This is a genomic window from Legionella busanensis (assembly GCF_900461525.1).
Lineage (GTDB): Bacteria > Pseudomonadota > Gammaproteobacteria > Legionellales > Legionellaceae > Legionella_C > Legionella_C busanensis.
This window is the reverse complement of sequence record NZ_UGOD01000003.1, coordinates 1-57,671: the sequence shown is the minus strand read 5'-3', so window position 1 is coordinate 57,671 and position 57,671 is coordinate 1. Positions and strand designations below refer to the sequence as shown.

The window sequence follows — 57,671 nt, the reverse complement described above, 5'->3', positions numbered from 1 at the left end:
AGTACGTGCAATAGCAGACGAAATACTAAAAAAAATAAGCGGAACAATAATAGTAAGAATTAGGTTGATAAAAATATCACCCAAAGGTTTTAAGGAATAACTTTTAGGCCCTAGCCAATAGCCGGTAATACCACCAAGTATAATTGAGCTCAATAAAACTAATGGAAATATGAAGGATTTATAAGATTTTGTCATAATTTATTAAAATTTGAGAACTAAAAAAAATATGCCTTAGTTTGCAATTAAATAGTTTTTTCGCAATATAATTTTCTGTCACCCTAATTTAATATAATTTTATAATCAAGTTTTCTCTATATAAATTTAAACATATAGATGCAATAGTTAAATTTGGATAAATTAATAAAAAATATCTATATGTTTTGCAGTGTGTTATTAAAAAATAATGACTGAGCTAAAATTATTCGATAGAATCTACATCAATTGACCTCGATTAGCTGTCATTAATTGAAATTAATAGGAAAGGAAACAATGCCCATTTTAGCAGGTATGCAGCAAGACATTGTTATAGACGAGAAGTTAAAACAAGTTAATATTAATCTATCTGCAGTTTGTACAAATCTTCATTTTAATGAAATTCAGCTTAACCAACTTAATTCAAATAAAAAAATATTAGAAAAATTAAAAATCGATCTGGATAAATTAGTTGAAACTTTTGCTGAGAACTCAAGTTTATTCTCACGCGCGGCAATGTTTTGGGGTAAATTGTCTTGGTGGCAAAGACTTAGTCTAGGCGCTATTATTTTCGTCCCTCTGTTTATTGCAACCTTAGTGTCTCACCTTATGCCTCTACTTATCGTGAGTTTAAGTGTTCTTTTTATATTCACTATCAGTGGCTTTTTTCTTAATAATCATTATAAACACTGTGAAAAAAATAAAAAAAATTTAAAGCAAGGGTTTGCAAGTTTTGCAACTATTCTTTCAGAAGTTATAATCGCTCTTAGTAAATTACACGATCAATTGTGGCTTACACTTGCAAAAGTTCACCAAGAGTTAAAAGTTTTATCTGAACAACTTATAAAGCTAGATGATAAAATGAGTATAATGGGAGATGAACTAATAAATTTATCCCAAGCCAACGCAGAACTTCATATAATACAAAATCAACTAGAATCCCTAGTTGCAGAACTTTCCTTAAAAATTCAAGAGCAGACAAATTTTATAGATCAATCTAACTTAAATTTTAAACAAATAATGTTAGATGCAGAAGCTAGACAATCTGAACTTTCATTACAAATTATCCAGTTAAATGAAACTAATGAATCACTTATATTAGAGTTAAAAAAAGCAAAACAAATAGGCGATATTTTAAAAAATGCTTTACAAGTAGTATCTAGAGCAATAACGACTGATAACGAGCAGCGCAATTATTTTCAGCATCGCTTACAAAAAATCTTAAATAATGAAGAGCTTACCTTAGAAAATTTTGCTCAGAGCTTGGTAAAAGTGGAGGAGGATTTAAGTAAAATATCAATGCATTTTGATCTTTTGAATCACGGTCATAGTTCCTTACTAGATCAGCAAGAAATTCAAATTGAACGATTAGAGCATTTTGTAAATAATAGACTCAATGTTTCAAGCGCATTAAATGATATAGGTATATTTTCTAATTCTAAGTCAGAAAATTTAAATGGGGATAAGAATACTTTTTGTCCCATACCTAGTTCAGCCAGCAACTAAATTAATAAATTTTTTATAGAAGAAGAAATAATACTAAGTTATAAAGAAAATATATCCTTGTTTGTGTTAACTATATCCAATATAAAACTTCAAGAAAAACTTGATTTGCTTTTAAATAGCCACTCCAATTTTTAGTATTAATAATACCATTAGAGTTTGTGTATATTGTAGATGACGTGTTAAATTTCCCTCCATTAAAATAACGATAACCAACGTTAATTCCTAAATGACTTTGTATAGGAGTAATGGTTAAGCCAGCAGACCCTTGCCAAGCGAAACTATTTGCATTAATAGCTGAACCAATAGAACTAGTGGAGCCAATAGAAGTATTTGCTATTGTAGTAGTGCCAACTGTATAAAAGTTATGTACTTGATTATGAGCATACCCTATACCTCCACTGACGAAGGGTTTAATATTTACTTTAAAGCTAGTTAAGCCTTGATAAGGATATAGAAAACTATTGATTAATAAAGCACGGTTATCTAATTGAAAAAAACGGGTCCTAGCATTCCCGGTAAAGGCAGTCTGGCCAGATTGTTCGCCAGTTTGAAATTTTTGATAGTTAAAAACTTCATGATTTAAATAGCTAATTTCTATATCCATAAATTCTAGTATTTTCGCACCAATAGCAAAGGTGTAAAATCCTCTGTCACCGAGATGAGCATCATAGCCTTCAATGGCAGGATCCCATTGGGTAGAGTCAGGATTATAAATACCTGGTTTTTCTGTCCAAGAAAACCCTGTGCCTATGGCAGCAAACCAGGAATAATCAGAAGAAATGACTGTTCCCATGCTACCTGCATACAATTGGAAGGTTAGAAAGAAAAATAGCAAACCAATTTTCTTAACCATATTAATATCCCTATTAAAAAAAGATAATAATTATCACAAAGAACACCTTATCCATCAATAGCTTTAAAGTAATACAGTATAAAGCCCGCCTCTAAAGCTTAGGTTTTTGAAAATTAAAGTATTTCTTTCGTAAGTAACCTCGTAAAAAATAACATTAATTTATTTCAATAACCAAAAAATATACAAATTTATCTATCTTTATGATGAATTAATGATCTCTTTGATATATAATTAATCATAAAATAAATTGTTATGATGTATGCAGAATAATCATACAAATAACGAACATTATTTACCACTTAACGTTATGTAGCTTCAACTTTAGCAACGATGTCTTTAAGGGATTAGGGATAAACTGTTAAAGGAAAAGGGAATGAAAATTAAAAAATACTTAATAGTTTTAATATTATTTGGAAATTTGCATTGCGTTTATAGTAATAATTTTACTGCTTCTTTTATAACAAATGATCAATGTACTAATGTTAATATAGCTAACGAAGCACCTTATCTTTCTCCGCCAAATGTAAAAAAATTTAGACATTATGGAAATGTAATTTTAAGTAATTTATTTAAACCTTTTCATATTGTCCATGATTTAATTTTAAGTAGCCAAAATTATGTCGTGCTACATGCAAAATTTGATTATGATTGGGTTTTACATAAGGATTTAGAAGACGAATTTATTCATGCTTACCTCTACGCAGACTATACTAAACAATGGCGTTATTTAGGTAAATTTATAACTAATTCAAATGGTGAAGTTGCTATATCTTTGCAAGAAAAATTAGTACCTGGCGATTATTTAGTCCGCATGTTTGTAGAAGGAGATGGAAGTTCGGCAGATGGATTTATTAGTATAGTTAATCCTAAACATGAAGCTATAGTTTTTGACATTGATGGTACTTTAACTCTTTCTGACTTTGAGATTGTTAAAGATTTTTTAACATTATCAATAGCTAAGCCTTACTATTATGCGGCAGAAGTATTAGAAGCTTATAAACAAAAAGGATATGAAATAATTTTTCTTACTGCGCGCCCCTATTGGATGGCCGCCGTATCTAGAGAATGGCTAGAAAATATTTTATTTTATCCTCCTTGGCCACTTAAAACGCGAAGCTCCCTCTTATTTAGAGAGGGAACTGCACAGTATAAAGCGAATTATTTAAAAGATCTTATAAGAGAAAAAAAATTAAATATTATACGTGCTTATGGCAATGCCATGACAGATATAGAAGCTTATGAACTTGCTGGAGTTGCTAAAAAAAATACGTTTATTATTGGCCCTAATGCGGGTAAAAAAGCAACTATTCCAGTTAGACAAAATTACTTTAATCACTTTTATGAAATAGTAATGCCAACTCCTGTAGCATCCTGTAGGAATAATTAATTTTCTTAAAATAATCTAAAACAGCTAAACTTTTATTTTTTCCTTGCAGATAAGGTACTTAAATTAATCTTTAAATACTTGAATTAAAAAATGTATTATCGAATAAAAAATTCTATTAATATAGACCTTTTTAAATCTATTAAAACCATGCCTTTAAATGTAATTAAACTCGATTTAACATTTACAAGAGTGAGATTAAAAACTGGCGAAGAATTAATACAAATATATAGCGCGATACCTTCTAGTATATCTTCCATTAAACTAAGCACAAATGTTTTTAATGCTAGAATTTTCGCTGAATTATCACAAGCATTGAATGCAATTCCACCTTCTTTACTGAATTGGGTTGCTTTATATGTCAGTCAAAATAATTTAGATACTAAAGAGTTAACTAAGGAAATTAAAGAAATTTTTCCCAATAATAAGCTTTATTAAATTATTCTTATTTACTAGTTATTGTTTGGAACCTTTAGGAGAATAAGAGGAATTATATTGCTTATGCACTTCCCTCGAAATAGTACTAGCAAAAAAAGCTGGCGGTTGGCTTAATTTACTATTATTACTTTGTGCCCGAGTTGTCCTATTGTAATAATCATCTATTTCTCTTTTCTTTTTTTCTACTTTATTTAGTGTATTAGTAAGTGTGCTTTCTAAACTATAAATATTATTTTTCCTAGAGTTAACACTATCTCTCATAATTTCAATTTGTGAGTCATAATGATTTACACCTACTTTTGAATTTTCCATAAGAAAATACTTTGATAGTTTTAATAGTTTTTTAAGCCCTTCATTATCAATAGTAACAGGATGGTGAGAATCGCCAAATATATTATTCTCCTCTCCCATATTAGTTAAACGTCCTTGATCTAATAACCTATCAATTGTATTGTGAATTTCCTGTTTCAGTGAACCGAAAGTTCGAGGTCTTTCTGTTACAGACACAGGTGCTATCATTATATCTTGTCTTGGCTGATTAATGCTGAAGGGAAGAACTTCTACTCTTGCCATAGTATTTCGAACATTAATTAAATGATTACGAGCAGATAATGGATCAAAGGCTATAGAATGGTCATCAATAGCTAATAAATCATCGATAATAATTTCACAATCACGATGATGTTGAACAAATAAGCTTCTAGCCGTATTCATTTGCTCTAATTGACGTTCCACTATAGTCAATTCATGCTTTTCCGCTTCTATAGTTCGCGTTATATCTTGAGCTTCTTTTTGTAAGCTTTGTAAGCTTTCTAAATGAATTAATAGCTCGACTGAAATATTTGCTTCTGTTGCTTTAGAATTTTTATCTTTATTTAAAAGCTTATCAATTTGCGCCTGTACCGTTTCACAAAGCCTTTTAAATTGCTCACTTTCTTTATACGCTAATTTAAACAGTAAGTAGGCTAAAAGTTGTTCTGCTAACATCTTATCTTCAATTATTCTATTAAAGAGAGATTCCTCTTGTTTAACAATCTCAATCAACTCTTTTACAATCATTGCACGTAAATCTTTACCTTTATGGGTATTTAAAAATGAAACCACTTGAGTAGAATCTTTTAATCCATACTTTTCTATAGGATCTTCGCCTAAACTTTCATTAACCCATTGATTTAAAGTTAACTCACGTAAATTAATTTGAGCTTCCCCTGTATTATCAGGTTGGAAGTTCATAGAGTTGATAGTAGCCATAACCATAATCTCATTTAAGTACATAGAATAATTATATCAAAATTTATGCCATAATTGGGTACTTTTTGTTTAAAAATCATTCAATTTAACCAAAATATGAAATAAAAGACGCTTTTAAGAGATAAAGTAAATTATAAAAAATTTTAGCACATTAACTAAAAAAATTATAAAAAAATAAAATCCGTTTACAAAATTAATATTTTAATAAAGACACCTGTTTAATAAACTATTATATCTAAGTAAATAAAGACAACCAGCCTAAAGCAATAATACATATCTCTTTATACTCTGATTAATTCTAATATGAATATTTCTATATCTCTGGCCAAAGCATTAACTATTATTTCACTATGATTTACCTTAGTAGTTTATTTGATACCCCCCTTTTGTTATAGTTAATTTATTAGTCGCTGTGACAAATAAGGACATAGATGAAAATTTTACTTACCGGATGTGCCGGTTTTATTGGGATGCATACTGCTTTACGTTTTTTGCTTGATGGTAACCAAATCATAGGTGTTGATAACCTTAATAATTATTACGATGTGAATCTAAAAAAGGCACGACTAAATCAACTAAGTTCTAGTCCTGATTTTAAATTTTATGAATTAGATATTAGTGATAAACAAGCATTAAAACAATTATTTGCTACTGAAAAGCCACAAAAAGTTGTCCATTTAGCTGCTCAAGCAGGTGTTCGCTATTCTTTGATAAATCCGCATGCTTATATAGATGCCAATATTCAAGGATTCATGAATATTTTAGAAGGATGTCGATATAATGATGTTCAACATCTAGTTTATGCTAGTAGTTCTAGTGTCTATGGTAGCAATACTTCCTTGCCATTTGATGAATCCCAAAATATTGATCACCCTATAAGTCTTTATGCTGCTACAAAAAAAGCAAATGAGTTAATGGCGCATACCTACAGTCATTTATATAATTTACCTACAACTGGATTACGTTTCTTTACTGTATATGGCCCTTGGGGCCGTCCAGATATGGCATTATTTAAATTTACTCAAGCTATTCTAGCAAATAAGCCAATTGATATTTATAATCATGGCAAAATGATAAGAGATTTTACTTATATTGATGATATTGTAGAAGGAATCATACGAGTCACCCATAAGGTAGCAACAGCAGATAGCAATTTTGATGCAGCAACCCCAAACCCAGCAATTAGTAATGCTCCTTATCGAGTTTTTAATATCGGCAATAATAATCCAGTTCCCCTGATATCTTATATTAGCGCCCTAGAGGACGCCCTTGGTATAGAAGCACAAAAGAATTATTTGCCTATGCAACCTGGAGATGTACCCGCTACTGCATCTAATACCGAAGCACTTAACAAATGGGTTGACTTTAAGCCAAATACGCCAATCGCTAAAGGAATTAAAAATTTTGTCGATTGGTATAGATACTACTATAAAGTAGATAACCCAGTAATTTAGTTAAACGAAATCAAGGATGAGTAAAATGTTAAGCAGTTTTATAGAAAAAATTAATAATAAAGAAGCTATTATTGCAATTGTGGGCTTAGGTTATGTTGGTTTACCCTTAATGCTTAGATTCGCTGAGGTTGGATATCGTGTAATTGGGATTGATGTTGATGAATCTAAAAATGAATCATTAAATCACGGTAAATCATATATTAAACATATTCCTAATGAGCGAATTTCTAATGTTAAAAAGCTCTTTATTGCGACCTCTGATTTTTCGAAATCTAAAGAGGCGGATGCAATTATATTATGTGTACCAACACCCTTAAATAAATACCGCGAACCGGATTTAAGCTTCGTTTTGCAAACAATGGATTCCTTACAACCTTTTCTTCAAAGAGACCAACTGATTTCTCTTGAAAGTACCACTTACCCTGGTACAACCCAAGAAGAATTAAAACCTAGAATCGAAAGTACAGGCTTAAAGGTTGGGGAAGATATTTTTCTTGTCTATTCTCCAGAACGGGAAGATCCAGGTAACCCTGATTTCTCGACAGCAACTATTCCAAAGGTATGCGGGGGTGATACGGAAAATTGTCGCACTGCAGGCCGGGCTCTATATTCTTCGATTATTCACCATATTGTTTCGGTTTCCAATACAAAAGTAGCTGAAATGACCAAGCTTCTTGAAAACATTCATCGCTCAGTAAATATCGGATTAGTTAATGAAATTAAAATGTTAGCTGATAAAATGAATATTGATATTCATGAGGTTATTGAAGCAGCCTCTACTAAACCATTTGGTTTCGTAGCATACAATCCAGGGCCGGGAATTGGCGGACATTGCATTCCAATTGATCCATTTTATTTAACTTGGAAGGCACGTGAATATGGGATCCACACCCGCTTTATAGAACTAGCTGGGGAAATTAATAGCCACATGCCGCATTGGGTCGTAAATAAAGTTGCGCAAGCTATGAATGAGCGAGAATGTACTATAAAAAATAGCCGCATTCTTGTGCTTGGTATTGCTTATAAAAGAGATATTGATGATGTTCGTGAGTCACCCTCTATAGAAATAATGGAGTTACTCCAAGAAAGAGGTGCGTTTGTTGATTATTCTGATCCACATGTTCCTTCTTTTCCTCAAATGCGTGCACATAAGTTTGATTTATTAAGTGTTGAGATAACAGAGTCTACTATAAATCAGTACGATTGTGTGATTTTAACTACAGCACATCAAGCATTTAATTATGAGCTAATTGCAAAAAATGCAAAATTAATTGTTGATACTCGTGGTGCTTTTAGAAAGTTTAATAATGCCAATATTGTTAGTGCTTAACTAACAATATTGGTACCTCAATCATACTCCTAGCAAAAACAAGCTTTAAAGGCTATAGAAAATGTCAAAATTGAGGGTCTATTTCTAAGTATTGTTACTACTAACTCAGGAAAATAGCTATGATCACCGAGACAAGTGATAGTTCAAATATGCATTTGAATTCTGAAGATAAAATTCTATCAGAAGCAAAAAATGCTTATGAATTAAATAGCGATAATCTCCAATTATTTGATAAATACGTTCAAGCATTAATCAAATATAATCAGTTGCCCAAAGCAGAAGATTTAATCAGCAACTCGCCTTTACTTAAGCAAAACTGTATTGATTCCCTCATAGTTCATGCTCATTTGCTATATAAAATGAAAAAATATGATGACTCAGACCATATGTTTGATGAATTAGTCATAAAATTTCCAGAAAGTGAAAAATTAAGAATTGTATATGCTCAAACTTTAAGAAAAAGAAGAAAAGTAATCAAAGCATATGAAGTTATTAAACCTATAGACGTTAGTAAGCTTGATAAAAAACAACGTATTATTCATGATGAAATTATAAAGATAATTAATCTTATAGAAACTAAAGAAGGCCGTCCAGTACAAAGCAGTGATGATTTTAGTATTTTATCGATGAAGCATGCTGTTTTATGCCTTAAAGAACAAACTAGAAAAAAAAGTCTTCCTAATCAACTAGGAAAAGTTTCTTTAATAACAGGAAGCCTAGGACCTGGTGGTGCAGAACGCCAAGTATGCCTTACAGCCATACATATAAATAAGAAAAAAACCCATGATGAATCAGTTTTAGGTGTAAAAATTAATACAGAAGTTGATGTTGTAATTAATGTTACTGATTCAGAAGAAGAAAAAATATTTTTTTCTTCACTATTAAAAGAACATAAAGTTAATTTATTTCAAATCAGAAATATGCCATCAGTGCCCATTGAAAAACTTAACATTGAATCGCCAACTCTCTTAGACCTACTTAATGAAAGCCCAAGTCTAGTTAGATATGGTTTAAATCACTTAGTTCAATACTATAGAGAGGCTAAAACAGAAGTCGCATTTATCTGGCAAGATGGTGCTATTTTATTTGCAGCTATTGCAGCCTTAGTTGCAGGCGTTCCCCGAATTATATTAAATTTCCGAGGCTACCCCCCTAATTTAAGACCACATTTATTTAAACCTGAATATTATACACTTTATAAATATTTAGCAGAAATTCACACTGTATCTTTTGTAACAAATACAGCTGCAACCGCTAAGGCGTATGCAGAATGGTTAGATATTTCATTTAAACGCTTTTCTATAATTTATAATGGTATTACCCCACCTAAAACTGAGCCTGAGGGACAGGATGAGGAAATGTGGGCTAAATTTGCATCTCAGACATCTGATGCTACGGAAACTATTGGCGGCGTCTTCAGATTTGAAGCTGATAAACGCCCTATTCTAGTCATTCGATTTATTAAAAGATATCTTCAAAAACATCGGAAAGCTCGGTTTATACTAGTCGGAGAAGGACGTTTACGTGCACAATGTATGACGCTAGCAAATGAATTAAAAATTTCTGATAGAATTTTATTTGTTGGCTTAAGCAAATCAGTTGGTTATTGGTTATTAAAAATGGACGTAATGATACTCATGTCTTTGTATGAGGGTTTACCAAATGTACTTATTGAAGCGCAATATATGGGAGTACCCATAGTTTCTACTCCAGCTGGTGGCGCCCAAGAATGTTTTATTCAAGGTGAAACAGGTTTTATCTTAAATGATGCTCAAGAGCCAGATTTATTAGAAGCTTGCGAAAAAGTATCTAATATAATAACAATGTTTAAAAACGATCCAGAATTAAAGAATAAAGCTATTAGCTTTGCAAGTACAAACTTTTCCATTTCAGGAATGATTGAAAAAACAGTGAGTACTTTGGCTGGATCAACTTCTCAAATAGCAGTGGAGCAGGAAGTGTGCGAAGAGTTGGTGTAATAAAATTTATAAATTATCAGTTAATACTTGTATTTTTTTATCCTTTGCTGTTAAGTTGTACAGTATTACCCCGAAGTGGCCCTACTAAATTTGATGTATATAAAAGCAGTTATGGTCAAATTCCAATTATTCCAGTAAATCTAACTATAGCAAGAATGGTAAATTTAAATTCCTTACCTACTTGGCTACCTTTAGAGCACACTAAACTTATTAATTACGAAACTTTAGACATTGGTGATAAGTTAGATATTGCTATTTGGGAAAATGCTACCGAAGGATTATATACAGGTGAGCAAAAAGGTGCTGCCAATTTAGGTCTAACTGTTATTTCAGAAACAGGAAATATTTATATTCCGTATGTTGGTAAAGTTAAAGCAGCTGGAAATACATTAGAACAATTACAACAGAAGCTAACTTTAATATTAAAAAATAAAGTTATTAATCCACAAGTAATTATTAAAAAGGTAGAAGGCATAAGTAAACAAGTTGCTATTCAAGGTGTTGTTACAAAACCCGGCACATTTGAAATAATGCCCAGACGACATGATTTAATATCAGTCCTTGCAGAAGCTGGAGGATCCACTTTAGCTCCTGAATTAACTGAAGTCATGTTAGAAAGAAATGGAGAAAAATACAAAACCACTTTGATCGATATTTATCAATCACCTCATAAAAATATCAATCTTTATCCTAGAGATAATATAATTCTAAGTGAAATAAATCGTTCTTTTACTGTTCTTGGAGCAACAGGAATTCAAAAACTAATTAAATTTCCAAAAAGTGAACTATCATTAATCGAAGCTATCGCTTTAGCTGAAGGATTAAGTGATGAAGTTGCTAATCCATCTGGCGTCTTTTTATTAAGATATGAAAAAGCAGAAATTATAAACTCATTGCCCCCTTCCATAGGAATTAGACTACTTAAAATTGATTCTCAAGTAATATATGAATTAAATATGCGGCAAGTGCAATCAGTTTTTGCTGCACAACATTTTAAAATTAGGGATGGTGACTTAATTATTACTACCGATGCACCTTATACAAATATTCGGAAAATCTTATCAAGCTTAAGTCCAGCTGTAGGCTTAGGTAGATCATTTTAACTACAAGGTTTTATAAGAAGCTATATATCAAAAATTATGAATGAAATTATAAATACCTTAATTATTAAGGATATTAAATCTAGATTCTCTGGCGATACCTTAGCTTATATATGGGCGCTGATAAATCCTTTGGCCTGGATCGGGGCATTAATTATTTTTTTCTCACTAGTTGGGAAACAAGTTCCGATCTTTACGGATATAGTCAGTTTTCTTATACCTGGAATGCTTTCCTATATTCTTTTTAGATATACTATCAATTCTATAATGAGAACTAGAAAAACAAGTCAAACTATCCTTCATATACTTAGTATTACACCTTTAGTTATTCTTGCAGCTGCTGCGTTTGTAGAATTATTAAATAGCATTTTTGTCTTTTTAATACTTTTTCTATTTAATTTTATTATTTTTGATAAAGCCGAATGTAGTGATCCTTTAGTTATGATTTATGGCTATCTTTGTGCTTGGGGGACAGGATTTGCAGTAGGAAGTCTTATGGTTGAATTAGCAGCGCTATATCCTATGGTAGAAAAATTTTTGCCGATTATGCTGCGACCTGTCTTTTGGATCTCGGGTATTTTTTATACTGCCAATGAATTACCCGAATGGGCATCTGAGATAGGAGCTATGAATCCCTTATTTCAGTCTATTGAAATTATAAGGGACGGCACTTTTTTAAGTTATCATTCTAGGATGGCTATATACTATCAGCCTATCTTATTTATACTTGTAGTAACTGGTTTAACGTTATTCATTAGAATGAACCGGCAAAGGCTCTATATTTAAATTTTTTTTAGAAAAAAAGCAGTTATTAATCTCTATTTACTCCATTAGTTTAATTTAGTTAAATGGTAGAACAATAAACTTTAAAAAATTCAAAAACCAATTAGGTGATACTTTGTTAGGTTTTATAAATGGTACTAAATACTTTAAAAATCTTAGTGGGTTACAGATTGTCCTTAACAATGCAACCTTTTTAGTTGAAGAGCATCAGAAAGTCGGTATACTAGGTGGTATTGGAGCAGGCAAGAGTACGGTAGTAAAGATTCTTGCAGGTATGCTGAAGCTCGATAGTGGTGTTTTAATAAATAAAAGAACCGCTTGGCCCTTAGGTTATGCTGGCGCGTTTCATCCTTTTCTTACAGCTAGTGAAAATATAAAAATTATTGCTCAATTAAACTATCTTGATCCATTTGATTTACGAGCATTTTGTCAGGACTTTGCTGAGTTATCAAATCCTGAACTGAATTTAAAGATGAGTGCATATTCTGGTAGCATGCGCGCCAAATTAGGCTTTGCTTTAAGTCTAGCTATTCCTTGTGATTTCTTTTTAGCGGATGAAAAACTAAGCGTTGGCGATGATGATTTTAGAATCAAGTGTGAAGTAGCCTTAGAGTTAAGATTAAAAAAATCCGGTTTAATCTTTTTTACCCGCAATTCAAAACTTGTACAAAATATTTGTGATAAGTATGGCCTTCTTCACAATGGCCAAATTAAAATGTATCAATCATATGAAGAAGCATGTTATTTTTTTGAGCAGGACTTAAGCCTAATATAGCAAAATACATGGATAGGATATATGTAGAAAGATGATGGATAATGAAGAAGAAAAAAGGCTTCTCGAGAAAAAGAAATTTAATGAAGAGCGTATTCAGGCTTGGAGAGCACAACGTTTAGCTGCTGCTGAGCTCGCTGCCAAAGAGCGAAGAGAAAAGGCTGAAATTGAACGTGAAACACGAATTGAGCAATTTAAACGTCAACGGCAAGAAGAGCTTGAGAACCTAGAAAAAGAGAAAAAAACTGCTGCTTTAGAGAAGCTTCCTAGTATTGAAAAAATTAATGAAACAAGACAAGCTATTGTTTTTGAACATCACCGTCGAAAACAACTATTTTTAAAACGTATTTTTTTATTAATATTAATTTCTGCATTTTTAACAGCTTTTACAAAATTATTTACTACGCCATTTTATGAAGCTGAATCTATCGTAACTATAAAAACTAATAGTTTAAATGATAATACAATAGGCTCTTCAATAATACCTTCATCAGTAAGTCCTAATGTTATGCAAAATATTTTTTCTGCTAGAGAATACATCTTTTCCCGCGAAATGATGAATCGAATGGAGAAAGAGCAAGGTTTTATAAGTTATTTTAAAAAATCTAATACTCATTTTTTATCACGACCATTTTCCAACAAATTAATTGGTAGCGATGATTACTACTATTATAAACGGCGAGTTAAAGTAGCTATAGATATTCAGGAGGGAATACTAAGGATAAAAGTTCAAGCTAAAAATGAGAAAGATGCGAAGCATTTTGCTGATGCACTATTATTATATGCTGAGAGTTGGGTGAATTCTTTATCAAACAGAATGTTTGGAGATAAAATAAAAGAAGCTGAAGAGACTCTTAAGTTAAAAGAAAAAGCTTTACAGACTGCTCGCAAAAGAATCGTTAATTATCAAATTTTAAAACGTGATTTAAATCCACGAGAAACTGTGGCTGCTATATATGCTAATTTAAATGATATTAAAGCAAAAATAAAACAAACGGAAAGAGAAATTGCCGTCTATAAACGAGCTAATGTAAAAGATAGTCCCGTTGTTGATCGTTTAAGAGATCATCTTTCAGTACTTCATCAACAGCAACAAAATTTAAACATGCGATTAGTAAACAATGGAAGTTGGTCTATGAATAAAATTTTAGCAGGTTTTGAGCGTGCTATAATTGAAAGAGATCTTGCCGAAAAAGAATGGGAAGTGGCTTTAAAATCAGTTGAGGATATTAAATCAGAGGTTTTTAATCAACGACAATATTTTCTTACTATTGTTCCACCTATTACCTCACCAATACCTGTTGAGCCTCAAATTATTAAACTCTTTTTACTAATTTTAATTGTATTATATAGCCTCACTACACTAGTATCTTTGTTAAAAACGGCTATAAGAATTTCAATAAAAACATAAGATTAAAACACAATGGAAATAAAAGAATCTTTAAAGGACCTAGATCAGCTAATACAATTAAAAAAATGGCCAGAAGCTTTATTAATAATAAAGAACCAATCATCCCCCCTCTCCCAATCTGAGCTCATGAAGTTAGGTTTGATTTATTTTAATGTTCAGGAGTTTGATTTAGGCCTAACTACTTTTGAATCTCTTTCGTGGAACAATTATAGTGATTGCGCTTGGTTACGTCGTATGGTAATTGCTCCCTTAATAAAATCAAAAAATTTTATCTGGCCTATCAAATTACTTAAATTAATTTTAAATAAACATCCTCAATCTGCACTTGACTTATCAACCCTAGCCAGCCTTTTAATTAGACAAAATGAACGCCAGGAAGGTTGTATTTATCTAAGAAAAATTTTAGATATTGATAAAAATAACTACGATATAGCTGCTCAATTAATTCAATTGTTGCTACAAGACAATAAACTAGATGAAGCTTTAAAGTTAGCTGAGCAATATGAATTTGCTTACCAACAGAATGAACGCTTATTTAAAATAGCCCTTTTAACTTTATCACGAGCAGAAAAATTTAAGCTTTGTATTAAACATATTTCTAATCTCACCTTATCTAATCAATCTAAAGAGCTTGGGGTTATGGCTGCACAAATTGCCTTTGATAGCAAAGAATACTCTTTAGCAGAAAAGATTATTAATCAGTTACTAGAATTAAGCTGTGAGGATGCACGTCTTTATTTGATCCTGGCAAAAATAAATATTACAAACCAAAATAAAGAAGATGAAGCTATGACATTTCTTAGCAAAGCGCACACACTTGATCCAGACAACATTCAAATAAATAATTTATTAGGTGATTTACTATTTAGACGTGGGAATTATTCTAATGCTCTACAATATTTAGAAAAATTAAAAACACTTTTACCAGGAAATCCACACACAAGACTACTCAATGCCAGAGCACTAAAATTTTCTGGGAATTACGAAGAAGCAGCAAATGAAATGCTTGAAGTCGTAAAATTACTACCCAATTCAATAAAATGGAAACGATATGCAGCTTCAGCTTTAGTGCAAGCACAACGTACGGATGAAGCAAAAATGATTTTTGAAGAAAGCCTTGCCATTCGTAATAAAACACTTGCTGATACCTTTGAAGATGGCTTAAATCAATTAAGACAAAAAATAGAAACAGTTAACCTTCCTCAAGCAAGATTTGACTGGTTGTGGAAAATTATAAGTAATCATAATGCAATGGATGAAAGCTATCGAGATTCATATGAAGAAAAAGCTAAATGGGGATACTTAGTTGATCATTACTTACTTGATTGGCTTGAATGTAGACCACATCAGGCTGATGAACCAATGGCTTTTTTTGAAGATCTATCGGAAAAACATTTTAAAATTGAAGACAAATTAAATCTAGGCAATGGCATTATTTTAGCATCAGCTCATGTTGGTTGTCTTTACGCTGGGCCTTTAGCACTAGAATTATTAGGGCTACCTTATAAATGGATAGCGTCTACTCCCAGTCTTCCATCATTACCTTATAACAATACTTTGATTTCGACTAGCGTGAATACCGAAGCTGAGGTAGTAAGACAAATTATTAAGTCCTTGCGCCAACGTAATGTTATTACTATTGCAGTAGATGGTGCTATGAATCCAGCTGCTCCTAAAATTGAATTTGAAAATCAAAAAGTAACTTACTCAGATTTTGCAGCCAGAATGTCTTTTAAAACTAAATCTCCTTCTTTTTTTGCTATTCCTTATTGGGAAAAAAGTAATTTTATCTTTGAATTACAAGAATTACCAGATCCATTTCCTAATGAAAATATTGAAGATTTTTGTAAACGCTGGACGCAGCAATTTTTAAAACTATTACTAAACTTTCTAATTAAAAACCCTAATAATGCTCGCCTTAGTGGTGGAATATGGCGTTATATTAAATCCATTTAGATAATGAAAATACTATCTTTATACTTAAATTAATCTAAATATAAACCAAGTGATCTACTTATTGCATAGCTTACGCAATCATTTCACTTATATTGGTATGAATATTTAAGAGCTAATTCCAGAATTAGATTACAATCATATTACAGCGTTGTCAGCAGCACGGATAATAAAAGAATTTTATAGTGTTGCATAATAGTTTATTAATCAGTTGCTCAAATAATAGACGCTAACATTGCATCTGGAAATCATCATTAGTAAACCTGTCTATTCCAATTAATTTAACTTTAATATTTCAGATTATATAATTTAATTCCTTGTAAGTAGATAGACACCAGGGTGAAAAACAGTTAATTTATATTTAAAAATAATAGGAGCTATAAGGAAGTGGCTAATGATTTAATAAATCCATTACATTTTAGTAGGTGAAAGCTTATCCTTAAGAAACTTTATAAAAATTACTTAAAGCTTATTTACCTAACTATATTCTACTCTTCCAATACAGTCTCTTAACATTATATATAAATTTATAATAATGTGACTTGGAATTCCGCTAACTTATTCTTACTAACGAGAAAAGTATCTAACTTGAAAAGATTAATAAGTAAATCTATACATAGATAACATTAGTTAACAATATAAAATTCAGTCGAAAGTAGCGAGAAATATTATGACCATAAAAATAACACCTATCGGTTCTTGCCGAATACATAATCCATTTAAAAAATTCAACTTTAAAACTTATTCTCAATTAAACACAACAGATATTTATGGTTTTACACATACTAGTGCTGAAGCATTACAGCAACTTAAATATTTACAAGGCGATTATCTACCATCAAAAGAAATTCATCCAATTTTATCTCCTCGCCTACGTTTTAATAAAAATCAATTAAGAAAAAAAACAGCCCCATCTGATTTATATTTTGTTGAGATATCTTCTGCTAAAGTCGCTATGGTTAATGATGAATACGTGCAGATGAATTATATATATGTATATTTTTCAGAATTTTTTTTAGATCCAGAGCGAACTAAAAAATTTTGGTCATTAGCTGCAAAACCTAATAAAGAAGAATTGTTAAGTTTTTTACAAGCTGACCCAATTTATAAAACTTACCCTAAAGAAAAGCAAAAATTATTAAGCAAAATATCCGTTAAACAAATGACACCCGATGAACTTAAACAAGATATGATTGAAATCACAAACCGGGTAAAAAATGTGGTTTATATTACACATTGCAACGTTAAATTACCTGATATGTCATATATTAGCTCTCGTGATAATTGGATTAAAACTATTGAGAAAACTGGTAAAGATATTGGATGTAAAGTTTATAATCCAACGCATCTTATGATGGTGCTTGGTCAATCCTTATCTTTACAAAAAAACGGCTTAGATAGTACTCACTATACACCCTTGTTTGAAAATCGAATTTTTAATGATTTACAACGGCTCTATATTGAACCTCTATTAAATGGTTTACATAATGAGGAAACTGAAAATGATAAAAATCTTCTAAATGATGAGCTAGAACGCCTTAAAGAATTATATGAACAAGGTGAAATAACTAATGTGCTTCAGCAGCTTAATAATTTAATGCGAAAATATCCTAAATTTTCAGCAGCTAAAGAATTTTTTGGGCATATATTATATTATTTAAATGACTACGAAAGAGCAATAGAAAGTTTTAAGTTTCTTGATGAAAATCAAGAGCTAAGTAATGACAGCCGACTTACTTTAATTAAAAGTTACTTTAATCTTAAGCAATTTAATGATGTCTTAAATAACGCTGATATTCTTTTTGAGGAAGAGTTTTATGAACCTGAAGTTATTAAGCTATCAGCTATGGCCGCTCAAGCTTTAGGTGAACCAATTAAAGCTAGCGTTTATTGGGAACAGTTATATAAATTTGAAGATTTCAGGTTAGAAGCAGCCTCTCAACAAGCGTTGCTTTTTGAGCAAGAAAATGATTTTGAGAAGGCAATTAAATGGCTTAACTTAGCTTTAGAAATATCTCCTAATGATTCTAATCTTATATCTGCTTTAAATAGAATGCTTGCAACAGTAGCAGATGAGAAAAGCTTAGAGCTTTTAATTGAAAGAGTATCTTCTATTTCAGCTGATGAAATTCTTTCTATTGCAAGAGCTGCGCTAAATCATAACTTTGTTTTATCTGCTGCCAAAAGTTTGCAAAAGGCATTAGAAATATGCCCTGATGATCCACAAGTTAAAAAAATGATCGTTAAAATATCTGCAGAATGGTTAAAGTTTATTGAAGATTATAATTTTCGCCAGAAAAATCTTAAGGAATGGATGAGTTATTTAAGCGCTTTATTATTAATTCAGCCTCGACAAAACTTAGCTATTCGAATTCGACGTGAATATATTCTAAGTCAGCGTAGTGAGTTTAAAGATGCCTATAACAATGAGAATTATGACAAGGCAATTAAAGCAGGAATGAATATATCATTTTTAGATCCAACTTTCCCCGGTATAGCGCTATTGATGGGTCGAGCTTTTTTCGCCAAAAATGAATATTCAGAAGCTTTAAGCTGGTTGATTAAGGCAACAACTTTGGAAAGTAAAGATAAACATGCATGGATATTAAGAGCAAAAGCAGCATTGAAAGCTAATAACTTTCTTGAGGCACTTTTTACTGTGCAACAAATGAAGTTATATTTTAATTCTAAGGATAATCAACCCTCTCAAATTAAAAGTCTTTCTAAATCAGTTATAAAAGGAGCACTAGAAAATATAAAAATCCTTTTAGAAAAAGGGGATTTCGAACGAGCATGGGAGATAAATGTTGCGTTAATTAATGAAGCTCCGGAAGATAAGCAAGTCTTAAAAGTAAAAACCTTAATTTTAAGAAGAATGTCAGACCAATTAAAGGATGCAGAAAGTTCAGAAAATCAAATTAAACTTGCTCAATCAATCTATAATAAAGATCCGGATAATATACAAGCATTAAGAATTTTAGCTGTTGCGCTAATGAAACAGAAAAAACTTGAAGAGTCTTTATCTTACTGGGAAAAATTATGTATTCTATTTCCAGAAATTGATTCTTATAAAAAGCAGGCTCAGAAATGTCTGGTATCTCGATCTAAGAAGTTAACAGAAGTAAGCGCTTAAATTCTTAGAAAAATGTATTAGGATAAAAATTAAATTAACACTTTTACTTTAATTAGGCTGCCTTATTTTTGACAGCCTAATTTAAAATTCATCTATAGACTATTAGCCCATTTAACTCCAATATAAACTCCACTTAAGGAAAAAATATCTCCAAATCCCTTAGTAGTTAAGGTATCTGTACCAGATAAAAAATCAACTAACATATATCCAGCATTAAAAGATAAATAACTTCGTCCCATAAGAAAAGTAAATTGTCCACCAATTTTCCCCTCAAATTCTGGAAGAATAAGATTTTTTGAGCCACTTTTGTAATTCAAGACAACATCATTAATAAAACTCGTTCGGTGAAATTGGCCATTTCCAAAAAGCACGGTTATAGCAGCATCTGCATATATACCAAAATTACCTAAAAAATTGGAATAGTAATCAAGGCCAATTCTCGGGCCAACACTATGATATTTTATATCACCACTTGCGTGTACATAATTACTCCTACCTCTTATAGATACAGGTGGTAGGCTAAGCACTGCATCGCTATCTAATTCAGTAGATTGTAGACCACCATAAAATCTAAAGCTTTTATTTTCACCGTAATTAACTATTTGCCCATATTCTAAGTTTAGCGAGTTCCATTTTGGTTTAATCGTATATGTTAAAGGCATCGTTACCCCAAATGGTGCTACAGTGAAGGTGGTATTATTGGTTATAGATTGATTAAAGTGAGACCAATTAATATTAAGATCGCTTCCAGTACCAAAATGATATGAAGCCTCTATTTTATAACCCCAGTCCCATTCGCGGGATTTTTTAGCAATATTATGAGATAAATCCTGGTCATGAAATACACCAAAATAAACTAATTTATCACCATATTTTGGCTTTAAATAAAGTACACTTGCACCGAAATCCCATGCATTAGTAGCACAAGGAATTATACTGCTTCCAGGAATACAAATTGGAATTAAGTCCATATTGCCCATTGTTCCAGCAAAAAGAACTTTAGTTAATAATAAAATTGCAATTCCAGTTATTTTATAACGTAACATGGTATTTCCTTATCATTGTAGAGCAATAAAATACTGCACTATTAATAAGGATTCAACCAAGTATCTAAAATCAAATAAATAATAATAATATTAGCTGTAAATCCTAATATTATTCTTACTATTCACATTCCTCATTTAAATATGTACTTATACTTTATATTTTTAAATAAATTACCAATGATTGTTTTTATTAATATTTAAAAATTAAAGACAACCTAAAATAGGTATTTTAGGCTGTCTTTAATTGCAATGCAGGTTTTAGAAGATAAAAATTTTTTAATTTTGCCAAGAGTTCCTTTTTTATATAGAATATTAATTTTTTAGGATTTAAATAAAAAGTTATGCCTAGAGAAGGTAAAGCCAAAGTATTAACAGATGCCGAATTCAAAAAACTACTTGCAGTAGCTAAAGATAGCTCATTAGCAATACGAAATATTGCCTTAATTTATTGCTCCTTAGGCCTAGGATTGCGTGTCAAATAAATTGCTTCACTAACCATTATTGATGTTGCTGATAACCATTATCAGCTCCTTGATGAAGTGTGTTTACGGCGCGCAATGACAAAAGGCGAAAAACAACGTTATGCTTATTTAACTAATAAAAAATTACGTGATGCATTGCAAGTGTATCTAATTACTTAAAATCAAATAAAATAGCACTTCATAAATTTTTATTTCAGACCCAGCGACGAAGTCGATTTACGCCCCATACCCTACAAAAATGGTTTAAAGTTATTTATGATAAAGCTGGAATTATTAGCGCCAGCTCGCATTCTGGACGGCGTACTTTTATTACTAAATTAATTGAACAAGGTGTAGACATTAAAGCTGTTTCACGTTTAACTGGCCACTCCTCCATCGTTACCACTGCTATTTATGTTGATGATAATCCAAACCGGCTTAAGAAAATTGTTGCAAATTTGGCTCTGTTATAGTCACTAATCATTTATTTATGTTTATATAGCTTTCTGTAATAGTACTTTTATTTCATAATAGTAATGTGCTAAAATTTATGTCTATTTTCCAAGTTGAATTCATATTAAGTAGTTTTGGGGCTTAACTCATACTTAGTTTAGTTACAAGTGACTTTATATAAATATCTCACAGCCGTATCAACAGAAATTGTGAATAACATGTTGCAACGCGAAATACTATACAAATTTAACTCAATAATTGTTAACTCCTTTTTAACCGGCTTTTTAATAAGTCTTAACTCTTACCTCTTCTAAGCCACATGAGAAGCATACAAGTCAAACTCTAATTCTGAAATAGTATTTTCAAGCATAATAAGTTCAGATTGTAGATTTTCATAAATCTGTTGTTGTCTATCAATATCTTTATGCCCCTTTGGTAATAATTTAATCGTTTCACAAAGCTTTTCAAATTGTTGACTAATCCTTAACCTCAATATATTCGCTTTATCTTGAAATTGATTTAATTGCAGCGTTTTTTCTCTTAGTATATCAGCCCCCTTTTTAAATGTTGGAGCGGATTCTTGCTCCAGGATCATAATATCCAGTGTAAGGCTGGAAGCTTCTTCCTCTAATTGAGTGAGTTGTCGTTTGATAGAAGTGAGTAAGGCTTTTTTATCAATACCGTTCTGTTGCTCTTGTAAAGCCATTTCTAAATATCGCTTTTCACTATGGATAGATAGTTGAATGTTCCCTAATGCATCTCGCTTTTGTTTAAGCACCCGGCTTTTTTCGGAATTAGAAGTCATTAAAGAGGATAAGTTTTGTTCATTTATATCAACTATTAGCTTGTCTGAAGTTTGCTTAAAGTATTGGCCATAATCAGCGTGATTATAAAAGCCCTTCGGTGTACGCCAACGTTTTTCACGTAAAAGCTTAGCAATAATTTGCACCTTATGTTGAATAGTCTCTACATGCTTAAGTTGCGGTTGATTGGTTATCGTAAAAATAATTTCTGCAAAGGTTTGTTCTGGTGATGAGAAATGAACGAGGTGCGCCTGTTTTAAATTGTTCATCATGCTTTTAATGTAATTTTTTGTTCGTTCCTCTACCCTCTCCCCGATTACCTTTTCAACTTGATAGATAGGGTAATTTTTTTGATTATTAAGGGATTTAGACAATTTTTCCACATTATCCTTAAAACTAACTGTACTGTTAACTAAATGATTATGATCTTTTTCTTTATTTATAAATACCGACTTTTTGTCTTTTTCGATCTCGCCAATTTGATTTAAAAAAGAGCAAGACGTTGCATGAGCGTCAATTGTCTTTGTTGTTTTTTCTTTTATCTGAACTAAATCAAGTAGTTTTTGAGTTACTCGAATATAAAGGCGTTTTGTGACACGGAAGCCATTTTTAGTCGATGCACTGAGTTTGCATACGCGCTCAATGAACCCTTTTTGTTCAAACTCTTCTAAGTAGCGACTAATTGAGCGTTCTGATAAAGATAAGTCTGTAGCCATTTGAGTTAAGGTCCTGGTAAACCAAATCTCGCCATCATTAAGGGTATATTTGGATATCTGCCACCAGAAAATACATTTATCTAAAAAGACTGCCTTATTATGGCTTCTAGTGTATTCAACTAACTTAGAAAAATGAGCATGGAAAATTGAACAAAGGTTCCCCATAGATAATTTCCTTATCATTGTTGTTTTTTTAAGGGAACGTAGCTACAATAAAAAATGATTGTTTAAATTAGCTTGCGTTCCGAGCTTAGTTATTAAAGTTCTGAGGAGCCTGCCAGCTCTTCAGAACTCTGTTTTTATCCTTTTATCTGTTCATATCAATCGCCTCTTATACGAAATCAATTGTTTTTAGAAAAAATTTTTTCCTACTGCCTGTAATTACATTACTATTTAATGTAGATACTATAGGCAAATTTTGATTTGTCAAACCTTTAATCCTCTTGATATTATTGATTTTTTTTATAAAAGAGACACAGAAATCCATTTATTTACCTTTCGATAAAAGACACATTAATTATTGTTTTTTAATAAAATAAGAGACACAGTAATTGAATTCAAGTCGCATTTATAAGAGACACAGTAATTTTTTTATAAGAAATGTACTTACTATTTTATTCCTTGCTTTATCAGGGCACATTAATTATTTTATTAAGCATTTATAAGAGACACATTAATTTCTAATTAATATTTTTAATAAGAGACACAGTAATAATTAAATATCCATCCCTATAAAAGACACAATAATAATTATTTGTAAATAATAAATAAGAGACACAGTAATTAATTTTATAAATTATTTATAAGAGACACAGTAATTAATTTTATAAATTATTTATAAGAGACACATTAATTATTGCTAAAATTATAGTAATCGATTGCTCTATGTTTAAATAAAATAAACAGTATACTGTTATATTAACTTAACATATTGATTATAAATTTTTATTTTATCCTATAAAGATCCTAAGATTATTAAAATTAAAATTAAATAAGAGACACAATAATATTAATATAAGTACTTATCAGAGACACAGTAATTAATTATCTTTAAATTTATAAGAGACACAAATATATGTAATGCAAGAATAATATAAAAGACACAGTAATTGTTAATTTTAAATAAAATAAAGAGACACAGTAATTATAAATAATAAATTTAGATAAGAGACACATTAACTTATTTTTTAAAATTTAGATAAGAGACACACTAACGCTGGTTATCTCGTGCTGACAAGCAGATATTAATTAATTCATTTTTTATTATAGAGAGACACACTAATATTATGAATAAGTTAGTATAAGAGGCACATTAACTAATCTTTTGTTCAAAAAATAAGAGACACATTAATGAAATATCCTCTGCATAATAAGAGACACATTAATTTCTTAATATTCACAAAAATAAGAGACACATTATTTTATGAAAAAAAATTTAATTTTTTTTAATTTTATTAAGTTTTAAAATTTTCTTTTATAGTACATAAATTAAATAATTCAACGTTTTTTATTGAATTAACCATTTTTCGTTGACAAAGGATGGGTTGGGGTTTAATTTTAATATTAAGAATAATTCTGAGAATAATAATGAAAACAATAAGCGCCAGGGATTTTTCTGCAATAATTAATGTCTCACCACATCTAATCTATAAATTAATTAAAGATAATGATTTAGAAGTTATCCCTATTGCAAATAGAAAGGTTTTACCTGCATCAACCGCTAGAGAAATTTTAGAGCTAAGAGGATTTAATTTCAAACCCAATAAACGTCCAACAATAATAAATATTTTTGGAATGAAAGGAGGAATCGGAAAAACTTCTCTCGCTACAGCGATAGCTGAAGGAGCAAGTAGATTAGGATTTCGTGTTTTAGCTGTAGATTTAGACATGCAGGCAAATTTAACTCAATCATTTAATATGAAGAAACATGGACAGCCTGTCATAGTTCATGTGTTAAATAAACAAAAAAAGCTACGTGAGATTATTAAAGAAGTTACTCCTTACCTTCATTTACTACCATCTTCTTTAGATAATTCACAAGTTGAGCAAGTTCTTGGTTCACAAACAATAAATGCTGCTGGGTATTTTAAAAACTTATTCTCGGACCTAGAAAAAAATTACGACCTTATAATTTTAGATTGTCCACCTTCAATAAATAAGATAACTTCTTGTGCGGCATGTTATGCAACTACAAATTTAATCCCTTTAAATGCAGATATTGATTCTTTTGATGGAGTAATAATGTCTGTATCTGAGATTATTCAAATTCAAGAGTCCTTCAAAGATTTTAATATAGGGATAGATTATAAAATTATTTTTAATAAATATGATGCACGGGAGAAATTAAGTTTAACTATTATGGGAGAAGTAGCTAATAGGGACGAACTTAGAGAGAATTTATTACCTATAGTAGTCAGAACTAATACGGCTTTTAAAAATACTAAGGCTGATGGTGAATATATATTTGATCTAAAAAATTCTACCGCTAAAGAAGATTGTTGGAGTTTAATTTCAGAAATTACAGGAATTAGCTCTTGGTTAGAAACTAAAACTAACAAAAAAAATGAAGTATTGAAGAAAGAATCTGCTATTTAATAAGATACTAGGAACCGATGGGAATGAAGATAGAGGATATATTAAAAAAGCAGCGTGAGAAAGGCTTAGAACTTACTAGGCTTAAAGCCTCTACTTTATCTATTGAAGAATATACACGAGATAAAAATTCACCTAGACCTTATCACATTGATAAGGTTGCTAAAATTACTACAGTGAATGAGAAAAAGAAAAATAACTTCTCACCTAGTGTTGGAAAAACAAAAAGAGCTAAGAAATTACCCTTAAAACAAAAAATAATTCATACCGTCAATAATGAAAATTTAAAAGTAGGAAGAAAATTAAAGCCTATATTTAATTATGTTGATTTAGTTGGAAACTCTAAATTAATTGTTGATGAAATATTAAGACGCTGTTTAATTACAAACTCTGATTCTACTGGCTTTATTGAAAAAAAAGAATTCAGTGACATAGTCGGAGTTACAATTGGCTCTATAAAAACTACTTGTGTTCGTTTAAAAGAGAAAAAGGTAATTGAAGATTTTAAAGCTACTAAAGGAAGAAAATCGAAGTGGAAATTTATTCTATCAAGCCGAATTATAGAGCAGGCTCGTAAAATTCGAGAGAGTTAATTTTATTACTTTATGGACAATTCTATGCTTGGCTGTATAGCCCAAGGATTATAAAAGTCTAAAATACTATCATTTTATTACATTAAAAATAACTTATTTAGGAAGTAATTTTTGTTTTAGCAATTTTGCAATGATTCAGGGTGGCAACAAAATTATTCACAATTTCTGGGGATAACTCTGTGTAAAACAGTTTAGTAATAATAATTTACCAAGAGTTAACACCTTCATAACTTTTTATTTCATTATAGAATTATTAAAATTATCTTAATTATTTTATAAGCAAGATATAAATCAAATTAATAAGTTTATTAATCTAATTGTCTACTTTAGACTTTTCATATTAATTATAATTTAGTTATTACTTAGTTAAAAACAATGTCTATGTCCAAAAAAAAATTTTGCGTATATGATGAGCAATGTCCTTCCCATAACATTTTAGAAAAGATTAGCGATAAATGGTCAATTTTAATTATTAATAAACTTTTATACAAAACGCTCCGTTTTGGGGAATTAAAACGAGAGCTTGGCGGTATTTCTCCTAAAATGTTAACTCAGACACTTAGTAAATTAGAACGCGTAGGACTTATTAATAGAAAATCTTTTCCTGTTTTACCTATGAAAGTAGAATATTCATTGACAGCGTTAGGGTATGAAATTGGTGTTATTCTTAATTCATTAAAAATATGGACTGAAGCAAATATAGAGGCAATGCTGACTATTGAAAGTAAATTTGAAGAATCACTATAATAATGATCTCATCTAAACCATTTCAATAGTGTACTTTTACCTAAGTTATCGTATATATAAGACAAGTAAAGAGTTAATTCCTGTTCGTAATTTTTATTTAATTTAATTTTAGAAGTAATGGGTTCGTGATGAAAAAAATTACCCCTTAAATATTGATCACAAAAATTCTGATAATCCCTAGTAAAGAGAAGGAAAGTGTGCCATATATTATCAATGTCCGCCATTTCTTGATGAATTGTACAAGAAAAATTTAATAAAGGATTGTAAGGATTTTTTTCTTTATCTGAGTTATGTTTAAGGCACAGCCAGATGAATTTCATTAGTTCCTTTAACGCTTCTTCAGAATGCATTTTGGTGTTAGGGTAATCTTTGCAGTAACGTAAGGTAACTTTATCATTTTTATAGGCAGTGATGCTCTTTAGTTTAGGGTATTCCACTTAAAACTCCTAATTAATTAAAGTGTCCTATTTTAAAATAGGACGCGCACAATTATGCTCCTATACATGTTCCTGGCCCACACCAACCTCTACTTGTTTTTAAAAGTTTTTTTTGAACAATCTTCTTAATAATTTTTTCTTTCATATAATTTCCTTTATCATAAATTAATAACTTATAAAATATAAAAGCTATATTAATCAGTCAATTAGTTACCTCTAGGTAACCAGTTTGGATATTTAAATGTATAAAAAAAATTGGATTAATTATTATTAAATTACACAACAAGTTATGCAACCAAGAGAAGCACTAACTAAAGCAATTGAGTATTTTAACTACAAAAATAAATTAGATTATGTTCCATTTGCTATTGATTTAGGATGTGGTACAGGAACAGATGCACTTAAATTATTAGATTTTGGTTGGTCAGTATTGGCAATTGACGCTAATGTAGAAGCAATAACAATTCTAAATGCTCGCTGCCCATTATTATTAAGAAATAAATTATTTACAAAGATAGCTAGTTTTGAAACATTAAACATTCTGCCATTGGCTTCATTGATTTCTGCTAACTATAGCCTCCATTTTTTAAAGCCAGATATCTTTTATAAATTCTGGAATTTAATTTTAACAGCTCTACCTTTAGGTGGAATCTTTGCAGGAACAATTCTTGGAGTAGGGGATAGTTGGAATAAGATAAATAAATTTAATATGACTTTCTGCAAAAAAAATGATTTAAAGTATCTTCTCAAGCAATTAGATATTCTATGGTTTGAAGAGACAAAAAGAGACGGAGCAGACGCTTTAGGTTATGACAAATTTTGGCATACCTATACAATAGTTGCTAAAAAAAAATGAATATATACAATTGGTTAGTTTGTCTTTTAATTCATATAAGATAACTTTCTATCAGAGATTATTGCTATAGTTAACTAAATTTTCCTATTAGCAGAGGATTATTATAATTATTTATATTGTTAGAATAAAATATAAATGTATTATTATTACAAGTGCCATAGTTGTTAAATGATATTTAATCTTTGAGGTTTGTATGTTTTTTATAATTCTTTGTCTTTTTATTGCTTGTTTATTTCCTTATTTAGCCAAAATTCCTGTCGCTTTAGCTATGAAAGATAAGCAAGAAGGGTATGACAACAATAATCCTCGGTTACAACAAGCTTCGCTCACTGGCTGGGGTGCACGAGCTGTTGCTGCGCATCAAAATAGTTTTGAATCTCTTGTTATCTTTTCAGCAGCAATCTTAACAGCTATTGCTACTAAACACACAGGTTATTTGATTCAGATATTAGCAACAATTTATTTAGTTTCTCGATGTTTTTATCATATTTTATATTTACTTGATCGCTCAACTTTGCGATCAATTTTCTGGAGTATAGGTTATATTGCTTCTTTAATTATAATTTGGCTCTGTATTCCATTTACTTAACTAAAAAAATTATTAGGAATGTTATTTACATGCTCTTTACTATCTTGCGGAACACCTTTTAACTCAATTTTAGTTTTTACTATATAAAAAGCTGCCCAACTTAATAGAGTTGGGAGACTTTTTTTATCCCCAAGTTCCCATTTATACCGGATATTAAGAGTTGAATCAGGATTTACTATTTTATTTCCTTGATCATCTAATAAAATAACTTCTTTAATCTTAGGAAGCATTTCTTTAATCAATTGCCGCTGACGAGGTGACATTTGTTGAATTTCAATATAACTTAATTGAATAGTTTGTATATGAGGCAGAGAACCTTTAAGAGGTGCTAAATTTTCCTCTGAAACCTTATGTAAATCATCTTTTTCTAATTTTTCTAATCTAAGCGATTTGATACTTGGTGGAATAGCTGTTAGGACGAGTAAAAGATCATTTCCAACTTTATTACAAGCTCCACTTATAAATAAGGTATTAATATGCTTAGGAAGCGCCGAAAGAATATCTGCTACTTCAATACCTGTTTGTGTTGCAAAATTATTCCAGCTTAAAGTGAGAGAAGTTATATTAATAGGAATAGTTTTGAATGCTTTTTTGAGTTCTTTACTGCTTCGAAGATAAAAAAAATTCCAACTTAAATCCAACGCATTGATATTAGAAGGAATACTGGAAAGTATCTCTTTTAATTCGGAACTTGTTTTATTATTAAGTATGCTTTGACTTAAATCGAGTAAAATCATATCCTTATTTAATATTTTGATGCTTCCTGTACTAGGTTTCATTTGCAACTTAATTTTCCTAACTTGGTTATAAATAGATTAAGTGATTATTGATAAGCTATAGTGATTTTTTATTTTACAGTTTCAAAATATAAAAAACAAACCTTTTCCAATCAATATGTAAATTAATGATCAACTTACTGAGGTTATTTGCCCAGAGGCTACCTATGTTTAGTATTGATCAACTTGTTTTTTCGCGATAGATAAGCCAAGCTATCTAGAGAGTAACCTAATAGTAATTTTTGATTAAGTTTTCATTAAATTGATACATCCTACATCATCTTTACAGAGCTAATAAAAATTAAATAAACAAGAGAAACTTATAAAAGAATGATTAGATGTTAATATTGGAGCTCACTTTTTTGGCCTGATAATGCTAAATGATTTTGATCTTAATTAGCCATCTAGAAGGCAGAAAAGATTTATAAAGATAAAGTTAGTATTGAAATTATTACTTCAAAGGCTAAAAAAATTTTAAATAAGTTTATAAAGCTCTATAAGCTAATATAAGTATTTAGATTTAAGTTATTAATTATTTATAATAATATTTATGTAAACAAATTAAAAAATTAATACAGGTTAATTTGATGCTAAAAAATTCTTATGAAAGATAACAAAGTTTTTTGGGGAACAAGTGCAATATTACTAGCCACTATGCTGTGGGGAATGACATTTTCATTTATAAAAGATGCGGTCGCTACTCTTAATCCTTTTAATTTTTTATATTGGCGTTTTGGTATTGCTAGCGTATTACTTTATATTCTATTTTTTAAAAAAATAAAATTTAATAAAAAGAATATATATTATGGCGTTATATTAGGTATATTTTTAGCTGGTACTGTTGTCTTTCAAACTATTGGTCTTTGTTATACAACCGCGTCAACTGCAAGTTTTATTACCGGATTATCGGTAGTCTTTGTAGCTTTGTTTGAATCTTTTTTAAATAAATGTTACCCATCTTTATATTTAATAGTATCAGTAGCTTTTTCAATTATTGGAATTGGTTTTATTACTCTTTCAAATGGTCTGACTATTAATCAAGGTGATGTTTGGGTTTTATTGTGTGCCTTTTGTTTTGCAAGCTATATCATCATTGCTGGTAAAGCATCTCGAATGCATGAGCCTTTGACCTTAACCTTTTTGCAATCAATTTTCGTTTGTATTGTTGTTGGCATAGCTAGTTTTTTAACAGATGAAATTAGACTTCCACAGCAAATAAATGTATGGTTTGCTATTTTATTTTGTAGTATCTTTGCTTCAATTATAGCTTTTATATTACAGTTAAAATTTCAGAGATATGTTAGTTCATCAAAAGCAGCAATAATTTTTTCTCTTGAACCAGTTTTTGCAACAATAACTGCTGCACTATATTTGAAAGAGAAAATAACTACTCCGTTTTTTATTGGTGCTTTAATGATAATAATGGCAATCTTATTATCAGAGTACCATACGAAAAAGAGAATAATACCGCAGAATTAATTTTAAAAATTTTACTGAAATTTAACTATGCATCACACTTTATTTATTCTATTCAACTTAATGAGAATAAATTTTGCTTAGACTAGTCTAATATTAAATTAGGGCAGGTGAAATTAGGAATACAGCTATATCCTAAGAATTTACTTTTTGTATTATTAGCTGGTAGCTTAAAATCAAATACACTTACACCGTAAACTTGCTTACCGTTATATGTTCGCCCATCACTAGAACCAACCATTAAATGTTTTCCTTGCTTATTTTTTCCTAAATAGAGCATAACATGCGTAGCACAAGGATTATTTAGAGCCTGATAGGTCCCGCTCCAGAAAAGTAGATCGCCAGGACTAAGATGTGAAAATTCATCAATATTATTAGTTCTTACTGAATAAAGGTATCCACTTTTTTTTACCCACTGATATAGTCCTTCAGACGAGCGAGGAACATTTTTAATTCCAATTTTTGTTAAAAGGTAATAAATTGTTCCTGAACAATCCATTCCTCCTGAGGATGGTTCAGCAGAACCGTATAAATAACCTATTTTTTGAGCTGCCAAATCTAACGCAATTTGAATTACTTGCTTCACTTTAGTTGAGTTGGCTTGAAAATCCACTAAGGAGTCGGTAGGTATTGTTTCAGTTTGGTATTGAATAATTTGAGCTACAATTTGAGTAGAAAAAAGACTAAGGGAAAAAATACACAAAAAGTATTTAAGCAAATTTTTTAGGCTGTAAGATAATTTCATTATGTCTTAACTAGGCAGTTATTAAAAAAATTATTGATTCTATTAATATCATATAAAAATTTCGAGCTTTTAAAAAGACTATATCAATATAAGCAAGCTAGTCAATTAAACAGGTATTCTATCTAAACTTAAAAATTAAAGTTAAATAGGATTAAGCCGAAAATTTATACATTAAGTAATTACCTTGCTATAAATTTCAAATTTCTAGGGAGAGCATATCTATCAATTTCTTGCTTCCCAATTAGATTTAAGGACAATCTTTATGCAGAATATTCTACGCTGTTTTTTATTGATATTGATTACCATTTTTAGTAACGAAGGTCAATCAGAAGAAAACATTATTACACCAAGTATTTTAGAGCAGCTAATGCAGAAAGGTGGCTTTGGCTTTGCTAATTTAGAACACCGGGAATTAGGTGAGTCAATTATTTTAAGAGGACTTCAGAATACTAATGCTGAATTAACCCTTCCCAATGGAATAAAAGTTACATATGGTGAAATTGTAATGCTTGCGGGCGATTTATTTGGAAATGCCAAATATCCTATATCAAGCTGTTCATTATCTACACCTCAAAATTGTTTTGAAGCACAGTTTAATGCATTAGCTTTAGTCCCAAAAGATAAAGTTTTAGATGAAATAAAACAATTAAGAAAGTTTTTTGCAGACTTAGCTTTAGAATTAAAAGAGGCACGAAATCAAGGTCAAGATGATTGGGTTTTTTATAAGAAAAAAGGTAACGATATAACTAAAAAACTTAATCGGTTAACAGGTGGAGGTAGCTTTATAAGCGATTATATTCCTTTTGGTCAGTATATTCTCTTAGCGCAAGTTAATTATGATCATTTTGTGCCAGATTCTTTAAAAGCCTATCAAGTTGGTCATCAAATGGCTTTAAAAACAGCGCTAAGGGCTCATCAACTCTCTTTACAAAATAAGATTGAAGAAGCGGATAAGACATTACAACTAGCTTATGCGCAAAACGCATTTGCTAATCATTATTTAACTGATTCTTTGTCATCAGGACACATGAGAACACCTAGAAGAGCTGTAGCAAAAATTCATTTGCCAGCGGTTTTGACTTTATTGATTGCAAATTTAATGCATGATGAGGACAGTCAGCAGGGCCTGTGGATATTTAATTCAAAAGGGATGAATTGGTTAGCTTATGGTGACGGAAATCTTTATAAAAAAGATAATAAATTTCATTATGAGTTGATTAAAAATATTATGCAATTATCCGCAGATAGCATCTACAAAGTATTTAAAACAGGGGCAATTCCTAATGTTTTCCCTGAACAGGAATTTTTGCCACTTTATGATCAAATTGGCGAATTAAATAATACTTCGCCGCTTTTTAAGCTGGAAAATGGAAAGCTTTTGAAAAGAGAGTCTAATTTCGATCTGTGGGATTATCATTGGACTGGCAATTGGGTTCCATTAGTTACTTTACTAGAATTTCAAATTAAAAATAAATAGTTTTTATTAAAGTAGCAGTTAACTAGCAGAGGAATTAACTGGTATTTAATTATCTTAATAAATAGCCAACTAAATTTAGGGTAACTGCTTAGGAAGAGTTGAAATTACATTTTTAGGTAATAACAGCCAATAATAACCTTTATTTTTCATGTGACCTGCTATATAGGTAGCTTTATCTCCAGCTCCCCAAAAGACATCCCCACGAACAGGACCTCGAATTGCGCCACCGGTATCTTGGGCAATCATTAGACGTTGTAGTGTTTTGTCAGAAGTAGATGTTTGACTAGGTCTAGTTGTGTCGAGCCATAATGGTGTACCTAAAGGAATCCATTTTTCATCAACTGCTAATGAATAACCTGGCGTTAAATTCACATCTCCTGCTCCTATTGCGGCTGTTTGTTTTAAAATACGAAAGAAGACAAAAGATTTATTCTGATTAAGAATAGGTAACATTTCTTGAGGGTGCGCGTCTAAGTATGCTCTTATCCCTTCCATAGAGGCATTATCTTTCGTCATTACTCCTTTATCTATTAATACTTGGGCTATAGAAGTATAGGGCGCTCCGTTTTCCCCAGCGTAGCCAACATATAAAGTACTTCCATCAGGTAATTTAATAATACCTGAGCCTTGAATTTCTAAAAACAATCTATCAATACGATTATTAACCCAGGCAAGTATGGGTGCTTTTCCTATAAGTGCTCCGTTATTAATTTCTTCTCGCGTATAGAAAGGAACAAGTTTATTTTCTTGAACTCGGCCAGCTATATGTTGGTGCGCTAATTTAGGATCAAAGTCTTCTAATTTAGCTATAACCATATTGTATGGTAAGCCATAAATAGGAATATTGTATTCCTTAGTCTCTGTAAGGCTACCATTTAATAAAGGCAAATAATATCCAGTAAATAGTCCTTGAACTGGATTTTTATTATAAAATTCAATAGGTGTGAACCATTTTTCAAAAAATTCACGCGCTTCTGATTCATCAATGTTATGAGGGTTTAGAGTTAATGCATTGTTGCAAGCAGGATACCAATCTTTAACTTTTAAAGGAATTTCTTTACTGCCCACAGCATGCTCCGGATCTTGTCGTAAAAATCCAGTACAAGAAATTTGAAAAGCTAAAAGGGATTCTTTTATACTTGTATCTCCCCAGCCAGGCAATTCTTCAAAGGTTACCACTTTAAAAGTCATTGGCGACACAGGCTCGTTTAATGGCCATACTGGAAATCCAGCACCAAGGCTAAAAATCAAAATAAAGATGTAAAGTATTTTATGCTTCATATAAAAATAAATTTTATACCAAATTGATTAAAATTCAACCAAATTGATTAAAATAAATTTAAATTTGATGTGGTAAAATTTTTAAGTTATAAATTTATCGCTTTGTTTTTTATGGTTTTTACACTTCAAGATATTGATTTATGTGCTTTTATGTGGAATTAAAAATTATTTGTTCTAATTATCGTTTAGAAGGAAACTACAACTCTAGAATTAAGTTAATTTCCTACATAAATTTAGTGATCAAATTTAAACATCATAAAGATATTATTAATATATCGATATTTATTTCAACTATTTTTCATAAAAATAAGGGTCAAGATTTTGAAATTTTTATTCTAAAGGTTAAAGTAATACAGGATTTTAGTTTTAGAAAAATCAATTAATTTATTTAGAAATAAAGGGATATTATGTTTTCTAAAATGTTTGAATTGAAAAAAAAACACAGAAATTATGTTAAATTAATAGATGTTAAAGAGCAGGGTAAAATTATAGTTCTCACTTTTAAAAGACCTAATCATATTCAAGTTAAACCTGGACAATATTTTGCTATTTATCCAAGTAATCATTTGCCTAGGGAATTTATGAAGCCTTTACTTTTATCTATTGCTTCTGGGAGTCATGATGATTATATTCAATTTACTTTTCCAAAAGCAGTTCATAGATTAAGTATAAAAAAGATTTTAGAAATCTTTAAATTTCATTCAGGACATTCAATATTACTAGATGGTCCTTTTGGAAATGGTTTTACAGTAGACGATAATTTAGCTCCTACTCTAATTATTGGAGCAGGTAGTGGTATTTCGTTATTACAAAGTATAAAACATAGTGTCAATAATAATATATCTATAAGTGTCATTTATAGTGCAAAAGATATCAAAAGTATTCCTAATTTGGACGAAATAAATATTTGGGCAGAAGATAAGAGAAATTACTTAACTTTGACACAAACAGATGTTGTCCCTAAAGGATGGTATAAGGGTAGAGTTAATGATTATTTAATGCAAACTGAGTTTGATAAAGATACTAGAATTATCATTTGTGGACCAGATGTTTTTATTAAGGTAGTTGCAAACATTTTTCAAGAAAAAAATCATCCTTTAGAAAATATATGTATTAGTTCTAATTATGTCAAAATTGGCAACAATGAAAATATTTATTCTTTAAACAGCATTACAGGTAAGAGGTTTTTATCCGAGGAAAATGAGCAATCTAAAAAAAAATTGTGCATGTAAAATTTCCAATATCAACAATTATGGATAAAATTATTTCTAATGTTTTACCTGTCGTTAGTAAAGGTTGGATTCCTCAAGAAAAATTATTGAGTATTACAGATGTAAATCAGATTGAATTTGCTCTTAAAGGTGAACAAATTTTTAATCTAATAATTAAGGAAATTAAAAAGGCAAAAAAACAAATATTAATACAAACATTTGCTTGGGATAGACGCATTAAATTTGTTCATGACTTACAATCTACTCTAATAGAGATTGGCAGAGCTAAATTAAATCAAGGTGATAATATTTATATCGATATATTTATTTTACTTGATGAGCTAGGGTGGTTAGCGCAACTAGTATTTCGGCAAAAAAAGCCAATCAAATGGCCCCATTCTCCTAGTGATCTTGGCTTAAAAGATTTACCTGATAATATACGTGTCCATGTGGGAGTACATCACCATAATTGGCTAGATTCAATACATTCCAAAACAGTTTTGATTGATAACGGAACCGTAATTATCACAGGAGCCAATTTTCAATTTTCTAATTATGGCTCTAACTGTAATTATGATGCCGCTATTTTATTAAGGGGAAAGCCGGCACAATCTGCTTTTTTTGATTTTATTAACACCTGGAATAAAAGGAGCAATCTTAACGAAGAAGATATATTGCCTAATTATTGGGATGAAAATATGAATGTCCCCAATAATATTATTGAAGAAAAGAATAACGCGCCAGTATTATACTTGGCAAGTAAGCTTAGAAAAAAATATACCGCTGGATTATTTGTAACATTACCTCCTGAACCAATTAATAACGCTTTTATTGCTGCGCTTGAAAACGCTCAAAATATTATTCGTATTACTACGCCAAATTTAAATGAGCCAACCATTTTAAGGTTATTACTTAATTTTATTAATAAAAGAGGCGGCAGACTAGAGTTAATTCTAGGCAAAGGATTTAATGATAAAAGAGAGAAAAAGTATGGTGGTACTAATGATAGTACTGTTACTCAATTATTATCAGGTATAGCACTAGATAAAAGCAATCACCTTAACATTAAATGGTATTCTCAGGACAAAATTAATATTGGTGTGATTCATATGAAGTTTATGTCTATTGATGATCAAATTCTTTTTTTTGGGACCGCTAATCTTGATGAAATAAGTTTGCGTCATTGTCATGAAACAAAGATTGTTATTGATCATGAAGAATTAACTAAGAAAGCAATTACTACTTTTTTTAAGCCTGCCTGGGAAACAAGCATTTCAATTGAAAGTAGTTTGTATAAAAAAAGCATTGATTTTACTTGAATCGCTTTTATTAACAGTTAATAGGAAGTGGAGGCCTAATTAACTGTTAATAATAACTAACTACGCTATACAGCGCTAATCCATTTAAGACCAGCGTAAGCTCCATGTAAACCAAAATCGCTACTTAATCTAGTTTCATGAGCTGTATTTAAGTCTAAGTTGCTGAAATGCAGCGCATTAAAGTAATTTATGACCATATAACCTACATCAAGTGTAAAATTACCTTGTGGGGTTCCAAAGGTATAAGCGGCACCTAATTTAGCATCTATCTCAGGTGCTAAAGAGACAAAAGAGGAACGAACTGGACGACTTAATGCACCAGGAATATCACTAAATATTGCATTATTACGATATTCATTTTCGCCAACAATTGCAGCTATAGCGGCTTTACCGTAAATAGAAAAGCCAGCGCCCCAATTATAGAGCATATCCATACCAAGCCGCGGGCCACCACCATTAAAATTAAGAGCACCTGTTGCACTAGGGAGACCGCTTAATGCTGTGGATGTAGATGTTCCAGAAATAGTTTGATCACCACGAAATTGAGTATGTATACGGGTATATTGAGCTCCAGCATGAAACCGGATATCTTTAAACTCTCCAAAATCAACATGCTGCGCAAATTCAAAATTAACTGCATCAAAGTCAGTGCCGCTGTAGATTACACTACCTAAGGTAATTAAAGATAAAGTTGGATCAATAGAAGCTGATAAGTGTCCAGCATGTGATCTGACAGATAAATCATCATGCCAACGTATCCAATTGACATTAATATCATTACCCGGCCCGAAATGATAAGATCCTTCTAATCTAAAACCCCATTCAAAATCATTGTCTAAATCATCATAGGTTAATGTCCCATTGACACTACCAACATTAACGACACTTAGATTAGTATTGCTATAAAGAGGTTGTAAATAAAGTGCTTGTATACCAATATCCCAACCCATTGTAGGACAAGGTACTGTAACATTCCCTGGTATACAAGCTGGCCCCATAGTTCCTGCAAACAGAGCGCTGTGTCCTAAAATCAGAGCGACTGTAGCTATTTTTTTGACGCTAATCATAAAATTTAACTCCATTTATTTAATAATTATTCTTTCCTGGTATGTTAAAAGTAAAAGATTAAGAAATACTGCCATACTATTCGGTAAATTTAATTTATTGTCAAACTAATTTGAGTAACTTTTTAATTGCGATAATGTTATTGCCCATCTACAGCGAACTTCAAAGTATTTTTAAAAAAATCATAAAAATTGATGGGTACTTTATAAGAAAACAGTTATATCACACGACACTTTGATGTCGTTATTGAAAATAATTTAAAAGAATTAAATGTCATTATAAAATAGTTAATTTCAATTAAAATAATAGATAGGAAAGTTTGATGAAAATAGCAGTGTGTAGTGATGAACTTTACCCTGTAAATGACTTTGTGGTTGACGAGTTAGAACGTTTAGGGCATGAAGTTATTTTGTTTGGAGCCATTAAATCTCGTAAAAATGAGCCGTGGATTCAAGTAGCTAAAGCGGCTGCGGAATGTATTAGGCAAGGCATTTGTGAAGAGGGCGTTTTCTTTTGTTGGACTGGTACAGGAATCTCTATTGCTGCTAATAAAATTCCCGGCATCAGAGCTGCTCTATGTACAGATGCAGCAACTGCATCTGGCGCTCGATTATGGAATGGAGCTAATGTATTAGCTTTATCTAATCGTCTTCTAACGCAAGATTTAGCAAAAGAAATATTGAGTGCTTGGTTTAATACAACAATGGATGATACAAGTTTTAAAGCTATTGAAGCAATGAAAGTGTTAGAAGATGACTATAGCTCTTGAATTCGACTACGTCCTAAGTGTCTTAATCTAGTTAATAACTTTATCAGTTCCTAACCTAAAATTTATCTTTGAAAATTAGTTAACTCTTCAGAATACACAAGGCAATAAGTTAATGTGAACGAATAATTTTTATCAGGTGAAATCCGTAACGGGTCGTACCCAACACTTTATTGGCTCTCAATGCTAACAATAAAAAATAATGTGTCACGGTCAAATATTATCAATAAGTTTAATTGGCGCGGTGAAGATGTGATGAAATTTATGATGAATAGGATGAGACGTCGACACTTAAGCCAAGGAGGATAAGGTTTGTGTGTAATTTTTCTCTTCACCAAAATTTTCATCACACATTCACCGGCATTTTATGTCAATAAATTAGTTAAAAATCCTTAAAAGAATGATGAATAAAGAAAGAGAAGGACATATGTGAATAATGCGAAAGGTGTGCTGGCTATGCAATAGCCCTCTTAATCCTCTTCTAGATTTTCTGCTCATTTTATTTAGGTTAACTTAATTGAAAATTTACAGCGCAGGCCAATTGCGCGTTTGTGATTGATTAATATTAACGATAAAAATTAATTCCTATAGCTATCATTTTTTAGTGTAAGGTTATAGGTAATTTGTTAAAATTACTTATTATAAAAATAATAATTTTCTTATGTATATCTTTTTAGATGATTTCAGTGGCTTTAGTATTTAATTTTGATAAAAATAATTCAAAATATTTTTACATTACCTTGCTCGTCTACCATGATTAAAATACTTTCTTTTCATTTAAAACAGCGATTAGAAGAACACTAGTTGAGAAGCTAAACCAGAAAAAAATAAAAATAAAATTTCAGAATTCAAAAGCCCTAACGTCACCACCGCTGCTATTAAACAATATTTTTATCGCCGACTAGAAAAATTTCCTCATCAAAACTGGGATATTTATAGTATTGTTGTTGATAAAATTGATTTATATTCTCAGGTTAGTAATGTAATTGAGCTACATCGATTATATAATTTACTTTGTCATGAAATCATTGATAGGGTGGACTTTTCTTTTTCAGATAAACATATCCAACTTATCGTTGATAAATGTAAAGGTAAGCGCGAACAATCAGCATTTGATTGCTTTCTTAGAACTAAGCTTGAATCTAAATTACCACTTAATGTGTCTCTTAATATATTACATGAGCTATCACATAATAATTTTGGACTTCAAGCCGTTGATTTATTTTGTTATGGCATTGTTCTTAAACATGCGTTAAGTGATTTAGGCTGGCATGAAGCGTTTTCAAGTAGAATTATTGAGGAAATCAGATGAGAACCGAAACTAAAATAAAAAAGACGGTGCCCGCTATGCCTTCTTCCTCCAACTCATATCCCGCGATTGCGGGGAACATTGAAGGCACATAACTAGGTTTTACCCGTCTTAATTATAAGATAACAAAAATATAGAATTAATCATAGCAACATTGTTTAAATTTTAAATCTAGAGCCTATTAAGTCTGATATTTCTTTCGTTTTCATGAAAGTTCCCAGCGCAAGTGATGGAATATGAATAGGTAGAATGTGATAAGTGAAAAGACGACAGAATGTTACTCAATCTAAAAACGAGTTCTTTTTAAACTGCTTGACGACTTCCTGATTTAGGTTATTGACTATTTGGCCACTAGACTCGCCAAAATCTTTGTTTCCTTCAGTTAACATCCAAATGAAAAGAGTGTCTAAGTCGTTACTTGATTTTGTATTAATTATGTGAGGACCAAAATAAACCGTTGCAGTATAAGTAAGCATTGTCATTCTCTATAAAAGTCATGAGAGGGCACTATAAAGTGTTTAAAGAAGGTATAATGTGATTACAATTTCCAAAAGGGAGTGAAAAGTTTATACTGTCTTATAATTAAATTATAGTACACATAGCCATCCCATGCTTTTAAGGTTATTTTTATCCTTTATATTTAATTCCTTATCTTGTTAACTAGCTCTATAGGAGCTTAATTGAGTCAACCTTTATTCGCTCATTCAGCTTATCTTATAACCTCATAAACTTATGGGCAACATGACATAAGCTACTACACCTACAATAGTAACGGCTGGATTAGAATCTAAGGATATGGACTCATAATCGTCATGGTGAGAAACGAGTTTTGAATTAGTTTCTGTCTCTTTTAAGACGCGAAGAATTAATTCATCCTCCTCTAAAGCCAATACTATATCACCGTCATGTGCTTCTTTTTTATGGACTATAAGTAAATCATCTTTATAAATACCCAGATAATCTAAGACATCATCCGGACATATTGCGTAACACATGAATTTTATTTTATTTATTATTTGAGAGATATTTCTTTGTTTATTGAAAATAGTGTTAGTTTTTATATAGGGATCAGCTAACAGCATTGATTTTTCCTTGTAAAAGGGAGGAATGGGGAATAAGAAGTAGAATTTACGTGAATCTTAATTTAATAAGATAAAAATTGAACAACATTGCTTAAACCAGAGATTGATTAGATTACTACCTTAAATAATTTATAATAAATAACCTTATGCCCATATAATAACATGATAGAGCCAATTAAGGCCAGTAAGTTTACTAAATAACAATTAATTCTAACTTATAATTGGATTTGACCAATGATTCAACGCTATATTCCGTTATGTATTTTGATTTTAAAAATCTGTTTGACTAGGTGAAAATGAATAAATTAATTATCTGTGACTGCGATGGTGTATTAGTTGATAGCGAAATATTGGCACATCGAGGTGACATTGAATTATTACGGTCGATGGGTTATTCAATTAGTATAGAAGAAAGCATAAGACGATTTACAGGAATTAATACTAAGGATTTTAGAAAAATAATCCTTGCTGAAGTAGATAGCTCTATTTCAGATGATTTCTTTGAGCAAAGAAAAAGAGAGTTAATTAAATCGTTTGAACTTCATTTAAAGCCGCTTATTGAACCTGTACTAATAAAACTACTACACACAGAAAAAATAAAAAAAATGCGTTGCTTCAAGCAGCTCTAAAGAACGAGTAATTAAATCCCTTCAGTTAACAGATCAATTTAAATTTTTCTCTGAACCCTCTATTTTTGTTTCAGATCAAGTTCAAAGAGGTAAGCCTAAGCCAGATTTATTTATTTTTGCAGCTAAACAAATGGGGTGTGCTCCTGAAAATTGCATTGTTATAGAAGACAGCGTTCCAGGAATAAAAGCGGCTATGGCCGCTAAAATGAATGTCATTGGATTTTTAGGTGGAGGACATGCTCAATATAATTGGTATAGACAACTCATTGAAGGATATAAAATTCCTATCGCCAATAATAATGAAGAGCTATGGCAATGGTTGAAAGTCTTTCTAAATGATTAATTGAGTCACTTATTATTGTATTATTCTGAGTTTCACCCTTATTTTCTAAGTCTGATTAGCGTAGTGTGTGGTGCTCTTATTTTTGAGTCTCATTTTTTCTAATTAAATTTTCGACTCTTCATGATGTTTTTAGTAAAATTTAAGAGCGCAATGTTATTGCGTGTTTGTGATAACGATTTATGATGGCAACATTTTTATTTAAAATTTTAAATAAAATGATTTTAGGAATAAATCATGCGTTTTTATTTAGAGGTTCCTTTTAGTGAAAAAGAAGAGGCAAAAGACTTAGGTTGTCTTTGGGACCCACGTCAAAAACGATGGTATTTATCTGAGGAAAATCCAGGATTATGGCTCGATGGCCACTTCAAATAAGCGAATTCCCGGTAGAACTTAGCGGTGAAAATCGCGCCTTTGGTAGTAATGAATTATATGTCGATCTTATTCCACAATCATGTTGGTTTACCAATGTGCGCACATGTATTGCTAAAAGCGATTGGGAGCGGTTAAGACACTACATTTACAAGCGTGCAAATTACCACTGTGAATGTTGCAGCGAAAGGGCACCACTAGAAGCTCATGAGCGTTGGGACTTTAACGAGGAAACAAAAACTCAAAAACTGGTTCGAATTATTGCTTTATGTAAGCGTTGCCATGAGGTCACCCATATTGGGCTTGCTCAAATAAAAAGGCGCGGAGAAATAGCGCTTAGACATCTGATGAAAGTGACAAAAATAAATGAGGTAGAAGCGCAAATGCATATTGATGAAGCATTTAAATTATGGGAAGAAAGAAACAAGTTTCATTGGGCCCTAGATCTTAGTTTAATTACCAACTCAGGAATTAGGTTAGCTCGTAAATTTAATTCAAAAGAGCGGTTTAATATCTCTCAAATGGCGCTCGTAAGGTTGAAAATAAAGTACGGAATACTTGACTAAATTGCTCCAATGGGGCATAATTTACTTATGAAAAAAATGATAACAATAATAGAATTCCCGGCCTTTTTATCACAAGTAGGGGAAGTAATCAGTCCAGATGAGCGCGATGAATTTATTAACTACATCGCTAAAAACCCAGACGCTGGCGATATTATTCCAGGAACAGGTGGGGTAAGGAAAGTTCGTTGGGGCAGTAAAAATAAAGGAAAAAGCGGTGGTGTGAGAGTCATTTATTATTTTTATGATGAATACGCTCCCATTTTTTTATTAACGGCTTATGGAAAAGGTGTTAAAGATAATTTAACGCCTGAGCAAAAGAAACAAATTACAGCGCTTGCGCAAATTTTAAAAGCTGAATGCAAGCAGAATAGGAGATAATAGTATGGTCAATCGAGACATCGGTAATGAGATAGTCCAAGGCATGAAAGAGGCCATTGACTATGTGCGTGGGAATACTGGTGCTGCGAAAATTCATAAAATAGAAGTTCCAGCAACCATTGATGTTCGCGCAATTCGGAAAAAACTTAACTTATCGCGGCAACAATTTGCAGATAGTTTCGGTTTTAGCCCTCGGACATTACAACATTGGGAACAAGGTGACCGTTCACCACATGGCTCTGCAAGAGTCCTTTTATTACTGTTACAACGGGAACCTGCAACTATTGCTAAAATTCTACGTGGCGATAACAACTTCTAAAAAATATCAAAGTAAGGTTAAAGAAGTTTATAATGCACTGTTGATGATTGCATTATTATCTAATTAAAAGGATTGTTAATGGAAAAGTCTGAAATCAGTATTTCATGTCCAGACGGATATGTATTAGCAGGCACTTTATATAAACCAGATGTCCTTAAGGGTGCAGTAATGATTGCGCCTGCTACAGGTATTAAGCGAGTATTTTATAATTCATTTGCTTCTTATTTAGCTGAACATGATTATGGTGTAATTTGCTTCGATAATCGAGGAATTGGCGATTCAGTTAAACATTCGATTAAGGATGTTAATGCCTCTTTAATAGATTGGGGAAGTTTAGATATGCCAGCTGTTTTAGAAAAGCTTAAAAATCTATTTCCTTCTGTATCGTATCATTTAATAGGACACAGCGCAGGTGGGCAATTAGCTGGCTTAATGAATAATGCGAAAGACATCAGCTCAATGTTCAATTTTGCTTCCTCTTCAGGGAGTTTATCCAATATGCATTACCCCTTTAAACTGCAAGCATACTTCTTTTTAAATGTTTTTATTCCCCTAAATAATCTATTATTCGGATATACTAAAACTCACTGGCTAGGTATGGGTGAGCCATTACCTAAAATGGTTGCTTATCAATGGCAGAAGTGGTGCAAGGGTAAAGGATATGTAGCAATGGATTTTGGGCAGACTATACAAAAACATTCGTATAATGAGCTAGAGATTCCATCACAATGGCTACATGCAACTGATGATCCTATTGCCAACTATGAAAATGTTCAAGACATGTTAAAGGTTTATCCTATGATGGTGTCAGAGGTTATAACTTTAGAGCCAAAGAAGCTAGGTTATAAAGACATAGGCCATATGAAATTTTTTAGCTCAAAATATAAAAACCTATGGAGCTATACTCTAAACTGGTTGGATAAAAATTGTTTGATATCAAAGGCTACTCACATACATTCTTAATATAATATTCGTAAAGTGAAACAATAAAGATTGCAAGTTTTTAGGGCGGGCTCAAACTATAATATTAAAAAATTTAATATTAATTATAATTTTCTATAGTAAGACTTTAATAGGAAAATAAATTTTTGATAATTCCCACTAATAAGTCTGATTAGCATATAAACCAGATTTAGTAACACTCTATGGCTGTACTATTATGTCGCTGGATTTTTTCTAAAAATTTTTTCTGTTCCTGTTTGATTAATTTTAAATTAGGAAAACGTTACAAAAATTAAGTGCTTCGCGAAGAAAAATACCGCCAGCTAGAACAAATTATGTAGCGGTATAAATTTTCTAGTTAATAAAATTTAATAAATCTTCACTAACTCGCCGGCCTGCTGTATTGATAAGTCCATGCGATTCACCTTCATATTCTATTAATGTTGAGTTTGGAATGAGTTTGGTCGCTATCCTAGCTGATTTTTCAATAGGAACAATAATATCGTCTGTTCCATGTATGAAAAGCGTAGGGCAAGTAATACGCGTTAAATCATTACGAAAATCTGTTTCACTCCAAGCTCGTACTAAATCAATCGTTGCTTTAGGGGAGCCAGTTAATGCCATAAATTTGAAAAATTCTAAAAACGCAGTTGAGGTGGTATGATTAATGACTGAGTAGCTGTAAAATTGCTTACTTAGATCTTCTAAGAAAGCAGGGCGATCAGTAACTAAATTTTCTACGATGCCATCAAAAACGGTTTTATCTATACCCTCAGGATTATTATCGGTCTTTAATAAGTAAGGGACGACTGCTGCAATAAATACAGCTTTACTAATTTTTTTCTGCCCAAAATTTGCTAGATAGCGCGCCACTTCACCGCCACCCATTGAAAATCCTACTAAAGTAATATCATTTAAATTTAAAGTTTCAATAAGTAGATGGAGATCTTCGGCAAGCGTATTATAATCAAAACCATTAAAGGGCCAATCACTGCGACCAAAACCACGTCGATCATAAGCAATAACACGATACCCTTTTTCAGCTAAAAAACGTGCTTGAAATTCCCAGCTAGCGGATGTAAGGGGCCAACCATGAATTAAAATAACGGGTTTGCCAGTTCCCCAATCATAATAATAAATATCTGTATCAGCGGTTTTGATAATAGGCATAAACGTTCCTTGTTGATGTTTGTAATCCTTTAAATTTTGGCTATAAGCATATAAACTTTTTATATCTTTTAACTATAGAATATTTATTGCATTGCTACTTTACTAAGTAATTAGTAAATAACTCTACTTGGTTAAAAAATTATTTATGCCTTTGATTTTAAAGGATTTAAATATAAGTCTGATTATCAAAGTAATCAGACTTAAGAGAAGTTATTTACTTAACGGCCTACTCTATTTTTACTGATAAGTTTAAATTGTTGAATATTTATGGATAAGTGAAACTTTTTATTTCAATCGTTAATTCTAAATGATCTCTATTCAATAAATCTTACAGAGCCAAACAAACTGTTTTTTAGAATAGCCTGGCTTGCTGGCAAAGTTTAAGGTGTTACTGGAAGGCTACGTTTGTGCGCTGTTGCCTTAAAAGCAGCATAAATAATTTTATAAACTGATTCAGGAACAATTTTACCTTCTAAAAAATCATCAATATCATTATAGGAAATACCAAATGCTAGCTCATCAGGTTTAAGCGGCGATAAATCTTCTAAATCAGCAGTTGGGACTTTATTAGTTAAATAAGTAGGTGCGTTAAGATACATAGCAATTTTACGCACACGTCGTTTAGTTAAACCTTCTAATGGGGCTATATCACATGCACCATCGCCGTATTTAGTAAAAAATCCCATTAGTGCTTCAGCAGCTTGGTCTGTGCCAATGACTAACCCATCTGTGGCGCCAGCTACGGCATATTGGCTAATCATTCGTTGTCGGGCTTTAATATTACCCATAACAAAGTCTTGTTGTGCCTCATCGCGAAAATGAATACCACTTGATAATAAGCTAGATAACATTGCGTCACAGGCAGGTTTGATATTTACTGAATATACAGTATCTGGATTAATAAATTCTAACGCTTGTTGAGCATCGGCTTCGTCCTTTTGTGTGCCATAAGGTAGGCGCATTGCAATAAATTGAGCTTTTTCTCCTTGCTGGCGTAAACTTTCTACAGCAAGCTGTGCCAAACGCCCAGCAACCGTTGAATCAATACCACCACTGATACCTAATACAAGAGTTGAGCGCTTAGTTAGTAATATCTGAGTTTTGATAAATTCAACCCGCTTTTGTGTTTCTTGTCCTGCCTCAAACTGTGCGCTGACGTTAAGTTTCTGTATAATAAGTTTTTGTTTATCGTAATTAACTTGTTCACTTTGCATGGATTTTTACCTCTACAAATTTTTATGCAATGACGGTATGGCAAGTAAAGCATATTCTGCTGCTAATGTTTGAATTTTAGCACGCTCGCCTTCAAAAATTTTAGTTTCACTAAAGAGTATGATATCCGTTGTTTTAGGTTCTTTAAACCCCCAGGCAAAGCATATAGTGCCAGGCTTTATACCATCCATTGGTTTCTCCCCAGTTAAGCCTGTGGTAGCGAGTACCACATTAGCTCTACTTTTATAAAAAGCACCACAAGCCATTTCTCGGGCAACTTGTTCACTTGTTAATGTATATCGCTCAATGGTACTTTGCTGAACCTTTAAAATATCTTTTTTTGCTGATTCTGAATAGACAACGTAGCCCACATCAATGCATTGCCCACAGCCTTCAAAATTCGCTAAAATTGCTAATACTTGTCCTGCAGTACACGATTCTGCGGTAGAAAGTATCAAATGATTTTGTTTTAAGTAATTTATTACATTTTTCATTTAGTAGTCTCAATCAAATTCTTTTGGCTAAAAAGCAAATTTCTCCTTTATAATTGGGATTAGCATATCTTGCAAGGAGCGTTTTATTACAAATTCTCTATCGTATATTGCGCTTAAGGCGCCAACTCCCCAAAAATCTTCAATTGCCATTGATTCGAGGTCTTCTCTAGCTTTCCCAAATTTGTCTGTATAGTGAAAGATAAGTTCGCGTTGCTTTAATTATTTTTAATAAACAAAAGATGGGTTTTTGGGACACTTACTAAAAATATATTTGTTTTGAAGCTATTCAACTAATAAGTCTGCTTAGTGTAGTAATTAGACTTATTGGATTACGAGCTATACTCAAAGCTAAGGTAATTTCTCACTATCACTTTCTTATTAAATTTATAAAAAATTTCGGTAATCGATATTAAATTGCTCACCTATTCGTTTCGCAAATTCTTTACCAATGGCACGTCTACCATTTTCCATAGCAGATAAATTAGTCTGGGAAATATTTAGTAATTTAGCAAATTCAATTTGACTTAAGCCCTCTCGATGCCTTAACCCTTTTAGCAAAAGTCCAGGCTCACCGTGCTCCTCAATAAGTTCGCCAAAAATATCATCAATAGAAAAATTATTTTTATTTTCTTTTTTAACTTTATATTTCTCAATAACCCCTACTGGTAATGCATAATATTCTCCATGCCAGGTAACCATAGCAATAGCTTCAGTAGGGGGCTTTTTCATGCGTTCCGACATAATACACCTCAATAAGTTTTATTTGTTTGTCGACAACTTCCCAGCAACAAACATAAGTTGGCTTACCTTTCATTAAATGACAATGGCGTTTATCACCTATCATGCCCTTTAACTTTCCATAATTTTTCCAGCTACCACTTGTGCTTGGGCCACTTTTTTCTATATCTCGAAGTAAAAGCAATAAGGTAGCCTTAGCTGATTTAGAAAGCTTCTCAATTTGTTTAGCAGCTTTATTTGTTATTTTTATTGTCCAATTCATAAAAAAATTTTATATCAAATAATGATATATATCAATATATGATATAATACTATATTATGGATTTTTGGGACATTATGAGCCTTCTTGATTTTCACCCATTCTAACTAGATAGAACCTAGGTGTAGAAAAATATTAATTAGCACTCAACTGTAGTAGAAAGACCTCTCCATTCAATTCAATCGTATCTCCAGCAACCACTTTTTTTCTTTTTTGTTTTTCTATTAGACCATTTACTAATACATTGCCCGCAGCTATCATATCCTTAGCTTCTGCTCCACTGGAAGCGATACCTTCAAATTTAAGAATTTTAAAGAGTTCAACGTGTTCTTTATTAATGAAAACATCTTTCATATTATTTATTACTCCCGTAACAATGAGTTGCCGCAATCTTTATTTTTTAAGTAATCACGATAAAGGGTTTCAATCTTAATTCTGGCCCATGGTGTTTTGCGTAGGAATTTAAGGCTTGAATTGATGCTAGGGTTCGAATAAAAACAATTAATCTTGACCCGCTCGGCCAAGCCTTCCCAGCCATAACAAATTAACAAACTCTTTAAAATGGTTTCTAGGGTAGTGCCGTGCAGTGGATCATTAGAATTTCTGTCCATCAACTATACCTTTTTTGTTACATATTAGGCTTTAGTCTCTAGCCCCCCTTACCTATATTAATTTAAATACTATTTATGCTTGGGTAAATTAACCAGTTCTTTTTGTTCTCTGTTATACTTTTCTGGCCTTCAGCCCTATAGTCCTTATAGTTTTTAGTCTCGTTAATTGCTATGATGGCATCGCTTTAAGCTGTTGCGAGATAATCCGTGCCAAACTGATCAAGATAATCTTTATAATTTCCTAGGTAATTTTGAGCGCCATACCGTTCGGTTAAGACTATTACCCGATTTGAGATGCTGTCGATAAAATGTCGATTATGGCTTACGAATAATACAGTGCCGGTAAAATCTTGAATAGATTCTACTAAGGCGTCAATTGATTCAAGATCAAGGTGATTAGTCGGTTCATCAAGGATTAACACGTTGTTTTTTTCTAAAATTAGTTTAGCCATCACTAATCTTGCCGATTCACCACCACTTAACAACCCAATCTTCTTATCTACATCTGAGCCACGAAATAACACCTGGCCTAATACTTTTCTTATCTCCTGAGATGTAGCTACAACTTTCTCTTCCATCCACTCTAACACGGTTCGAGTTGGGTCCAACTGCAGGTGATAATCCTGGGAGAAATACCCAGCTTTAATCGTTTCGCTCCATTCAAAATAACCTTTATCTGGTTGAAGTTCATTTAATAAAATTTTTAATAACGTTGATTTGCCGATTCCATTAGGGCCAATAATTGCACATTTGTCACCGCGATTAATATTAAATCCAACCTCTTTTAATACAATTTTTTCATTAAATTGTTTATGAATATTATCAACCTTAATAACTGATTTACCCGAGGTTTTTTTCTGTTGAAAATTAAAATATGGTTTACAAATATTAGAATCTTTTATCTCAACCAATTCGATGCGATCAATCATTTTTTGACGAGAAGCTGCTTGAGTGGCTTTACTTGCTTTAGCGCCAAATCGATCTACAAAGGCCTGCATTTCTTCAATTTTTTTCTGTTGATTTTTTAATTCACTTTGTTTAAGGATAAGCTTTGTCTCTTTAGCAACAACAAATTGATCATAATTACCATGATAATTATGAATAGTATCATAATCAATATCGAGTATATTAGTTGATACATTGTTGAGAAAATTACGGTCATGTGAAATGAAAATGAGCAGCCCCGTAAAAGTTGTTTTTAAGAATGATTCAAGCCAAGCTATCGATAAGATATCCAAGTGGTTCGTAGGTTCGTCGAGCAGCATAATGTCTGGATTTTGATATAAAACTTGTGCCAGCAAAACGCGAAGCTTGTAGCCACCAGATAAGGCACCTAAGGGGCTATTATGGAATTTTTCATTAATGCCTAAACCAAGTAAAATGTTCTTAGCGGTGGACTCTGCTTCATATCCCCCTTCTTGCATAATAATTTCTTCAAGCTCACCCACGCGATAACCATCTTCTTCTGTAAATTGCTCATTAGCATATATTTTATTCTTTTCGGTGAGCGCATCCCATAATCTTGCATTTCCTTGAACTACCACATCCAAAAGCGAATCGGCTTCATATCGAAAGTGATCTTGCTTTAATATACCAACTTTAAGATTCTTCGCCTTTTCAACACTCCCGCTGATAGAGGATTCTTCACCTGCTAAAATTTTTAAAAATGTAGATTTACCTGTTCCATTTGCACCAACTATACCATAGCGCTTAGTCGGCAATAGGATTAAATCAACATTTTGAAATAGGGATTTTTTTCCAAAATTCATACTGACGCTTCTAACTTCTAACATGGGAAAAACCTTAATCTTAATTTAACCTTATTACATGATTTCAACTTATTTGGCATATTCATTCTTTAATTAAGCCTATGTAATCTTCAGTTCGAATTTTAGAAGGGTCTGCCTATTAGCATTAATTGGCGTCGTTAGAGTTAAAACCGCACATCATCGTTTAGGATATGCAAAAGATAACAAAATAAAGTTTATTTTAACATTGTCGAGCCTTAATTTAAACATTTCAACTAATTTAAATACACTTAAAGGTCTGTAATTTATTGCAATTAGAAATTATTTTTCCTATCGGAGTATTAGGTGATGGTCTATTTAAGAATTGAGTCAGCTACTAGGTAATTTATTGATTTTAAATCATATAAAATTTACTCCGATTAGAACATTTATCATACTTCTTAATCAAAAGTGCATGTATTCATCGCTTTACTTTTGAGCAGAATACTATTTTAATTTCTGTTTCTTACTATGGGTTTTTGGGACGCTGACAGAAGTTATTAAATAAATTAAAAGTCAGATTTACCTAATTAACTCAGTAATCAGACGTAATGAAAGCTTCCTTCCTCCCCCCTATTTTTTTATAAAAATTGTTATTCTAACTTTGAGGTGAAGGTTTGCTTTTCTATGAATCTCAAGAAATTGATTATTTAATTTTCATGTAGTTCAAAATAAATTTGAAATGGACTTAAATTTAATTTAATATGCATTTTTTGATCTAAAAAGACGATTTGTAATGCCTTATGAAAATGTAATTTTTAATAAAGCTAATATTGAGGGTTGGAAAAGTGAACGACCTATACATAAAAAGAAAGTTCTAAAACTCTCAAAAAAGATAGAAAAAGCAGAAGCAAGTATACATCTTATACAAGCCTCACTCACCCAAGTACAATTAAAGATTTCATCAATAGAAACACAATTATCTATAGCTGATCTTCGTACTACTCAAGATATTCAATACCATGAATCTCATCATGGACATTCTTCTAATAATACCAGTATTCTTCATACTATCGACGATCTATTTTCCGCTGGTAAAACTATATCCTTAACTAACGAATTAAATAATTTAAAAAATAAACGCTTTAAATTAGAAAAAGATATTGACGATTATCAAAATCAGATAGTTCAATGCCAGCAATCCATCAGGGAGACAAAAGAACGTATCACATGGATTAAAAGAAACGTAGCTCAAGGTGAAGAGTTTTTGCAAAATATAAAAAACGCTCCCTCTTTATTGGTAGATAACTTAAGTAATAAGATTTTATCTCGTCTTAAAAATTACGATAAGAAACATCCTTTAGGTCTTCCAGAAGAAGTGCGTGGTTGTTTGCTTTATATCCAGGAAAAATTAACTTTATTAACCTCAACTAATACTACCGTACTGCCTGCTTTAAATCCTGAAGTTATAGCACCTGAAATTTATTGTGCACAAATTAACTACTTGAGACTTTGTGGTTTTCTATGGGAAATGTATCGGTTAGTTGAAAGTAAGGTACAAGATAAGAGTTTCTTATTACTCTTAGATGAACTTATTGAATCAACACATATTCCTGAAGCAGGAGATTTACCAGATGAGTTTCAAACTGGGCAAACTTCCAATAATTATTTTTCTCAAACAAAAAGGTCTACTTGGCTCTTTTCTTTTGACCTGTCTAAAACCGAGAAAAAAATTTTTGAATATGAGCTTTCTTCACTTCAAGCCTATTTTCAAAGGCAAAATTTATTGCAAATAAGTTTTGAAAATACCACCTCCTTAATTCAATCTGAGATTACAGAGAGATTAGCTAATAATGAAGAAATAGATTATCGCTTTTATACACGAATACTTCATAATTTAAATATACTCAAAAGCGATCATTTAAATAGTGAGGCAAGGGAGGATTTAATATTTCTCGCACAATATGCCTCAGGAGCTCCTTCAATTAGTAAACAAGTATTTGGAGGTATTGCCGTGACTATAGGCGTGCTGCTTATTGTAGCTAGTATTGGTTGCCTAGTAGCGACTTGTTTTATTGGGTCACCAATTTGTGCTTTAGGCATTGGTATCGGAATGACTTTGCTTCAAACCCAAATAACATTTGGCATTGTTTCTTCACTTTCTGCCATTTTTTCTAGCGGCCTCAGCTTTTTTGGTATTAACAAAATAAAAGATGGAAAACGGAAAGGACTATCAAAAGAATTAGTTGATATACCCATTAATGAAACTTCTTTATCTGCTGTACCAGCTACTTAGCTGTTCTAATTAGCAGTATCCAGGTAGCCTGATATAAAAAAGCAGAGTAATCTAATAACATCTGTATTTCATCTACTTTGTATGCCCTTAGTTTTTGATGCTTAATATTTTTAACCTTAAATTATATGTGTGTTTTTCTTGATGAAATTTTCTTAAAAGGCATGAACTTAACAATAAGCTAGTCCCTAAGAAGCATATTAATTATGAATATAGAAACGGGTATTACCTGAATTAAATACTTGGGTTTTTGGGACACCTCCATATTCTATCGAATTTTTCATATTTACTCCTTAAATTGGGATTCCAAAACTACTCCCAAAACCTATTGTCTCGAAACCTCTGGTAATTTAGGTTTTTGGGACAATGTTATACTCTAAGGACGGTATATGAAATTCGGTTGTGCTCGCTTTTCCACAAACGATCAAAGTCTAGACATTCAAATTCAAAAATTAAAAGATGCTGGTTGTGATGAAATATTTAGTGAAAAAATCAGTGGAGCTAAAATTGATCGCAAGGAGCTCAATAACTTGTTAGCAAAGCTTCGTAAAGGAGATACAGTTTGTGTTGTTCGGTTGGATAGGCTTGGCAGGAGAATGATCAAACTTGCAGAAATGATATTAGACTTTAAAGAGCGCGGTATAAATTTAGAATCTTTAGAGAATAAGATTGATACCTCTACTCCGATAGGAATGTTAATGTTTAATATATGTGCGGCTTTTTCTGAGATGGAACGAGAGTTAATTCGTGAGCGCCTTCAAGCAGGTGTTGATGCGGCGAGAGCAAAGGGAAGAGTTGGCGGCAGGCCCCGAAGTCTAATAACTGAGAAAGCCAATCAGCTTAGAAACTAAAGAAATCAGGTGAGTTTTCTGTAAAGCAAATATTTAAAATTGTTAACATCAGTCGCCCAATATATTACAGGGAACTATCTAATGAGCAATAAAAACTTAACTTGTAACAAAATCACAATATTATTAGCTAAACCCAGGATTGGTACATGTTACATTCAACCAATAACTAATACTTTTAACTATGTTGATAATAATGTTAATTATGCAGTTAATATCAACTTCATTAATTTCGATATTGAGGTGATTATTACGACCAGTAAACTAGTTAATATTGATACATTGCGTGATAATTTCTTATCTCTATATGAGATAAAAATGCTATTTTTAAGATATTTCCCCAATATACAAAAGATAGAAGTAAGTAATACAATTGATAGCCATTATGATGATGAGCTTGAGAAGAAATCTACTCAATTATATGAGAATTTCCTAGTAGCCTACTCCTCATATGGTGATCTTAAGAAAAATTGTGCATGTCTTATAGATATTGCCACTTTCAATTATGATCAAATATTCCCGAAGTGGATTCCATTCAAAAATAACTACGATTTTCCATATAGAATGTATCTATATACTACATCCACTATGGAATTTTTAATAGATTTAAGGCTAGCATTGTTGAGTCAAGTTTTTGAACCACTATTTAAAGCCTTCCTTATAAGAGAAAAACCTCAAAATTTTAAAGAAGTTATTCAAGAAACTATCCTTCTTAAAGGAACTAGTATTTTTAAAAAGCAAATCAATGAAGTTACTCTAATTCCAATGATCGATAAAATCAAAACAAATAGAAATCAACTGTTTCATGTGGAAAAAAAGAAAAACATACCTAATGGATCAGAATGTTTGTACATTTTTCACAAATTAAATTTATTATACAGATACTGCCTTTTAGAGCTACTGGAAGTAGATTTAAGTACTTACTCATCACGTTTAGAAAATTTCATAACAACTATAGAAACCAGTTTTGATGACTGTTCATAAACTCAGTTATCTTTTACCAAAATGAACATTGATTAATGGCTAGCGTTTACGAACTGAAATCAAAGTTAAATTGTCATAATCCCCTATCCTTTCAAATCGTTCGAAAAACGATCTATATACAGATGAAAGGAAAAACTATTATTTTCTGGTTAGAAATAATAATTTTTAAATATTTAACTCTATTTCTTGTAGAGGTATAATCATTTTCTATACTTATTTGGCCCTCATAGAGAAAGTAATCCTATCTTTGTACGGCAAAAGAGGTTATGGTTTTTTCTGCCTTTTAAGCTGAAAATTTCAGTTTTTATCTTTTTCAAAGAACTCTACTTCACCATTTTCAATATTATATAAACCACCGATTATCGCTATCTTATATTCTTTCAAAAGCTCACTAAGGATTTTGCTGCGCTTACTTATTTCATCAACAGTAAGCTCAATATTTAATTGAGTTACTTGTTGTACAAATTCTGGGGTGTCTGGGTTGAGAGCTGGAAATTTTTTCTTAGCTTTATCAATTGCTGGATTAATTTTTGACAGCAACTGACTTAATTTCCCAAGCTTGACTTTATTGCAGGCGCCTTGAATCGCACCACATCCACTATGGCCTATCACAGCGATGAGTTTAACACCTACTACCTTACAGGCAAATTCTAAACTACCAATAATATCATCATTAAGAATATTACCAGCAATACGTAAACTAAAAATATATCCTAATTTTTGATCAAAGATTAGCTCGGCTGGCGTTCGCGAATCCATACAACTTAAAACTACAGCAAAAGGAGACTGTTGTTTAGAAGCTTCCTGTACTTGTCGCAATAATTTGTTATTAATTTTAATATTATTAATGAAGCGTTGGTTGCCTGCTTTGAGTAAGCCAACCGCTTGCGTTGGGGAAATATTTTGCTGTTGCTCTTTAGTTAACGTGTGCATGGTTCTATTCCTCGCAATTTAACTGAAATTTCTTTTATTTTAGCACTTTGAAGAAAGTTATTAATGACCTCACGTACATCATTATCGATATATTTCGAACGGTTGGCGTCAATAATAAGCGTAGCCTTTGGGGGAATTTGTTTAAAATCGTTGATGATGCTGCCTTTATTTAAAAAAGTTACTTCTTCAGCAAGCTCCATATGATACGTAATACCTTTTTCAATATAGATTCGCGTATCATGTGAATTTAGATAATTATGGCGCAAAATGATGAAGATAGCGACGGCAAAACCTATACTAATGCCAAAAAGCAAATCATTAAATACAATGCCAATTACGGTAATGATAAAGGGTAAAAACTGTTCCCAGCCCATTTTATACATTTGTCTAAAAATTGATGGGCTGGCTAACTTATACCCGATAATAATGAGAATAGCTGCAAGGGACGCTAAAGGAATATGGTTTAACAAGGTTGGAATAACAAGTATACAGACTAATAGAAAAGTACCATGTAAGATAGTTGATAATTTAGTTTTAGCACCAAACGTTATATTTGCTGTACTGCGTACAATCACTTGTGTAATAGGTAATCCGCCCACTAAGCAGGAAATTATATTACCTAATCCCTGTGCTTTAAGCTCTCGGTCTGTTGGCGTGACTCTTTTATGCGGATCAAGCTTATCTGTGGCTTCTACACATAATAGCGTTTCTAAACTTGCTACGAGAGCAATGACTGCTGCAGCGCGATATACAGCAAGATTACTTAGTTGACTAAAATCAGGTAATGTTATTGCATCAGCTAAGTCAGTAATTTTTTGAAATTCTGGTATTTGTACCAATTCTGCTGCCTCTAAATGGAAAGGCAGCCATTTATTCTCATAAAGCCAAGCAAAAAAAAGACCAAGCAATACTACCATCAGTGGCGCTTGTAATATTTTGAATATTTTATAGCCTTTAGCAATGAGTTGATTCCAAAGTATCATCAAAGCAAGTGATATGATGCTAATAATAACTACACCAGGGTTGATGTTATTGAATGCGTCTTCAATTTGAGAGAGCTTTCCATTAGTTAAATCGGTAAGCAGCGGGGAGATATCATATCCAAGTAAATGTGGGATCTGTTTTAAAATGATAATAATGCCAATACCACTTAAAATACCTTTTATGACAGCTGATGGAAAATAATAAGCAATAATACCCCCACGTAGAAACCCAGCTATAATCTGTAATATTCCAGCTATGAGCCCTGCTAGTAAAAATGCTTCCCAAGAACCTAGAGTTTCCTTAGCCCCTAAAACAATCGCCACAAGTCCTGCAGCTGGCCCACTCACGCCTAGCGCTGAACCACTAGCCATACCAACAACAATCCCCCCTACTATTCCGGCAATAATACCGGAAAACATAGGTGCTTCTGAGGCTAAAGCAATACCTAAACACAATGGTAGCGCAACTAAAAATACAACAATGGCAGCTTGTAGGTCATATTTAGCCTGAGTAAAGATTCCTTTTGCTATCAC

At 31.6% G+C, this 57,671-nt stretch carries 56 protein-coding genes (1 of these 56 running past the window's edge); 35 read left to right on the top strand and 21 right to left on the bottom strand.

Features of this window, described 5'->3' with window-relative positions; all coding sequences use genetic code 11:
- Positions 1-195 carry the beginning of a dicarboxylate/amino acid:cation symporter gene (locus tag DYH30_RS15955; protein ID WP_115332753.1) on the bottom strand. Its footprint begins 1,032 nt before the window's first position, so 195 of the gene's 1,227 nt are visible here — the first part of the coding sequence; the start codon lies at positions 193-195; its stop codon lies beyond the left edge, outside the window.
- Between the two features lie 294 nt (positions 196-489).
- On the opposite strand from DYH30_RS15955, the gene DYH30_RS15950 reads away from it, so the two are divergent.
- On the top strand, positions 490-1,698 hold the full coding sequence (locus DYH30_RS15950; RefSeq protein ID WP_115332752.1) for a hypothetical protein: 1,209 nt from the start codon (positions 490-492) through the stop codon (positions 1,696-1,698).
- A gap of 70 nt (positions 1,699-1,768) precedes the next feature.
- On the opposite strand, the gene DYH30_RS15945 is transcribed toward DYH30_RS15950, so the two are convergent.
- The gene (locus tag DYH30_RS15945) at positions 1,769-2,551 is read right to left on the bottom strand and encodes a porin family protein (protein WP_115332751.1); all 783 of its coding nucleotides are present in this window, start codon (positions 2,549-2,551) and stop codon (positions 1,769-1,771) included.
- 373 nt (positions 2,552-2,924) lie between these two features.
- Here DYH30_RS15945 and DYH30_RS15940 point away from each other — a divergent pair, with 373 nt between their 5' ends.
- Both DYH30_RS15940 and DYH30_RS15935 read left to right on the top strand, forming a co-directional pair.
- Entirely contained in the window at positions 2,925-3,938 is a 1,014-nt protein-coding gene (locus DYH30_RS15940) for an LNS2 domain-containing protein (protein WP_115332750.1), read from the top strand.
- A gap of 90 nt (positions 3,939-4,028) precedes the next feature.
- Entirely contained in the window at positions 4,029-4,373 is a 345-nt protein-coding gene (locus tag DYH30_RS15935; RefSeq protein ID WP_115332749.1) for a hypothetical protein, read from the top strand.
- Positions 4,374-4,391: 18 nt separating this feature from the next.
- On the opposite strand, the gene DYH30_RS15930 is transcribed toward DYH30_RS15935, so the two are convergent.
- Positions 4,392-5,624 carry a hypothetical protein gene (locus DYH30_RS15930; protein ID WP_131740742.1) on the bottom strand — a complete coding sequence of 411 codons (1,233 nt, stop codon included), beginning with the start codon at positions 5,622-5,624 and terminating at the stop codon, positions 4,392-4,394.
- Positions 5,625-6,055: 431 nt separating this feature from the next.
- On the opposite strand from DYH30_RS15930, the gene DYH30_RS15925 reads away from it, so the two are divergent.
- From DYH30_RS15925 to DYH30_RS15880, 9 genes are all read left to right on the top strand, one after another.
- On the top strand, positions 6,056-7,078 hold the full coding sequence (locus DYH30_RS15925; RefSeq protein ID WP_115332747.1) for an NAD-dependent epimerase: 1,023 nt from the start codon (positions 6,056-6,058) through the stop codon (positions 7,076-7,078).
- 25 nt (positions 7,079-7,103) lie between these two features.
- A complete protein-coding gene (locus DYH30_RS15920; protein ID WP_115332746.1) occupies positions 7,104-8,408 on the top strand; it encodes a nucleotide sugar dehydrogenase in 1,305 nt (434 codons plus the stop codon).
- A gap of 119 nt (positions 8,409-8,527) precedes the next feature.
- Complete coding sequence (locus DYH30_RS15915) at positions 8,528-10,387, top strand: glycosyltransferase (protein WP_115332745.1); 1,860 nt, start codon at positions 8,528-8,530, stop codon at positions 10,385-10,387.
- Positions 10,369-11,490, top strand: coding sequence for a polysaccharide biosynthesis/export family protein (locus DYH30_RS15910; protein WP_115332744.1), 1,122 nt, complete (start codon positions 10,369-10,371; stop codon positions 11,488-11,490). Before DYH30_RS15915 ends, DYH30_RS15910 begins: the two co-directional genes overlap by 19 nt.
- Before the next feature lie 36 nt (positions 11,491-11,526).
- Positions 11,527-12,273 carry an ABC transporter permease gene (locus DYH30_RS15905; protein ID WP_115332743.1) on the top strand — a complete coding sequence of 249 codons (747 nt, stop codon included), beginning with the start codon at positions 11,527-11,529 and terminating at the stop codon, positions 12,271-12,273.
- 112 nt (positions 12,274-12,385) lie between these two features.
- Positions 12,386-13,045 carry an ABC transporter ATP-binding protein gene (locus tag DYH30_RS15900; protein WP_160116235.1) on the top strand — a complete coding sequence of 220 codons (660 nt, stop codon included), beginning with the start codon at positions 12,386-12,388 and terminating at the stop codon, positions 13,043-13,045.
- A gap of 31 nt (positions 13,046-13,076) precedes the next feature.
- A complete protein-coding gene (locus DYH30_RS15895) occupies positions 13,077-14,453 on the top strand; it encodes a hypothetical protein (protein WP_115332741.1) in 1,377 nt (458 codons plus the stop codon).
- Positions 14,454-14,465: 12 nt separating this feature from the next.
- Positions 14,466-16,409, top strand: a complete 1,944-nt coding sequence (locus DYH30_RS15890) for a tetratricopeptide repeat protein (RefSeq protein ID WP_115332740.1) — start codon at positions 14,466-14,468, stop codon at positions 16,407-16,409.
- 667 nt (positions 16,410-17,076) lie between these two features.
- Positions 17,077-19,539 (top strand): hypothetical protein, encoded by a 2,463-nt coding sequence (locus DYH30_RS15880; RefSeq protein WP_115332739.1) that lies wholly within the window; start codon positions 17,077-17,079, stop codon positions 19,537-19,539.
- A gap of 92 nt (positions 19,540-19,631) precedes the next feature.
- Here DYH30_RS15880 and DYH30_RS15875 read toward each other — a convergent pair whose 3' ends face one another.
- Positions 19,632-20,585, bottom strand: coding sequence for an Lpg1974 family pore-forming outer membrane protein (locus tag DYH30_RS15875; protein WP_115332738.1), 954 nt, complete (start codon positions 20,583-20,585; stop codon positions 19,632-19,634).
- A 341-nt stretch (positions 20,586-20,926) separates the two neighbouring features.
- On the opposite strand from DYH30_RS15875, the gene DYH30_RS18415 reads away from it, so the two are divergent.
- Both DYH30_RS18415 and DYH30_RS18410 read left to right on the top strand, forming a co-directional pair.
- Positions 20,927-21,067 (top strand): hypothetical protein, encoded by a 141-nt coding sequence (locus DYH30_RS18415; RefSeq protein WP_242604780.1) that lies wholly within the window; start codon positions 20,927-20,929, stop codon positions 21,065-21,067.
- A 134-nt stretch (positions 21,068-21,201) separates the two neighbouring features.
- Positions 21,202-21,519, top strand: coding sequence for a tyrosine-type recombinase/integrase (locus tag DYH30_RS18410; protein WP_341273196.1), 318 nt, complete (start codon positions 21,202-21,204; stop codon positions 21,517-21,519).
- A 290-nt stretch (positions 21,520-21,809) separates the two neighbouring features.
- Here DYH30_RS18410 and DYH30_RS15865 read toward each other — a convergent pair whose 3' ends face one another.
- Positions 21,810-23,183 (bottom strand): hypothetical protein, encoded by a 1,374-nt coding sequence (locus DYH30_RS15865; protein WP_115332737.1) that lies wholly within the window; start codon positions 23,181-23,183, stop codon positions 21,810-21,812.
- A 1,422-nt stretch (positions 23,184-24,605) separates the two neighbouring features.
- Between DYH30_RS15865 and DYH30_RS15860 the strand changes: the two genes are divergently transcribed.
- The 3 genes from DYH30_RS15860 (at position 24,606) to DYH30_RS15850 (ending at position 26,950) form a co-directional block, all read left to right on the top strand.
- Entirely contained in the window at positions 24,606-25,613 is a 1,008-nt protein-coding gene (locus DYH30_RS15860; protein ID WP_160116234.1) for a ParA family protein, read from the top strand.
- Between the two features lie 17 nt (positions 25,614-25,630).
- A complete protein-coding gene (locus DYH30_RS15855) occupies positions 25,631-26,203 on the top strand; it encodes a hypothetical protein (RefSeq protein WP_131740740.1) in 573 nt (190 codons plus the stop codon).
- Positions 26,204-26,584: 381 nt separating this feature from the next.
- On the top strand, positions 26,585-26,950 hold the full coding sequence (locus DYH30_RS15850) for a winged helix-turn-helix transcriptional regulator (RefSeq protein ID WP_115332734.1): 366 nt from the start codon (positions 26,585-26,587) through the stop codon (positions 26,948-26,950).
- Between the two features lie 8 nt (positions 26,951-26,958).
- On the opposite strand, the gene DYH30_RS15845 is transcribed toward DYH30_RS15850, so the two are convergent.
- On the bottom strand, positions 26,959-27,387 hold the full coding sequence (locus DYH30_RS15845) for a glycine-rich domain-containing protein (protein WP_115332733.1): 429 nt from the start codon (positions 27,385-27,387) through the stop codon (positions 26,959-26,961).
- 289 nt (positions 27,388-27,676) lie between these two features.
- Here DYH30_RS15845 and DYH30_RS15840 point away from each other — a divergent pair, with 289 nt between their 5' ends.
- Together DYH30_RS15840 and DYH30_RS15835 are read left to right on the top strand one after the other, a co-directional pair.
- Positions 27,677-28,243 (top strand): class I SAM-dependent methyltransferase, encoded by a 567-nt coding sequence (locus DYH30_RS15840; protein ID WP_242604779.1) that lies wholly within the window; start codon positions 27,677-27,679, stop codon positions 28,241-28,243.
- A gap of 193 nt (positions 28,244-28,436) precedes the next feature.
- Positions 28,437-28,832: an MAPEG family protein gene (locus DYH30_RS15835; RefSeq protein ID WP_115332732.1), complete on the top strand. Its 396-nt coding sequence runs from the start codon at positions 28,437-28,439 to the stop codon at positions 28,830-28,832.
- Here the strand turns inward: DYH30_RS15835 and DYH30_RS15830 are convergent.
- Complete coding sequence (locus tag DYH30_RS15830; RefSeq protein WP_115332731.1) at positions 28,829-29,611, bottom strand: hypothetical protein; 783 nt, start codon at positions 29,609-29,611, stop codon at positions 28,829-28,831. The two genes, DYH30_RS15835 and DYH30_RS15830, sit on opposite strands and share 4 nt — an antisense overlap.
- Before the next feature lie 600 nt (positions 29,612-30,211).
- Between DYH30_RS15830 and DYH30_RS15825 the strand changes: the two genes are divergently transcribed.
- On the top strand, positions 30,212-31,087 hold the full coding sequence (locus DYH30_RS15825) for a DMT family transporter (RefSeq protein WP_115332730.1): 876 nt from the start codon (positions 30,212-30,214) through the stop codon (positions 31,085-31,087).
- 82 nt (positions 31,088-31,169) lie between these two features.
- On the opposite strand, the gene DYH30_RS15820 is transcribed toward DYH30_RS15825, so the two are convergent.
- On the bottom strand, positions 31,170-31,829 hold the full coding sequence (locus tag DYH30_RS15820; RefSeq protein WP_115332729.1) for a C40 family peptidase: 660 nt from the start codon (positions 31,827-31,829) through the stop codon (positions 31,170-31,172).
- Positions 31,830-32,091: 262 nt separating this feature from the next.
- Here DYH30_RS15820 and DYH30_RS15815 point away from each other — a divergent pair, with 262 nt between their 5' ends.
- Positions 32,092-33,306, top strand: coding sequence for a phospholipase (locus DYH30_RS15815; RefSeq protein WP_115332728.1), 1,215 nt, complete (start codon positions 32,092-32,094; stop codon positions 33,304-33,306).
- A gap of 75 nt (positions 33,307-33,381) precedes the next feature.
- Here the strand turns inward: DYH30_RS15815 and mltA are convergent, their stop codons facing one another.
- Positions 33,382-34,587, bottom strand: a complete 1,206-nt coding sequence (gene mltA / locus DYH30_RS15810; protein ID WP_115332727.1) for a murein transglycosylase A — start codon at positions 34,585-34,587, stop codon at positions 33,382-33,384.
- Positions 34,588-34,994: 407 nt separating this feature from the next.
- Here mltA and DYH30_RS15800 point away from each other — a divergent pair, with 407 nt between their 5' ends.
- Together DYH30_RS15800 and DYH30_RS15795 are read left to right on the top strand one after the other, a co-directional pair.
- Positions 34,995-35,819, top strand: a complete 825-nt coding sequence (locus DYH30_RS15800) for a ferredoxin reductase domain-containing protein (protein WP_115332725.1) — start codon at positions 34,995-34,997, stop codon at positions 35,817-35,819.
- Positions 35,820-35,839: 20 nt separating this feature from the next.
- Positions 35,840-37,117, top strand: coding sequence for a phospholipase D-like domain-containing protein (locus DYH30_RS15795; protein ID WP_131740738.1), 1,278 nt, complete (start codon positions 35,840-35,842; stop codon positions 37,115-37,117).
- Positions 37,118-37,182: 65 nt separating this feature from the next.
- On the opposite strand, the gene DYH30_RS15790 is transcribed toward DYH30_RS15795, so the two are convergent.
- The gene (locus DYH30_RS15790; RefSeq protein ID WP_115332723.1) at positions 37,183-38,184 is read right to left on the bottom strand and encodes an Lpg1974 family pore-forming outer membrane protein; all 1,002 of its coding nucleotides are present in this window, start codon (positions 38,182-38,184) and stop codon (positions 37,183-37,185) included.
- Positions 38,185-38,504: 320 nt separating this feature from the next.
- Between DYH30_RS15790 and DYH30_RS15785 the strand changes: the two genes are divergently transcribed.
- Positions 38,505-38,951, top strand: coding sequence for an RpiB/LacA/LacB family sugar-phosphate isomerase (locus DYH30_RS15785; protein WP_115332722.1), 447 nt, complete (start codon positions 38,505-38,507; stop codon positions 38,949-38,951).
- An 835-nt stretch (positions 38,952-39,786) separates the two neighbouring features.
- The gene (locus tag DYH30_RS15780) at positions 39,787-40,260 is read left to right on the top strand and encodes a DUF3800 domain-containing protein (protein WP_115332721.1); all 474 of its coding nucleotides are present in this window, start codon (positions 39,787-39,789) and stop codon (positions 40,258-40,260) included.
- Positions 40,261-40,979: 719 nt separating this feature from the next.
- Here the strand turns inward: DYH30_RS15780 and DYH30_RS15770 are convergent.
- Positions 40,980-41,252, bottom strand: coding sequence for a LexA family protein (locus DYH30_RS15770; protein ID WP_131740736.1), 273 nt, complete (start codon positions 41,250-41,252; stop codon positions 40,980-40,982).
- Between the two features lie 383 nt (positions 41,253-41,635).
- Between DYH30_RS15770 and DYH30_RS18200 the strand changes: the two genes are divergently transcribed.
- From DYH30_RS18200 to DYH30_RS15745, 7 genes are all read left to right on the top strand, one after another.
- On the top strand, positions 41,636-41,968 hold the full coding sequence (locus DYH30_RS18200; protein WP_207385807.1) for an HAD family hydrolase: 333 nt from the start codon (positions 41,636-41,638) through the stop codon (positions 41,966-41,968).
- A gap of 10 nt (positions 41,969-41,978) precedes the next feature.
- Entirely contained in the window at positions 41,979-42,311 is a 333-nt protein-coding gene (locus DYH30_RS18195; protein WP_207385810.1) for an HAD-IA family hydrolase, read from the top strand.
- A 234-nt stretch (positions 42,312-42,545) separates the two neighbouring features.
- Positions 42,546-42,683 (top strand): DUF5710 domain-containing protein, encoded by a 138-nt coding sequence (locus tag DYH30_RS18085; protein ID WP_160116233.1) that lies wholly within the window; start codon positions 42,546-42,548, stop codon positions 42,681-42,683.
- Entirely contained in the window at positions 42,659-43,246 is a 588-nt protein-coding gene (locus DYH30_RS15760; protein ID WP_115332718.1) for a DNA primase, read from the top strand. Before DYH30_RS18085 ends, DYH30_RS15760 begins: the two co-directional genes overlap by 25 nt.
- Positions 43,247-43,273: 27 nt before the next feature.
- Positions 43,274-43,624, top strand: coding sequence for a type II toxin-antitoxin system RelE/ParE family toxin (locus DYH30_RS15755; protein ID WP_115332775.1), 351 nt, complete (start codon positions 43,274-43,276; stop codon positions 43,622-43,624).
- Between the two features lie 4 nt (positions 43,625-43,628).
- Positions 43,629-43,943 (top strand): helix-turn-helix domain-containing protein, encoded by a 315-nt coding sequence (locus DYH30_RS15750; RefSeq protein ID WP_115332717.1) that lies wholly within the window; start codon positions 43,629-43,631, stop codon positions 43,941-43,943.
- A 78-nt stretch (positions 43,944-44,021) separates the two neighbouring features.
- Positions 44,022-44,906: an alpha/beta hydrolase family protein gene (locus DYH30_RS15745; protein WP_115332716.1), complete on the top strand. Its 885-nt coding sequence runs from the start codon at positions 44,022-44,024 to the stop codon at positions 44,904-44,906.
- A 333-nt stretch (positions 44,907-45,239) separates the two neighbouring features.
- On the opposite strand, the gene DYH30_RS15740 is transcribed toward DYH30_RS15745, so the two are convergent.
- The 8 genes from DYH30_RS15740 to DYH30_RS15705 form a co-directional block, all read right to left on the bottom strand.
- Positions 45,240-46,055 (bottom strand): alpha/beta fold hydrolase, encoded by an 816-nt coding sequence (locus DYH30_RS15740; protein WP_115332715.1) that lies wholly within the window; start codon positions 46,053-46,055, stop codon positions 45,240-45,242.
- Positions 46,056-46,435: 380 nt separating this feature from the next.
- Entirely contained in the window at positions 46,436-47,269 is an 834-nt protein-coding gene (gene nadE / locus DYH30_RS15735) for an ammonia-dependent NAD(+) synthetase (RefSeq protein ID WP_115332714.1), read from the bottom strand.
- Positions 47,270-47,281: 12 nt separating this feature from the next.
- A complete protein-coding gene (locus DYH30_RS15730) occupies positions 47,282-47,761 on the bottom strand; it encodes a CinA family protein (protein ID WP_115332713.1) in 480 nt (159 codons plus the stop codon).
- Between the two features lie 384 nt (positions 47,762-48,145).
- Positions 48,146-48,502: a helix-turn-helix domain-containing protein gene (locus DYH30_RS15725; protein ID WP_115332712.1), complete on the bottom strand. Its 357-nt coding sequence runs from the start codon at positions 48,500-48,502 to the stop codon at positions 48,146-48,148.
- The gene (locus tag DYH30_RS15720; RefSeq protein WP_115332711.1) at positions 48,471-48,761 is read right to left on the bottom strand and encodes a cytotoxic translational repressor of toxin-antitoxin stability system; all 291 of its coding nucleotides are present in this window, start codon (positions 48,759-48,761) and stop codon (positions 48,471-48,473) included. Before DYH30_RS15720 ends, DYH30_RS15725 begins: the two co-directional genes overlap by 32 nt.
- Before the next feature lie 132 nt (positions 48,762-48,893).
- Positions 48,894-49,112, bottom strand: a complete 219-nt coding sequence (locus DYH30_RS15715) for an RNA-binding S4 domain-containing protein (RefSeq protein WP_115332710.1) — start codon at positions 49,110-49,112, stop codon at positions 48,894-48,896.
- 8 nt (positions 49,113-49,120) lie between these two features.
- Positions 49,121-49,369, bottom strand: coding sequence for a VF530 family protein (locus tag DYH30_RS15710; protein WP_115332709.1), 249 nt, complete (start codon positions 49,367-49,369; stop codon positions 49,121-49,123).
- A 185-nt stretch (positions 49,370-49,554) separates the two neighbouring features.
- On the bottom strand, positions 49,555-51,162 hold the full coding sequence (locus tag DYH30_RS15705) for an ABC-F family ATP-binding cassette domain-containing protein (RefSeq protein WP_115332708.1): 1,608 nt from the start codon (positions 51,160-51,162) through the stop codon (positions 49,555-49,557).
- Between the two features lie 730 nt (positions 51,163-51,892).
- On the opposite strand from DYH30_RS15705, the gene DYH30_RS15700 reads away from it, so the two are divergent.
- The 3 genes from DYH30_RS15700 to DYH30_RS15690 all read left to right on the top strand — a co-directional run bounded on the left by DYH30_RS15700 (position 51,893) and on the right by DYH30_RS15690 (position 55,221).
- Complete coding sequence (locus DYH30_RS15700; RefSeq protein ID WP_115332707.1) at positions 51,893-53,392, top strand: hypothetical protein; 1,500 nt, start codon at positions 51,893-51,895, stop codon at positions 53,390-53,392.
- 386 nt (positions 53,393-53,778) lie between these two features.
- Positions 53,779-54,240 carry a recombinase family protein gene (locus DYH30_RS15695; protein ID WP_242604778.1) on the top strand — a complete coding sequence of 154 codons (462 nt, stop codon included), beginning with the start codon at positions 53,779-53,781 and terminating at the stop codon, positions 54,238-54,240.
- 81 nt (positions 54,241-54,321) lie between these two features.
- Positions 54,322-55,221 (top strand): HEPN domain-containing protein, encoded by a 900-nt coding sequence (locus tag DYH30_RS15690; RefSeq protein WP_115332706.1) that lies wholly within the window; start codon positions 54,322-54,324, stop codon positions 55,219-55,221.
- 297 nt (positions 55,222-55,518) lie between these two features.
- Here the strand turns inward: DYH30_RS15690 and DYH30_RS15685 are convergent, their stop codons facing one another.
- Complete coding sequence (locus tag DYH30_RS15685; protein ID WP_115332705.1) at positions 55,519-56,154, bottom strand: carbonic anhydrase family protein; 636 nt, start codon at positions 56,152-56,154, stop codon at positions 55,519-55,521.
- Positions 56,142-57,668 (bottom strand): SulP family inorganic anion transporter, encoded by a 1,527-nt coding sequence (locus DYH30_RS15680; protein ID WP_115332774.1) that lies wholly within the window; start codon positions 57,666-57,668, stop codon positions 56,142-56,144. The genes DYH30_RS15685 and DYH30_RS15680 overlap by 13 nt, the downstream gene beginning before the upstream one ends.
- Positions 57,669-57,671 lie beyond the last annotated feature (3 nt).

Excerpts from the sequence above, each read along its gene's own strand:
- DYH30_RS15865 (WP_115332737.1), bottom strand. The coding sequence starts at position 23,183 with ATGGGGAACCTTTGTTCAATTTTCCATGCTCATTTTTCTAAGTTAGTT.
- DYH30_RS15920 (WP_115332746.1), top strand. The coding sequence starts at position 7,104 with ATGTTAAGCAGTTTTATAGAAAAAATTAATAATAAAGAAGCTATTATT.
- DYH30_RS15795 (WP_131740738.1), top strand. The coding sequence starts at position 35,840 with ATGGATAAAATTATTTCTAATGTTTTACCTGTCGTTAGTAAAGGTTGG.
- DYH30_RS15755 (WP_115332775.1), top strand. The coding sequence starts at position 43,274 with ATGAAAAAAATGATAACAATAATAGAATTCCCGGCCTTTTTATCACAA.
- DYH30_RS15730 (WP_115332713.1), bottom strand. The coding sequence starts at position 47,761 with ATGAAAAATGTAATAAATTACTTAAAACAAAATCATTTGATACTTTCT.
- DYH30_RS15770 (WP_131740736.1), bottom strand. The coding sequence starts at position 41,252 with ATGTGTTACGCAATATGTCCGGATGATGTCTTAGATTATCTGGGTATT.
- DYH30_RS15700 (WP_115332707.1), top strand. The coding sequence starts at position 51,893 with ATGCCTTATGAAAATGTAATTTTTAATAAAGCTAATATTGAGGGTTGG.
- DYH30_RS18415 (WP_242604780.1), top strand. The coding sequence starts at position 20,927 with ATGCCTAGAGAAGGTAAAGCCAAAGTATTAACAGATGCCGAATTCAAA.
- DYH30_RS15745 (WP_115332716.1), top strand. The coding sequence starts at position 44,022 with ATGGAAAAGTCTGAAATCAGTATTTCATGTCCAGACGGATATGTATTA.
- DYH30_RS15895 (WP_115332741.1), top strand. The coding sequence starts at position 13,077 with ATGATGGATAATGAAGAAGAAAAAAGGCTTCTCGAGAAAAAGAAATTT.
- DYH30_RS15820 (WP_115332729.1), bottom strand. The coding sequence starts at position 31,829 with ATGAAATTATCTTACAGCCTAAAAAATTTGCTTAAATACTTTTTGTGT.
- DYH30_RS15875 (WP_115332738.1), bottom strand. The coding sequence starts at position 20,585 with ATGTTACGTTATAAAATAACTGGAATTGCAATTTTATTATTAACTAAA.
- DYH30_RS15815 (WP_115332728.1), top strand. The coding sequence starts at position 32,092 with ATGCAGAATATTCTACGCTGTTTTTTATTGATATTGATTACCATTTTT.
- DYH30_RS15725 (WP_115332712.1), bottom strand. The coding sequence starts at position 48,502 with ATGTCGGAACGCATGAAAAAGCCCCCTACTGAAGCTATTGCTATGGTT.
- DYH30_RS15890 (WP_115332740.1), top strand. The coding sequence starts at position 14,466 with ATGGAAATAAAAGAATCTTTAAAGGACCTAGATCAGCTAATACAATTA.
- DYH30_RS15710 (WP_115332709.1), bottom strand. The coding sequence starts at position 49,369 with ATGGACAGAAATTCTAATGATCCACTGCACGGCACTACCCTAGAAACC.
- DYH30_RS18200 (WP_207385807.1), top strand. The coding sequence starts at position 41,636 with ATGAATAAATTAATTATCTGTGACTGCGATGGTGTATTAGTTGATAGC.
- DYH30_RS15825 (WP_115332730.1), top strand. The coding sequence starts at position 30,212 with ATGAAAGATAACAAAGTTTTTTGGGGAACAAGTGCAATATTACTAGCC.
- DYH30_RS15940 (WP_115332750.1), top strand. The coding sequence starts at position 2,925 with ATGAAAATTAAAAAATACTTAATAGTTTTAATATTATTTGGAAATTTG.
- DYH30_RS15830 (WP_115332731.1), bottom strand. The coding sequence starts at position 29,611 with ATGAAACCTAGTACAGGAAGCATCAAAATATTAAATAAGGATATGATT.
- DYH30_RS15945 (WP_115332751.1), bottom strand. The coding sequence starts at position 2,551 with ATGGTTAAGAAAATTGGTTTGCTATTTTTCTTTCTAACCTTCCAATTG.
- DYH30_RS15915 (WP_115332745.1), top strand. The coding sequence starts at position 8,528 with ATGATCACCGAGACAAGTGATAGTTCAAATATGCATTTGAATTCTGAA.
- DYH30_RS15750 (WP_115332717.1), top strand. The coding sequence starts at position 43,629 with ATGGTCAATCGAGACATCGGTAATGAGATAGTCCAAGGCATGAAAGAG.
- DYH30_RS15925 (WP_115332747.1), top strand. The coding sequence starts at position 6,056 with ATGAAAATTTTACTTACCGGATGTGCCGGTTTTATTGGGATGCATACT.
- DYH30_RS15860 (WP_160116234.1), top strand. The coding sequence starts at position 24,606 with ATGAAAACAATAAGCGCCAGGGATTTTTCTGCAATAATTAATGTCTCA.
- DYH30_RS15715 (WP_115332710.1), bottom strand. The coding sequence starts at position 49,112 with ATGAAAGATGTTTTCATTAATAAAGAACACGTTGAACTCTTTAAAATT.
- mltA (WP_115332727.1), bottom strand. The coding sequence starts at position 34,587 with ATGAAGCATAAAATACTTTACATCTTTATTTTGATTTTTAGCCTTGGT.
- DYH30_RS15760 (WP_115332718.1), top strand. The coding sequence starts at position 42,659 with ATGGCTCGATGGCCACTTCAAATAAGCGAATTCCCGGTAGAACTTAGC.
- DYH30_RS15685 (WP_115332705.1), bottom strand. The coding sequence starts at position 56,154 with ATGCACACGTTAACTAAAGAGCAACAGCAAAATATTTCCCCAACGCAA.
- DYH30_RS15950 (WP_115332752.1), top strand. The coding sequence starts at position 490 with ATGCCCATTTTAGCAGGTATGCAGCAAGACATTGTTATAGACGAGAAG.
- DYH30_RS15930 (WP_131740742.1), bottom strand. The coding sequence starts at position 5,624 with ATGGCTACTATCAACTCTATGAACTTCCAACCTGATAATACAGGGGAA.
- DYH30_RS15705 (WP_115332708.1), bottom strand. The coding sequence starts at position 51,162 with ATGTTAGAAGTTAGAAGCGTCAGTATGAATTTTGGAAAAAAATCCCTA.
- DYH30_RS15880 (WP_115332739.1), top strand. The coding sequence starts at position 17,077 with ATGACCATAAAAATAACACCTATCGGTTCTTGCCGAATACATAATCCA.
- DYH30_RS15695 (WP_242604778.1), top strand. The coding sequence starts at position 53,779 with ATGAAATTCGGTTGTGCTCGCTTTTCCACAAACGATCAAAGTCTAGAC.
- DYH30_RS15835 (WP_115332732.1), top strand. The coding sequence starts at position 28,437 with ATGTTTTTTATAATTCTTTGTCTTTTTATTGCTTGTTTATTTCCTTAT.
- DYH30_RS15690 (WP_115332706.1), top strand. The coding sequence starts at position 54,322 with ATGAGCAATAAAAACTTAACTTGTAACAAAATCACAATATTATTAGCT.
- DYH30_RS15785 (WP_115332722.1), top strand. The coding sequence starts at position 38,505 with ATGAAAATAGCAGTGTGTAGTGATGAACTTTACCCTGTAAATGACTTT.
- DYH30_RS15790 (WP_115332723.1), bottom strand. The coding sequence starts at position 38,184 with ATGATTAGCGTCAAAAAAATAGCTACAGTCGCTCTGATTTTAGGACAC.
- DYH30_RS15905 (WP_115332743.1), top strand. The coding sequence starts at position 11,527 with ATGAATGAAATTATAAATACCTTAATTATTAAGGATATTAAATCTAGA.
- DYH30_RS18085 (WP_160116233.1), top strand. The coding sequence starts at position 42,546 with ATGCGTTTTTATTTAGAGGTTCCTTTTAGTGAAAAAGAAGAGGCAAAA.
- DYH30_RS15800 (WP_115332725.1), top strand. The coding sequence starts at position 34,995 with ATGTTTTCTAAAATGTTTGAATTGAAAAAAAAACACAGAAATTATGTT.
- DYH30_RS15855 (WP_131740740.1), top strand. The coding sequence starts at position 25,631 with ATGGGAATGAAGATAGAGGATATATTAAAAAAGCAGCGTGAGAAAGGC.
- nadE (WP_115332714.1), bottom strand. The coding sequence starts at position 47,269 with ATGCAAAGTGAACAAGTTAATTACGATAAACAAAAACTTATTATACAG.
- DYH30_RS15740 (WP_115332715.1), bottom strand. The coding sequence starts at position 46,055 with ATGCCTATTATCAAAACCGCTGATACAGATATTTATTATTATGATTGG.
- DYH30_RS15720 (WP_115332711.1), bottom strand. The coding sequence starts at position 48,761 with ATGAATTGGACAATAAAAATAACAAATAAAGCTGCTAAACAAATTGAG.
- DYH30_RS15840 (WP_242604779.1), top strand. The coding sequence starts at position 27,677 with ATGCAACCAAGAGAAGCACTAACTAAAGCAATTGAGTATTTTAACTAC.
- DYH30_RS15935 (WP_115332749.1), top strand. The coding sequence starts at position 4,029 with ATGTATTATCGAATAAAAAATTCTATTAATATAGACCTTTTTAAATCT.
- DYH30_RS15850 (WP_115332734.1), top strand. The coding sequence starts at position 26,585 with ATGTCCAAAAAAAAATTTTGCGTATATGATGAGCAATGTCCTTCCCAT.